44 protein-coding genes (2 of these 44 only partly in view) are annotated in these 57671 nt (G+C 72.7%); 18 read left to right on the forward strand and 26 right to left on the reverse strand.

Annotated elements, in window-relative coordinates:
- From glgB to ACH4KB_RS02465, 4 genes are all read right to left on the reverse strand, one after another.
- Positions 1–409: the 5' portion of a 1,4-alpha-glucan branching enzyme gene (gene glgB / locus ACH4KB_RS02450; protein ID WP_398062787.1), read on the reverse strand. Its footprint begins 2015 nt before the window's first position; 409 of the gene's 2424 nt are visible here — the first part of the coding sequence; it begins with the start codon at positions 407–409; its stop codon lies beyond the left edge, outside the window.
- A 67-nt stretch (positions 410–476) separates the two neighbouring features.
- Positions 477–1898, reverse strand: a complete 1422-nt coding sequence (locus ACH4KB_RS02455) for a phosphotransferase (protein WP_398062789.1) — start codon at positions 1896–1898, stop codon at positions 477–479.
- 232 nt (positions 1899–2130) lie between these two features.
- A complete protein-coding gene (treS, locus tag ACH4KB_RS02460) occupies positions 2131–3837 on the reverse strand; it encodes a maltose alpha-D-glucosyltransferase (protein WP_398062792.1) in 1707 nt (568 codons plus the stop codon).
- On the reverse strand, positions 3834–5852 hold the full coding sequence (locus ACH4KB_RS02465; protein WP_398062794.1) for an alpha-1,4-glucan--maltose-1-phosphate maltosyltransferase: 2019 nt from the start codon (positions 5850–5852) through the stop codon (positions 3834–3836). The genes treS and ACH4KB_RS02465 overlap by 4 nt, the downstream gene beginning before the upstream one ends.
- 702 nt (positions 5853–6554) lie before the next feature.
- On the opposite strand from ACH4KB_RS02465, the gene glgP reads away from it, so the two are divergent.
- Positions 6555–9224, forward strand: coding sequence for an alpha-glucan family phosphorylase (gene glgP / locus ACH4KB_RS02470; RefSeq protein ID WP_398062796.1), 2670 nt, complete (start codon positions 6555–6557; stop codon positions 9222–9224).
- Positions 9225–9384: 160 nt separating this feature from the next.
- Here glgP and ACH4KB_RS02475 read toward each other — a convergent pair whose 3' ends face one another.
- Together ACH4KB_RS02475 and ACH4KB_RS02480 are read right to left on the reverse strand one after the other, a co-directional pair.
- On the reverse strand, positions 9385–11430 hold the full coding sequence (locus ACH4KB_RS02475) for a M4 family metallopeptidase (protein ID WP_398062798.1): 2046 nt from the start codon (positions 11428–11430) through the stop codon (positions 9385–9387).
- Between the two features lie 383 nt (positions 11431–11813).
- Complete coding sequence (locus ACH4KB_RS02480; RefSeq protein WP_398062800.1) at positions 11814–12404, reverse strand: TetR/AcrR family transcriptional regulator; 591 nt, start codon at positions 12402–12404, stop codon at positions 11814–11816.
- Between the two features lie 186 nt (positions 12405–12590).
- Between ACH4KB_RS02480 and ACH4KB_RS02485 the strand changes: the two genes are divergently transcribed.
- From ACH4KB_RS02485 to ACH4KB_RS02495, 3 genes are all read left to right on the forward strand, one after another.
- Complete coding sequence (locus ACH4KB_RS02485; RefSeq protein ID WP_398062802.1) at positions 12591–13772, forward strand: FAD-dependent oxidoreductase; 1182 nt, start codon at positions 12591–12593, stop codon at positions 13770–13772.
- A gap of 190 nt (positions 13773–13962) precedes the next feature.
- On the forward strand, positions 13963–14829 hold the full coding sequence (locus tag ACH4KB_RS02490) for a TIGR03620 family F420-dependent LLM class oxidoreductase (RefSeq protein WP_398062804.1): 867 nt from the start codon (positions 13963–13965) through the stop codon (positions 14827–14829).
- A gap of 168 nt (positions 14830–14997) precedes the next feature.
- Positions 14998–15900: a DUF3626 domain-containing protein gene (locus ACH4KB_RS02495; protein ID WP_398062806.1), complete on the forward strand. Its 903-nt coding sequence runs from the start codon at positions 14998–15000 to the stop codon at positions 15898–15900.
- 78 nt (positions 15901–15978) lie between these two features.
- Here the strand turns inward: ACH4KB_RS02495 and ACH4KB_RS02500 are convergent, their stop codons facing one another.
- Positions 15979–17862, reverse strand: coding sequence for an ABC transporter ATP-binding protein (locus ACH4KB_RS02500; protein ID WP_398062808.1), 1884 nt, complete (start codon positions 17860–17862; stop codon positions 15979–15981).
- Positions 17859–19736 carry an ABC transporter ATP-binding protein gene (locus ACH4KB_RS02505; RefSeq protein ID WP_398062810.1) on the reverse strand — a complete coding sequence of 626 codons (1878 nt, stop codon included), beginning with the start codon at positions 19734–19736 and terminating at the stop codon, positions 17859–17861. Before ACH4KB_RS02505 ends, ACH4KB_RS02500 begins: the two co-directional genes overlap by 4 nt.
- A 164-nt stretch (positions 19737–19900) precedes the next feature.
- Here ACH4KB_RS02505 and ACH4KB_RS02510 point away from each other — a divergent pair, with 164 nt between their 5' ends.
- Genes ACH4KB_RS02510 through ACH4KB_RS02525 form a run of 4 tightly spaced genes read left to right on the forward strand, consistent with a single transcriptional unit; the run spans position 19901 to position 23633 of the window.
- The gene (locus tag ACH4KB_RS02510; RefSeq protein WP_398062812.1) at positions 19901–20818 is read left to right on the forward strand and encodes an ABC transporter ATP-binding protein; all 918 of its coding nucleotides are present in this window, start codon (positions 19901–19903) and stop codon (positions 20816–20818) included.
- A gap of 1 nt (position 20819) precedes the next feature.
- A complete protein-coding gene (locus tag ACH4KB_RS02515) occupies positions 20820–21620 on the forward strand; it encodes an ABC transporter permease (RefSeq protein ID WP_398062814.1) in 801 nt (266 codons plus the stop codon).
- A gap of 14 nt (positions 21621–21634) precedes the next feature.
- On the forward strand, positions 21635–22924 hold the full coding sequence (locus tag ACH4KB_RS02520) for a sensor histidine kinase (RefSeq protein ID WP_398062816.1): 1290 nt from the start codon (positions 21635–21637) through the stop codon (positions 22922–22924).
- Positions 22925–22979: 55 nt separating this feature from the next.
- Complete coding sequence (locus ACH4KB_RS02525; RefSeq protein WP_398062818.1) at positions 22980–23633, forward strand: response regulator; 654 nt, start codon at positions 22980–22982, stop codon at positions 23631–23633.
- Between the two features lie 18 nt (positions 23634–23651).
- Here ACH4KB_RS02525 and glgX read toward each other — a convergent pair whose 3' ends face one another.
- Positions 23652–25910, reverse strand: a complete 2259-nt coding sequence (gene glgX, locus ACH4KB_RS02530) for a glycogen debranching protein GlgX (RefSeq protein WP_398062820.1) — start codon at positions 25908–25910, stop codon at positions 23652–23654.
- A gap of 152 nt (positions 25911–26062) precedes the next feature.
- Here glgX and ACH4KB_RS02535 point away from each other — a divergent pair, with 152 nt between their 5' ends.
- The 8 genes from ACH4KB_RS02535 (at position 26063) to ACH4KB_RS02570 (ending at position 32913) form a co-directional block, all read left to right on the forward strand.
- On the forward strand, positions 26063–27304 hold the full coding sequence (locus ACH4KB_RS02535; RefSeq protein ID WP_398062822.1) for an Ig-like domain-containing protein: 1242 nt from the start codon (positions 26063–26065) through the stop codon (positions 27302–27304).
- A 245-nt stretch (positions 27305–27549) separates the two neighbouring features.
- A complete protein-coding gene (locus tag ACH4KB_RS02540; protein WP_398062824.1) occupies positions 27550–28797 on the forward strand; it encodes an Ig-like domain-containing protein in 1248 nt (415 codons plus the stop codon).
- A 92-nt stretch (positions 28798–28889) separates the two neighbouring features.
- A complete protein-coding gene (locus ACH4KB_RS02545) occupies positions 28890–29657 on the forward strand; it encodes an enoyl-CoA hydratase/isomerase family protein (RefSeq protein ID WP_398062826.1) in 768 nt (255 codons plus the stop codon).
- A gap of 274 nt (positions 29658–29931) precedes the next feature.
- Positions 29932–30447 (forward strand): ATP-binding protein, encoded by a 516-nt coding sequence (locus ACH4KB_RS02550; RefSeq protein WP_398063332.1) that lies wholly within the window; start codon positions 29932–29934, stop codon positions 30445–30447.
- A gap of 428 nt (positions 30448–30875) precedes the next feature.
- Positions 30876–31688 carry a polysaccharide deacetylase family protein gene (locus ACH4KB_RS02555; protein WP_398062828.1) on the forward strand — a complete coding sequence of 271 codons (813 nt, stop codon included), beginning with the start codon at positions 30876–30878 and terminating at the stop codon, positions 31686–31688.
- 39 nt (positions 31689–31727) lie between these two features.
- Positions 31728–31943: an EF-hand domain-containing protein gene (locus ACH4KB_RS02560; protein ID WP_265599251.1), complete on the forward strand. Its 216-nt coding sequence runs from the start codon at positions 31728–31730 to the stop codon at positions 31941–31943.
- Between the two features lie 58 nt (positions 31944–32001).
- Complete coding sequence (locus ACH4KB_RS02565; protein ID WP_398062830.1) at positions 32002–32163, forward strand: hypothetical protein; 162 nt, start codon at positions 32002–32004, stop codon at positions 32161–32163.
- Between the two features lie 93 nt (positions 32164–32256).
- The gene (locus ACH4KB_RS02570) at positions 32257–32913 is read left to right on the forward strand and encodes a ScbR family autoregulator-binding transcription factor (protein ID WP_398062832.1); all 657 of its coding nucleotides are present in this window, start codon (positions 32257–32259) and stop codon (positions 32911–32913) included.
- A 36-nt stretch (positions 32914–32949) separates the two neighbouring features.
- Here ACH4KB_RS02570 and ACH4KB_RS02575 read toward each other — a convergent pair whose 3' ends face one another.
- The 17 genes from ACH4KB_RS02575 to ACH4KB_RS02655 all read right to left on the reverse strand — a co-directional run bounded on the left by ACH4KB_RS02575 (position 32950) and on the right by ACH4KB_RS02655 (position 54309).
- Positions 32950–34425: a carboxylesterase/lipase family protein gene (locus tag ACH4KB_RS02575; protein ID WP_398062834.1), complete on the reverse strand. Its 1476-nt coding sequence runs from the start codon at positions 34423–34425 to the stop codon at positions 32950–32952.
- Between the two features lie 41 nt (positions 34426–34466).
- Positions 34467–36767, reverse strand: a complete 2301-nt coding sequence (locus ACH4KB_RS02580) for a peptidoglycan recognition protein (RefSeq protein WP_398062836.1) — start codon at positions 36765–36767, stop codon at positions 34467–34469.
- Positions 36768–36998: 231 nt separating this feature from the next.
- The gene (locus tag ACH4KB_RS02585; protein WP_398063334.1) at positions 36999–37976 is read right to left on the reverse strand and encodes a terpene synthase family protein; all 978 of its coding nucleotides are present in this window, start codon (positions 37974–37976) and stop codon (positions 36999–37001) included.
- Positions 37977–38426: 450 nt separating this feature from the next.
- Entirely contained in the window at positions 38427–39917 is a 1491-nt protein-coding gene (locus ACH4KB_RS02590; RefSeq protein ID WP_398063336.1) for an NADase-type glycan-binding domain-containing protein, read from the reverse strand.
- Positions 39918–39921: 4 nt separating this feature from the next.
- The gene (locus tag ACH4KB_RS02595) at positions 39922–40497 is read right to left on the reverse strand and encodes a phage tail protein I (RefSeq protein WP_398062838.1); all 576 of its coding nucleotides are present in this window, start codon (positions 40495–40497) and stop codon (positions 39922–39924) included.
- On the reverse strand, positions 40494–42455 hold the full coding sequence (locus tag ACH4KB_RS02600; RefSeq protein WP_398062840.1) for a putative baseplate assembly protein: 1962 nt from the start codon (positions 42453–42455) through the stop codon (positions 40494–40496). Before ACH4KB_RS02600 ends, ACH4KB_RS02595 begins: the two co-directional genes overlap by 4 nt.
- Positions 42455–42904, reverse strand: a complete 450-nt coding sequence (locus ACH4KB_RS02605) for a GPW/gp25 family protein (protein WP_398062842.1) — start codon at positions 42902–42904, stop codon at positions 42455–42457. The genes ACH4KB_RS02600 and ACH4KB_RS02605 overlap by 1 nt, the downstream gene beginning before the upstream one ends.
- The gene (locus tag ACH4KB_RS02610) at positions 42901–43218 is read right to left on the reverse strand and encodes a PAAR domain-containing protein (RefSeq protein WP_274033488.1); all 318 of its coding nucleotides are present in this window, start codon (positions 43216–43218) and stop codon (positions 42901–42903) included. Before ACH4KB_RS02610 ends, ACH4KB_RS02605 begins: the two co-directional genes overlap by 4 nt.
- A gap of 111 nt (positions 43219–43329) precedes the next feature.
- Complete coding sequence (locus ACH4KB_RS02615; RefSeq protein ID WP_398062844.1) at positions 43330–45111, reverse strand: VgrG-related protein; 1782 nt, start codon at positions 45109–45111, stop codon at positions 43330–43332.
- Positions 45108–45830 (reverse strand): LysM peptidoglycan-binding domain-containing protein, encoded by a 723-nt coding sequence (locus tag ACH4KB_RS02620; protein WP_398062846.1) that lies wholly within the window; start codon positions 45828–45830, stop codon positions 45108–45110. Before ACH4KB_RS02620 ends, ACH4KB_RS02615 begins: the two co-directional genes overlap by 4 nt.
- Before the next feature lie 49 nt (positions 45831–45879).
- A complete protein-coding gene (locus tag ACH4KB_RS02625; protein WP_398062848.1) occupies positions 45880–46305 on the reverse strand; it encodes a phage tail protein in 426 nt (141 codons plus the stop codon).
- 84 nt (positions 46306–46389) lie between these two features.
- Entirely contained in the window at positions 46390–49614 is a 3225-nt protein-coding gene (locus ACH4KB_RS02630) for a hypothetical protein (RefSeq protein WP_398062850.1), read from the reverse strand.
- Positions 49615–49618: 4 nt separating this feature from the next.
- Positions 49619–49777: a DUF6760 family protein gene (locus tag ACH4KB_RS02635; RefSeq protein ID WP_003966147.1), complete on the reverse strand. Its 159-nt coding sequence runs from the start codon at positions 49775–49777 to the stop codon at positions 49619–49621.
- On the reverse strand, positions 49774–50274 hold the full coding sequence (locus ACH4KB_RS02640) for a hypothetical protein (protein WP_361870510.1): 501 nt from the start codon (positions 50272–50274) through the stop codon (positions 49774–49776). The genes ACH4KB_RS02635 and ACH4KB_RS02640 overlap by 4 nt, the downstream gene beginning before the upstream one ends.
- Entirely contained in the window at positions 50271–50711 is a 441-nt protein-coding gene (locus ACH4KB_RS02645) for a phage tail protein (protein ID WP_398062852.1), read from the reverse strand. Before ACH4KB_RS02645 ends, ACH4KB_RS02640 begins: the two co-directional genes overlap by 4 nt.
- Positions 50712–50773: 62 nt before the next feature.
- Positions 50774–52315: a phage tail sheath family protein gene (locus tag ACH4KB_RS02650; protein ID WP_398062854.1), complete on the reverse strand. Its 1542-nt coding sequence runs from the start codon at positions 52313–52315 to the stop codon at positions 50774–50776.
- A 695-nt stretch (positions 52316–53010) separates the two neighbouring features.
- Positions 53011–54309 (reverse strand): hydrolytic protein, encoded by a 1299-nt coding sequence (locus ACH4KB_RS02655; RefSeq protein WP_398063338.1) that lies wholly within the window; start codon positions 54307–54309, stop codon positions 53011–53013.
- A 238-nt stretch (positions 54310–54547) separates the two neighbouring features.
- On the opposite strand from ACH4KB_RS02655, the gene ACH4KB_RS02660 reads away from it, so the two are divergent.
- Both ACH4KB_RS02660 and ACH4KB_RS02665 read left to right on the forward strand, forming a co-directional pair.
- Positions 54548–55315, forward strand: coding sequence for a response regulator transcription factor (locus ACH4KB_RS02660; RefSeq protein WP_398062856.1), 768 nt, complete (start codon positions 54548–54550; stop codon positions 55313–55315).
- 267 nt (positions 55316–55582) lie between these two features.
- A protein-coding gene (locus ACH4KB_RS02665) for a hypothetical protein (RefSeq protein ID WP_398062858.1) crosses the window boundary here: on the forward strand, positions 55583–57671 show its 5' portion. It continues 1217 nt past the right edge of the window; the window shows 2089 of its 3306 coding nt (coding positions 1–2089); its start codon is at positions 55583–55585; the stop codon falls past the right edge of the window.

Below are 57671 nucleotides of genomic sequence, written 5' to 3' on the forward strand. Positions count from 1 at the left end.
GCCCGGTGGCCAGCACCGTGACCGACCGGGCGAACGGCCGCAGCGCCCGTACCAGCACTCCGCCGGGGACCGGGTGCGCGCCGAGCACGTCGTGCGGCGCGTGGTGGTCACCGGCCAGCAGGCGGCCGCGGTCAGCACCGTCCAGGGCCGGTGCGGGGCGGGCGCCCTGGCCGTCCCCGGCCTGCCGGGGTCGCGGCGGGCCCGCGTCGGCGCGCCGGGGCCGGGCACGCCCGGCGGACGCGGCCTTCGTGGTGGTCGTTGCGGGCGCGGGCGTCGGCGCCGCTGCCACGTCGACGGCGGCTTCGACGGGCGCCTCGACCGGCGCTTCGGCAGGGATCTCGACGGGCAGTTCGGCGGGCACTTCGGCGGTCTTGCGGGATGCCTTGCGGGACGGCTTGCGGGCGGTCACAGGGACTGCCTCCTCGGAGGGTGAAGGGGAGGTGCGTGGGGTGGAGGGGAGGTGCGTGGGGTGCGGCTCAGGCCGCTGCGGACTGGGCCAGTCGCTGGATGGCCGCCATCGGAACCGGCAGCCAGTCGGGGCGGTGCCGGGCCTCGTACAGCACCTCGTACACGGCCTTGTCGGTCTCATGGGCGCGCAGCAGCTCCGGTTCGCCGCGCGGGTCGCTGCCGGACGCCTGCGCGTAGCCCTCGCAGTAGGCGGCACGGCAGCGGGCCGCCCACTCCGGGTTCCACGGGCGGTGCGAGCGGGCCGCGTAGTCGAAGGACCGGAGCATGCCCGCGACATCGCGGACCGGGGGCGCGGGCATGCGGCGCTCGGGGAGCGGGCGGGCCGGTTCGCCCTCGAAGTCGATCAGCGACCAGAACCCGTCGGCGGAGCGCAGCGTCTGCCCGAGGTGGAGATCGCCGTGCACCCGCTGCTGGGCCCAGCCGCTGCCCCGGATCCCGAGGTCCGTCACCGCCTCGAACGCGGCGCGCAGCCCGGGAACGTACGGCACGAGCGCGGGGACCGCCTGGGCGGCGGCCTCCAGCCGCCGGGTCATCTCCGCGACGAGCTGCCGCGTCTGGGTGCCGCGCAGCGCCGGCGTCGGCAGCGCGGCGGCGAGGGCGGTGTGGACCTCGGCGGTGGCCCGGCCCAGCGCCTGGGCCTCCGTGAGGAAGTCGCGGCCCGCGGCGAGCGCGCCCAGCGCGAGCTGCCAGCCGTCGCGCGCGCCGTGCAGGAAGGGCTGGAGGACGCCGAGGGTGAGCGGTTCGGGTCCTGGCGCCTCGAACCAGGCGACCGGGGCCGGTACCCGCTTGCACCCCTCGCCGCCGAGGGCGAGCGGCAGTTCCAGGTCCGGGTTGGTGCCCGGGAAGACCCGCCGGAAGATCTTGAGGATGTACGCGTTCCCGTAGACGAGCGAGGAGTTGGACTGTTCGGCGTCCAGCACCCGGGCCGCGAGGCCGGCCGGGATCGCGGCGGTCCGCTCGAAGCGCAGCGAGCCGAGACTCCCGGGGCGGCGGAAGCGTTCCAGCAGCAGATCGGCCAGCCGCGGGTCGTGCAGCGCGTCGTAGACGGCCCGTCCGGCGAGCGGGCCCCGCTCGACCCGGCCGATCAGGGCGCCCGCGAGGAGCGGTGGAAGTGACGTTCTTGCACCGAGGAGCAGTTGGTAGCAGTCCTCGGCCGGGCGGGTCTGCTGGGAGGGCTGCTCGACCCGCACCAGGAGGTGCAGCAGCCCCGGGCCCGCCGTGCCGTCCAGCGGCAGCATCTCGGTGGCGGAGACCAGGGAGAAGCCGGTGACCGGCCGGCCCTTGCCGGCGAACCACCGCTGCCGGGGCAGCCAGGCGTGGAGCAGGGGGGCGAGGGACGGCAGCAGATTCCCGTCCTTCGTCACTCCGGCCGTTGCGCTGTTCCTCGTGCTCTTCGCCAGGGCGACGTGAGTGGATGCAGCCTCCGACATGGCATCGCGTCCTTTCCCCGGGCACACCACAGGATGCGAAGAGTGTCCCGGATTGCGGCAATGGCTGTCCGGCTGTGCGGGACGTGTCGGGAGAGACGCGTTCTTACGGACACGAACGGCGGAACGGTGAAGGCCGAAGGCGCCGGAGGGGTGAAGGCCCAAGGCCTTGCATTGGGGTCAGGGTGCCCCGTGCGGGACGGCGGAAACCGTCCCGCACGGGGCGGGCCCGGCATCAGGCCGGCGGCGCGTCCTTGCGCAGCCGGAACCAGTAGAAGCCGTGTCCCGCAAGGGTCAGCAGGTAGGGCCACTGGCCGATGGCCGGGAAGCGTACCCCGCCGATCAATTCCACCGGATGACGTCCGTTGAACGATCGCAGGTCCAGTTCCGTCGGCTGCGCGAACCGCGAGAAGTTGTGCACGCACAGGACGAGATCGTCCCCGTACTCGCGGGTGAACGCCAGAACCGCCGGGTTGGACGAGGGCAGTTCGGTGTACTCGCCGAGACCGAAGGCCGGGTTCTGCTTGCGGATCTCGATCATCCGGCGGGTCCAGTGCAGCAGCGAGGAGGGCGAGGCCATCGACGCCTCGACGTTGGTGACCTGGTAGCCGTAGACCGGGTCCATGATCGTGGGGAGGTAGAGCCGCCCCGGATCGCTGGAGGAGAACCCGGCGTTGCGGTCGGGCGTCCACTGCATCGGGGTGCGCACCGCGTCCCGGTCGCCCAGCCAGATGTTGTCGCCCATCCCGATCTCGTCCCCGTAGTAGAGGATCGGGGAGCCGGGCAGCGACAGCAGCAGGGCGGTGAACAGCTCGATCTGGTTGCGGTCGTTGTCCAGCAGGGGGGCCAGGCGCCGCCGGATGCCGATGTTGGCGCGCATCCGCGGGTCCTTGGCGTACTCCGCGTACATGTAGTCGCGCTCTTCGTCCGTGACCATTTCGAGGGTCAGCTCGTCGTGGTTGCGCAGGAAGATGCCCCACTGGCAGTTCTTCGGGATCGCCGGGGTCTTGGCCAGGATCTCGGAGACCGGGTAGCGGCTCTCGCGGCGCACCGCCATGAAGATCCGAGGCATCACGGGGAAGTGGAACGCCATGTGGCACTCGTCCCCGCCCTGCTCGTAGTCGCCGAAGTAGTCGACGACGTCCTCCGGCCACTGGTTGGCCTCGGCGAGCAGCACGGTGTCCGGGTAGTTGGCGTCGATCTCCTTGCGGACCCGCTTGAGGAAGTGGTGGGTCTCGGGGAGGTTCTCGCAGTTGGTGCCCTCGCGCTGGTAGAGGTAGGGCACGGCGTCGACCCGGAAGCCGTCGATGCCCAGGTCCAGCCAGAAGCGCAGGGCCGCCAGGATCTCCTCCTGCACCGCCGGGTTCTCGTAGTTGAGGTCCGGCTGGTGCGAGAAGAAGCGGTGCCAGTAGTACTGCTTGCGCACCGGGTCGAAGGTCCAGTTGGACGTCTCGGTGTCGACGAAGATGATCCGGGCGTCCTGGAACTGCTTGTCGTCGTCCGCCCAGACGTAGTAGTCGCCGTACGGCCCGTCGGGGTCGGTGCGGGACTGCTGGAACCACTCGTGCTGATCGCTCGTGTGGTTCATGACGAAGTCGATGATGACGCGCATGCCCCGCTGGTGCGAGGCGTCCACGAACTCCACGAAGTCGGCGAGATCGCCGAACTCCGGCAGGACGGCGGTGTAGTCGGAGACGTCGTAGCCCCCGTCGCGCAGCGGCGACTTGAAGAACGGCGGCAGCCAGAGGCAGTCGACGCCGAGCCACTGGAGATAGTCCAGCTTGGCGGTGATGCCCTTGAGGTCGCCGATTCCGTCGCCGTTGGAGTCCTGGAAGGACCGGACGAGCACCTCGTAGAAGACGGCGCGCTTGAACCAGTCGGGATCGCGGTCCTTGGCGGGAGTGTCCTCGAACGTGTCGTGGACAGGCTCATTGACGATCATGGTGTGGGTGACCCTCCGGTCGGCGGGGACGGTCGCAGGACGGCGATGTGCGCGGGCGTGACGCCCGGCTCCAGACGCACATAGAAGGCCCTGCCCCAGTGGTAGGTATCGCCGGTGAGCTCGTCGCGCACCGGTACGCGCTCGTGCCATGGGAGGCCGAGCCGCTCCATGTCCAACGAGACCGTGGCCTCCTGGGTGTGGTGCGGGTCGAGGTTCACGACCACCAGAACGGTGTTCGTTCCGGAGCGCTTGCTGTAGGCGATCAGCGCTTCGTTGTCGGTGTGGTGGAAGTGGACGTCGCGCAGCTGCCGCAGAGCGGGGTTACGCCGGCGGATCCGGTTCAGCGAGGTGATCAGGGGCGTCAGCGTGCGACCCTCGCGTTCCGCCGACTCCCAGTCCCTCGGGCGCAGTTCGTACTTCTCCGAGTGCAGGTACTCCTCGCTCCCCGGCTTGGCCGGAGTGTTCTCGCACAGCTCGAATCCCGCGTACACGCCCCAGGAAGGGGCCAGCGTCGCGGCCAGGACCGCCCGTGCCTCGAAGGCCGGGCGGCCGCCTTCCTGGAGGTAGCCGGGAAGGATGTCGGGGGTGTTCACGAAGAAGTTGGGCCGCATGTGGGAAGCGGCCTCGCCGGCCAGCTCCGTGACGTACTCGGTCAGCTCCTGCTTGGTGTCGCGCCAGGTGAAGTACGTGTACGACTGCTGGAAGCCGACCGCGCCGAGCGTGTGCATCATCGCCGGGCGGGTGAACGCCTCCGCCAGGAAGATGACGTCGGGGTCGGCGCCGTTGATCTCCTCGATGACCTTCTCCCAGAACACCACCGGCTTGGTGTGCGGGTTGTCGACCCGGAAGATCCGCACCCCGCGGTCCATCCAGAAGCGCAGAATGCGTACGGTCTCCGCCACCAGACCGCGCATGTCCTTGTCGAAGGCGATCGGATAGATGTCCTGGTACTTCTTCGGCGGGTTCTCGGCGTACGCGATCGAACCGTCGGGGCGGTGGTGGAACCAGTCCGGGTGCTCCTTGACCCACGGGTGGTCCGGCGAGCACTGGAGCGCGAAGTCCAGCGCGATCTCCATCCGCAGATTGCGGGCCACCGACACGAAGTGGTCGAAGTCCTCCAGCGTCCCCAGCTCCGGGTGGACCGCGTCGTGCCCGCCGGCCGGCGAACCGATCGCCCACGGCACGCCCGGATCGTGCTCCCCGGGCGTCAGACTGTTGTTCGGGCCCTTGCGGTGCGTCGTCCCGATCGGGTGGATCGGCGGCAGGTAGACCACGTCGAACCCCATGGCGGCGACCGCAGGCAGCCGCTCGGCGGCCGTCCGGAAGGTGCCGCTGACCAGCCGCGTCCCGGCGTCCGGCGAGGTGTCCGCCGGGTCCACCGGCACCCGCTTCGCGCCCTCCGAGCGCGGGAACAGCTCGTACCACGACCCGAACAGCGCCCGCTCGCGCTCCACCCGCACCGCCAGCGGCTTGGAGCGGGTGACCAGTTCGCGCAGCGGATACCGGGCCAGGACCGCGTCGGCGGCCGGGGTCAGGGCGGCGGCCAGCCGGGCGGCCGGCGGGTGGGCCGTGTCGCGCAGCGCGTCCACCGCGGCCAGCACCGCCTCCCGGCCGTGCTTCTTCGGGACGCCCGCCGCGGCCCGCTCCAGCAGCGCCGCGCCCTCCGCCAGCACCAGGTCCGTGTCGATGCCCGCCGGGATCTTGATCGCGGCGTGGTGCCGCCAGGTGGTGACCGGATCGCTCCAGGCCTCCACCGTGTACGTCCAGCGGCCCTCGGAGGTCGGAGTGACTTCGGCCCCCCACCGGTCCGTTCCCTGCGCCAGCTCGCGCATCGGGGTCCACGGCCCGACCCGTCCGCTCGGATCGCGCAGCACGACATTGGCGGCCACCGCGTCATGGCCTTCGCGGAAGACGGTGGCGCTGACCTGGAAGGTCTCACCGGTGACGGCCTTCGCCGCCCGTCTGCCGCAGTCGACGAGAGGACGGACGTCCAGGACGGGAATACGACCGATCATGGAATCACCTGAGGGCTGGAGGAGCTCGGCGTGCACGGGGGACGGCACGGGCGCGGAGGACCGACCGCGTGTGCCGCGAAGACGGGGATCTGTCCTTTGTAGCTGCTCAGCTGTCTGCTGACGGGCTGTGGGCATGGCCGCTCCTGTCCGCATTCACTCGAATGGCACTCGAATGGGTGGGTCGCGGGGGTTTCGCGCATGTTGCTGGATGCACGGAGAAGGGTCTGCGGGCCGGGTCGTGCCGCGTACCGGGGAAGCCTTCCCCGCGACCGCGGGTGGGAAATCCGGCACTGTGTTAACTACTCGGTCGTAGTCGACCGCCCGGGCCCCGCCGCACGCGGCGCGCACGCCCCCGCCGGGAATGGCGGGACAGTCCTCGGGGGAGCCCGAAGCGCCTCCACGGGTTCCGGATACCCGCTCTGCGGCGCCACACGGCAGCCTCCCCTGTGACAGGGAGGTCCACAAGGCTGCGTACGGGGTGAAATCGGCCAAACCCCCAGGTGAGCGGAGTGACGGGGGATCACGGACGGGGTGGGTGGGTCGTCTGGGGGGAGTGCGCGGCGGCCGGCCCCCGGCTCCGATGAGCCGTCCGCGCGCCGTGGCAGGACGCCACGGACGGCCGCTACCTTCAGGGGTGACGGAAGGGACGCACACCGTGGTGCGTCCGCCCGGATGCGCAAGTCCCCTGTAAAGGTGGAGTACGTGAAGGCCATTCGTCGATTCACCGTGCGTCCTGTCCTCCCCGAACCCCTCCGACCGCTCCACGACCTCGCGCACAACCTGCGCTGGTCGTGGCATACCGAGACCCGTGAGCTCTTCCGGTCCGCCGACCCCGAGGGCTGGCGGCCCGCGGACGCCGATCCCGTACGCCTGCTCGGCTCGCTGTCCGCCGGGCGGCTCACCGAACTGGCCGGGGACGAGGAGTATCTCGGCCGCCTCGCCGAGGCCTCCGCAGATCTGGCCGGATATCTGAACGGCCCCCGCTGGTACCAGGAGCAGTTGGCCGCCGAAGCGGAACTGCCCTCCACCGTCGCCTACTTCTCACCCGAATTCGGTGTCACCGCGGCGCTGCCCCAGTACAGCGGCGGCCTCGGCATCCTGGCCGGCGACCACCTCAAGGCCGCCAGCGACCTCGGCGTCCCGCTCATCGGTGTCGGCCTGCTCTACCGGCACGGCTACTTCCGCCAGACCCTCTCCCGCGAGGGCTGGCAGCAGGAGCACTATCCGGTCCTCGACCCCAACGAACTCCCGCTCGACCTGGTCCGCGAGGACGACGGCGCCCCCGCCCGGGTGGTGCTCGCCCTGCCCGGCGGACGCTCGCTGCACGCCTGTATCTGGCTCGCCCGGGTCGGCCGGGTGCCGCTGCTCCTGCTCGACTCCGACGTCGAGGAGAACGCCCCGGGCGAACGCGACGTCACCGACCGGCTGTACGGCGGCGGCAGCGACCACCGTCTGCTCCAGGAGATGCTGCTCGGCATCGGCGGGGTGCGCGCGGTGCGCACCTGGTGCCGGCTGACCGGCACCCCGGAGCCGGAGGTGTTCCACACCAACGAGGGCCACGCCGGCTTCCTCGGCCTGGAGCGCATCCGCGAACTGATCCCCACCGGACTCGACTTCGACGCCGCCCTGGAAGTGGTCCGGGCCGGGACCGTCTTCACCACCCACACCCCGGTGCCCGCCGGGATAGACCGTTTCGACCGGGGGCTCGTCGCCCGCCACTTCGGCGACGACGGCGAGCTGCCCGGCGTCGGCGTCGAGAAGATCCTGCGGCTCGGCACCGAGACCTACCCCGGCGGTGAGCCGGAGCTGTTCAACATGGCGGTGATGGGCCTGCGGCTCGCCCAGCGCGCCAACGGCGTCTCCACCCTGCACGGCGCCGTCAGCCGGGAGATGTTCTCCGGGCTCTGGCCGGGCTTCGACCCCGCCGAGGTGCCGATCACCTCGGTCACCAACGGGGTCCACGCGCCGACGTGGGTCGCCCCCGAGGTGTTCCGGCTCGGCGCCGGCCAGGTCGGCGAGGACCGCGCCCATCAGGTGCTGACGGGCGGCCCGGTGGATGGCGAGGACACCTCGCGGAGCGGCGCCCCGCGCCGCTGGGACGCGGTGACCGGTATCGGCGACCAGGAGATCTGGGACCTGCGCCGTGACCTGCGCGGCCAGCTGGTCGCCGAGGTCCGCCGCAGGCTCTACGCCTCCTGGCGCCGGCGCGGCGCGGGCACCGCCGAACTGGGCTGGATCGACGGCGTGCTCGACCCGGACGTCCTGACGATCGGCTTCGCCCGGCGCGTCCCCTCGTACAAGCGGCTCACGCTGATGCTGCGCGACCGCGACCGGCTGCGGGCGCTGCTGCTGCACCCGACCCGCCCGGTCCAGATCGTCGTCGCGGGCAAGGCGCACCCCGCCGACGACGGCGGCAAGCGGCTGGTGCAGGAGCTCGTGCGGTTCGCGGACGACGCGGGGGTCCGCCACCGCATCGTCTTTCTCCCGGACTACGGGATGGGCATGGCCCAGAAGCTCTACCCGGGCTGCGACGTCTGGCTCAACAACCCGCTGCGCCCGCTGGAGGCGTGCGGCACGAGCGGGATGAAGGCGGCGCTGAACGGCTGCCTCAACCTGTCCGTGCGCGACGGCTGGTGGGACGAGTGGTTCGACCCGGACTTCGGCTGGGAGATCCCCACCGCCGACGGCTCGGCGACCGACGAGGACCGCCGCGACGAGCTGGAGGCGAACGCCCTGTACGCCCTGATCGAGGACCGCGTCGCCCCGCGCTTCTACGACCGGGGGGCCGGGGGACTGCCCGACCGCTGGATCGAGATGGTCCGCTCCACGCTGGTCAACCTGGGGCCGAGGGTGCTCGCCGGGCGGATGGTGCGCGAGTACGTGGAGCGTCTGTACGCCCCCGCCGCGCAGTCGCGGCGGGCCCTGGATCCCGGGGCCGCGCGGGACCTCGCCCAGTGGAAGGCGAAGGTCCGGGCGGCCTGGCGCGGGGTCTCCGTCGACCATGTGGAGTCGGTGACCGACACGGCGGCGGGCGGTTCGGCGGAGCTCGGCGCCAGCCTGGCGCTGCGGGTGCGGATCGCGCTCGGCGGGCTGGAACCGGACGACGTGGAGGTCCAGGTGGTCGCGGGCCGGGTCGACTCGGGCGACGCCATCGCGGACGCCCAGACCTTCCCGCTGAAGCCGGCGGGCGGCCAGGACCTGGAGGACCGCTGGCTGTACGAGGGGCCGCTCGCGCTGGACCGGACGGGACCGTACGGCTACACCGTGCGCGTCCTGCCCGCCCACCCGCTGCTGGCCACCAGCGCCGAACTGGGCCTGGTCGCGCTGCCGGCCGAGGCGGCGGCGGAGGGTGCGGGCGTGCTGCTGCGCTGAGCGCTCGCCCCGGCGGATCCGAGGGGCCCGGCGCGCGTGCGGTGCCGGGTCTCCGCGCGCGCGTCCCTCCCGTCCTCACCACGGCGAACGGCCCGGGAGGGGCGAACCCCTCCCGGGCCGTTCCGTCGGTGCTCCCCGCGGGCCGGTGGGCCCGGTGGGGTCAGAAGGTGAGCTTGAAGCTGTTGATCCGCCCGGTGTCCTGGCGGGCGACGTCCTGGACCTTCAGCTTCCAGACCCCGTTGGCCACCTCGGACGAGGCGTTGACCGTGTAGGTCGCCACCACGTTGTCCGCGGAGTCGCCGGAGGAGCGGTTCTTCAGCCGGTAGGCGGTGCCGTCCGGGGCCACCAGGTCGATGACGAGGTCACCGCGCCAGGTGTGCGTGATGTTCACGTCGGCCTTGAGGGTGCTCGGCGCGTTGCCGGTCACACCGGAGACGGTGACCGCGCTGGTGACGGCGGCGCCGGCGTCCGGGATGGCCACCGGGGTGGTGTTCTCGAACACCTTGCCGCCCGGGTCGGGGTCGCCGCCGCCGGGGCGGGCGCCCACGTTGATGCCGGCCCAGGCGTGGGCCACGGCCGCGTACTCGGGGCTGGTGGTCCCGTACAGCTCACCGGCGACCGCGAGCGTGCCGGTGCGGGCAGCAGCGTAGTTGGTCGTGGAGGTGAACTTGGTGGTGAGCGCCTTGAACCAGATCTGGGCGGCCTTGTCCCGGCCGATGCCGGTCACCGGGAGCCCGTCGGAGGTCGGCGAGTCGTAGTCGACGCCGTTGACGGTCTTGGCGCCGCTGCCCTCGGAGAGCAGGTAGAACCAGTGGTTCGCCGGGCCCGAGGAGTAGTGGACGTCGACGTTGCCGATGCCCGAGTACCAGTAGTCCTTGGACGCGCCGTCCTTGGAGGGCTTGTCCATGTAGCGCAGCGGGGTGCCGTCGCCGTTGATGTCGATCTTCTCGCCGACCATGTAGTCGCCCGGGTCCTGGGCCGTGTCGGAGTAGAACTCCACGCCCGCGGCGAAGATGTCGGAGGTGGCCTCGTTGAGACCACCGGACTCTCCGCTGTAGTTCAGCCCGGCCGTGACCGAGGTCAGACCGTGCGTCATCTCGTGGGCGGCCACGTCCAGGGAGGTCAGCGGCTTGACGTTGCCGCTGCCGTCGCCGTACGTCATGCAGAAGCAGCTGTCCTGCCAGAACGCGTTGACGTAGTTGTTGCCGTAGTGGACGCGGGAGTACGCGCCGACGCCGTCACCGCGGATGCCGGAGCGGCCGTGCACGTTCTTGTAGTAGTCCCACGTCTCGGCCGCGCCGTAGTGGGCGTCCGCGCCGGCCGTCTCGGCGTTCTGCGGAGTGCCGTCGCCCCAGACGTCGTCCGGGCCCGAGAACAGCGTGCCGGTGCCGGAGCTGCCCCGGTTCAGGTTGTACGTCTTGTGGTTGCCGCGCGTGGTGTCGGTCAGGGTGTACGAGGGCGCGGTGCCCAGGGTGACCTGGCCGTTGTACTGCGTGTTGCCCGTGCCGTTGTGGACGGCCTGCCACTCGTAGAGCTTCTCGCCGGAGGCGGCGTCGGTGACGACGTGCAGCTCGTTCGGGGTGCCGTCGTGCTGGAGTCCGCCGACCACGGTCTCGTACGCGAGCTGCGGGGAGCCGCTGCCCAGCCACACCACCTTGCGCGGGGCCTCGCTCGCCTTCTTCGCCTTCGAGCCCTCGGCCCTCGCCGCGCCGAGCGCCTGCTTCTCGGCCGCTGCCGGAGCCACGTCGGCGGTGAGGCCGACGGCCTTCAGCTGCGCGCTGGTCGCCTTCGACGCCTTGCTGACGCCCTCGGTCGCTCCGGCCGGGGACGCCTTGACCACGAGGTCGCCGCCGAGGACGGGGAGGCCGCCCAGGGTGCGCTCGTAGCGGGTGTGCGTCGTGCCGTCGCGGTCCTGGACGACGTCGCGGACCACGAGCTTCTCCGTGGACCCGAGGCCGAGCTCCTTGGCGGTGGCCGCCCTGGTGGCGTTCGCCTCGCTGAGCAGCTCGGCGCGCTGGGCGGGGGAGAGCTTGACGGGCAGGGCGCCCGGGTCGGCCTTCGTGCCGGCGGTGATGCCGCCGAGCGGGGCCGAGGCGGGAGCGGAGGTGGCGGTCGCGGCGCCGGACGGAACGGCGACGGCTATGAGGGCCGCGGCGGCTATCAGAGCGCCGGTCGCGGTGGCGCGACGGCTGGGCGTGGATCTCACGCGGACTCCTTCTGCGAGGGGGGTACCGGCGGCGCTGGACGGGCCGTCCGGACGGTGCAGGCGGTGCGCGGAACGGGGTGAAGAGTGTCAGCAGATGACCGCACCTGTCAGGACCGTGTCAACAAGTTGGCCGGATTTCGTTCGTTGCCGGAAAGGTCATGTTCGTTAAGCGGACGTTTCGCCGATCATTGCCGCAGTGTTACCGGGAGTTGTGGAGCCCGGCATTCACAGGGTGGCCACAGGTTTCGCGCGCGACGCGCACGGTGGCGTCGCCGGCGGGAAGGGCGGCGATGACCGCCTGATGAGACGGCGTCGGGTTCTGGCCAGATTCAAGCGCCGGAACGTGCCGATCCGTCAGGGCGGGGTGCGGGTGGCCGATGCGCTCAGGCGGTGGCTCCCGGCGGGTACACCGCGTCCAGGAGGTCGCGTACGAAGCGGTCCACGTCGTCCAGCCCCGACGCCGCGAGCGTGGCCGGGCCGTTCGTCAGCAGGTGCGGGATCGCCGCGTGCAGCGCGAGGGTGACGACGGCGGCCCGCTGCGGGGTGACGGGCAGTCCGGCGGAGCGCTGGGCCAGTTCCATGCCCACGAAATCCCCGCTCGCCATCGGGTCGAGGATGGCGGACAGCCAGGGGCGCCGGGTCGCCTCGGCCTGGAGCTCCAGCACCGCCAGCAGCCGGGAGCGGCCCGGCCCCGCGACGTTCTCCAGGAGTGAGCGGAAGAGGGCTGTCAGGCCCTCGCGGTCCGCCGGCCCCGGAGCTGCCGCCAACTGCCCGGTGAGCGCGAGGTACTGCTCCAGGCACCGCTCGGCCGCCGCGCGGAGCACCGCGTCCCGGGTCGGGAAGTAGTTCTTGGCGGTCCCCGGCGGCACCTCGGCGGCCCGGTCCACGGCCCGGTGGGTCAGCCCGCGCCCGCCCTCCCGGGCCAGCACCTCGACGGCCGCGTCCCGCAGCCGGTCCCGGCGGTCCGGATTCACGCGCGCCCCCTCGTTCCCGTACGGCTGCCGCGTCCTCGGCCTGCCCTTGTCGATGCTACCCCAGCCGTGGTACCACAGGTGTGGTGATTCTCTGCCTGGTCCTCCTCCGTGCGGTTCCTCCTCCGTACGGTTCCTCCTCCGTGCGGTTCCTTCTCCGTACGGTCCGAACGAGCTCGGGGGCGCGACATGACAGGAACGGCGACCGTGGTCGGCGCGGGCATCGGCGGTCTGGCGACCGCGATCGGACTCCGCCGCGCGGGCTGGACGGTCACCGTGCTGGAACGGCGCACCGAACTGGAGCGGTACGGCGGGGCCTTCGGCACCCACCCCACCGCACAGTCCGCGCTCGACCGGCTCGGCGTCGGTGACGCGCTGCGCGACCACGCCGTGCCCTACCGCGACGCGCACCTCCGCACCCCGGACGGGACATCGATCGGCCGCCTCCCGCTGGAGCGGATCGAACGCAAGGCGGGGCGCCCCGAACTCCTCATCTCCCGGCCCTACTTGGTCGACGCCATGCTCACCGCCCTCGAAGCCTTCGGCGACGTCCCGCTCAAGCTCGGCGAGCGGGTCACCGGCCTCGACGCGCCGGCCGCCGGACAGGACCTGGTGGTCGGCGCCGACGGCATCCGCAGCGCCGTTCGCACCGCCCGCTTCGGCGACCGCAGCGGCCCCCGCCGGATCGGCACCGTCGCCTGGATCGGCGTCGCCGACTTCGAGAGCCCGGTGCACGGCGAGACGTGGGGCAGCGGGCGCTTCTTCGGGATGACCCCGGTCGAACCGGGCCGCACCAACTGGTACGCCACCGTGCCCGAGGCCACCACCGCCGAGGAACTGCGCGCCTCCTTCGCCGGCTGGCACGACCCGGTCCCGCGCATCCTGGACGCCACCGACCCGGCCACCTGGATCCGCTACGAGATGCTCCACCTCTACCCGGCGCTGCCCACTTTCGTCTCCACCGGCACCCGGCCCGCCTCCTCTGCCTTCTCCGGCACCCGGCCCGCCTCCTCTGCCTTCTCCGGCACCCGGCCCGCGTCCCGTGCCTCCTTCGACGCCGGGCCCGCTTCGGGTGTGTCCTCCGACGCCCGGTCCGTTCCCGTCGCCCTGGTCGGCGACGCGGCCCACGCCATGACGCCCAACCTCGGCCAGGGCGCCTGCACCGCGATCCTGGACGCGGAGGCCCTGAGCCGTGCGCTGGCCGCAGCGCCCCCGGGCCCCGCGGGCATCGAGGGCGCCCTGCGCGCCTACGACCGCGAGCGCCGCCGCAGCGCCCAGCGGACCGCCTTCGGCTCGCGGACCCTGCACCGCTTCATGAGCACGGAGCGCACCCGGCTGCGGGACGCGGCGGTGCGGCTGCTGCCGGGCTGAATTCCACGGGCTGCGCATCCGTTCGCCGGGGGCGGTCGCGCCCCTACGATCGGCGGACCGGGACCGGCGCGGTCCCGCAGGGTGCGTGATCGGACGTCGACGATCGGCTTCCGGACAGGACAGGGCCCCCGGGGCGACAGGCCCCTCCCGCACGGCTACAACAGAGCTTCCACACCAGGAAGGCTTCGGCGTGCAGCTCGGGACGATCGGTATCTGGAGTCTGGCGTTCACCCATGGGGACCGCGTCGAGGCGCGGGACGCCGCGACCGAGCTGGAGGAGCTCGGGTACGGCGCCATCTGGCTCGGCGGCAACCCGGGCGGCAACCCCCGCGGGGACCTGCGCACGGCCTCGGTGGTCCTGTCCGCGACGAGCCGGATCACCGTCGCGACCGGCTGCGTGTCCATCTGGGACAGGCCGCCAGGCCACCTCGCCGCCGCCTACAACGCTCTGCCGGAGCGACAGCGGAACCGGCTGCTGGTGGGCCTGGGCGTCAGCCATGCCGAAGTCTCCGGCCGCTACCGCGATCCGTACCACGCGCTGCGCTCCTACCTGGAGGCGCTGGACGCCGCGGCTCCTCCCCTGCCGTCGACCGCGCGCATCGTCGGCGCGCACGGGCCACAGATGACCCGGCTGGCAGCCGCCGGGTCCACAGGAGTGCACCCCTACCTCGTCAGCCCCGCCCATACCGCCTGGGCCAGGTCGATGCTGGGTGAAGGGCCCCTGCTGGCGCTGGAGCAGACCGTCATCCCGCACACCGACGCGGGGACCGCACGTGCCATGGCCAGGGGCATGCTCGCTCCCTACCTCGCACTGCGCAACTACCGGACGGCGTGGCTGCGCGGGGGATTCGCCGCCGAGGACCTGACCGACGGCGGCAGCGACCGGCTGATCGACGAGCTGTTCGCCTGGGGAAAACCGGACGAGATCGCCGCCCGGCTCACCGAGCACCACCGGGCCGGGGCCGATCACATCGCCGTCCAGGTGGTCACCGACCGCCTCGACGTCTTCGCCCGCCAGTCCTGGCGTGACCTCGCCCCGGAACTGCTGTCGCCATAGGCGCTGCGGTGCGGATACCGGACACCCGGGGCCGGCCTCGAAACGGGCCGGAAGGAGCCGCCGTTCCGAGGCCGGCCGCCGTTCGACAACGCGTGTGCGTCCTGCCCTCGTCCTGCATTTCTTACAATCCGCGTGCGCCGGCTGACCGGGGTGGGGAACACTGTGCTGATGAGCTCCGCAGCCTCCCGGGCAGTGCAGGAACGGGCCCTTCGACATGTCGCGGAACTGGCGTCGGGCCCTCCGATGGACCCGGCATTGCGGGTGACCCTCAACTTTCACCCGGACCGCCTGCTGCGCGGCAAGCCGATCCTGGACGCTATGGCCGAGGTCGGCGTCTACCACTCGCAGTTCGTCACGGGGACCAGCAACGGCGGCCTGACCGCACGTCCGGGCGGCGACCGGTGGCGCTGGGAGAGCCGGATCTTCGACGGGGCCTACGACGAAGCGACCGCTCATGAGCGGCCTGTCTACGGGGCGTTGAACTTCCGCCGCAAGCCGGTCGGCGGGGCGCCGCGGTTCGGCTCGGCGCACTTCCGGCTGACGGCCCGGACGCTGAGGCGGAGCACGTTCTGCTACCCGGACAGTTTCCTCGAACCGTCGGACTTCGGTGTCGCGGCCCGCATGGGGCTGATCGAGCTTGCCTCCGCCGATCGTCAGGACGAGCTTGACGACTACATCGAGGCACAGGTGCACGCGCCGGTCCACCTGCGAGGTGATGTGGAGGCGCTGGTGCTGGACCCCTGCTACCGGGGCACGACGGTCGAGGACGCGGCTCTGCGTCTTGGCTGCCCGGTGGAGTGGCACCCCGGCTTCCGACTCGGGGTTGAGGAACTCCGACGACACCCCGACTACCGCGGCCAGGAATACGTCGACTTGGGCACGCAGATCGCGGTCGAGGGCACTCTCGATCCTCGGATCATCGGAGACTCAGCACGCGCCGGCCTCCATGACCCCCAGGCGGTCAAGAAGGTATGGCACTACCTGGCGCGATTCGGGGCCCCGCGGAAGACCATGGCCAGATCGGTGGTTCCGGCACCGAGGGAAGGGGCTGGACTCGATGGTCTTCGTTGAGGGGCTGGTGCCAGAGGGACTGCGGGGTTCGGCGCTCCTCGGAAGGAGTGCCCTTCGGTAGGGAAGAGCACCCTCGGCTCAGGCCAGGCTGTCCTTCCACGTCCGGTGCAGCCCCGCGAACCGCCCTGTCCCGCCGATCAGTTCGGCGGGTGTGCCGTCCTCCACGATCCGGCCGTGCTCCATCACCAGCACCCGGTCCGCGATCTCCACCGTGGAGAGCCGGTGGGCGATCACCACCGCCGTGCGGCCGTGCAGGACCGTGTCCATGGCCCGCTGCACGGCCCGTTCGCCGGGGACGTCCAGGGAGCTGGTCGCCTCGTCCAGGATCAGCACCGCCGGGTTCGCCAGCAGGGCCCGGGCGAACGCCACCAACTGCCGCTGGCCCGCCGAGATGCGCCCGCCCCGCTTGCGTACGTCCGTGTCGTAGCCGTCCGGCAGGGCGGCGATGAAGTCGTGCGCGCCGATCGCCCTCGCGGCGTGCTCGATCTCCTCGCGGGTGGCGTCCGGGCGGCCGATCGCGATGTTCTCCGCGACCGTCCCGGAGAACAGGAACGCCTCCTGCGTCACCATCACCACGCCCCGGCGCAGCTCGGCGGTGTCCAGATCGCGCAGGTCGGTGCCGTCCAGCAGGACCCGGCCCTCGGTCGGGTCGTAGAAGCGCGCCAGCAGCTTGGCCAGCGTCGACTTGCCCGCGCCCGTCGACCCGACGACCGCCACCGTCCGGCCCGCCGGGAGGTGCAGGTCGAACGTCGGCAGCACCTCGCCGCCCGTACGGTAGGCGAACCGCACCCCCTCGAAGGTGACCTCCCGGCCGGGGAGCGCGCCCGGGCGGGGCGGCAGTTCCTTCGGCCGGTCGGTCTCCGGGACGTTCGGCGCCTGGGCCAGCAGACCGGCGATCTTCGCCAGCGAAGCGGCCGCCGACTCGTAGGAGTTGAGGAACATCCCCAGCCGGTCGATCGGGTCGTACAGCCGGCGCACATACAGCACAGCCGCCGCCAGCACCCCGAGCGCCAGCGTTCCGTCCGCGACCCGGTAGGCGCCCCACAGAACCATTCCGGCCACCGCCGTGTTCGCGATCAGCCGCGAACCGATGACGTAGCGCGCCATCTCCAGCATCGCGTCGCCGTTCGCCCGCTCGTGGCGGGTGTTCAGCGCCGTGAACACGGTGTCGTTGCTCCGCTCGCGGCGGAACGCCTGGACCGGACGGATGCCGTTCATCGTCTCCGCGAACTTCACGATCACCGCGGCGATCGCCGTCGACCGCGCCGCGAACGCGACGGACGCCCGCCGCCGGTACAGGCGCACCATCAGATACAGCGGTACGAAGGAGAGTGTGGCGATCGCGCCGATCCCCAGGTCCAGCCAGAGCAGCACCAACGCGATCGACACGAACGACAGGACCACGCCGATCAGTTCCTGGAGCCCCTCGCTCAGCAGCTCCCGCAGCGACTCCACATCCGTCGTGGAGCGCGAGATCAGCCGGCCCGAGGTGTAGCGCTCGTGGAAGTCGACGCTGAGCGCCTGCGCGTGCCGGAAGATCCGGCCGCGCAGATCGAGCAGCACGTCCTGGTTGATCCGCGCGGCGGCCCGGATGAAGGCGTACTGGAGGACGCCCGCGCCGGTGGAACAGACCGCGTAGGCGATCGCGACCGCGATCAGCGGCCCGTAGTCGTGGTCCCGGAACGCCGGAACCCCGCTGTCGATGGCGTACGCGACCAGCAGCGGGCCCGCCTGCATCGCTACCTGCTGGACGAGCAGGAGCAGGGCCGACACCGCGACCCGGCCCCGCATCGGGGTCAGCAGCGAGAACAGCAGCGCCCTGGTCGCCCCGGGCGGCGCGGGCAGGTCGTCCCGGTCGAACGGGTCGTCCGCGCGCCCGGGGCCGGGCGCGACCCGGCTCCTCGGCGTGCCGTCGTCGTCGGCGGCGGCCGGGAGCGAGGCGTCGTCGGTGGTCGTGGTCATCGGGCACTGCCCTCCTCGGCGGGGACCTGCTGTACGGGGGCGCTCACGGCGGGGCGCGATGCGGCGGACGGGTCTCCCGCACTGGCAGGAGGCGGCCCGGAAGCGGGCTCGCCGCCCGCGCCCGACATCAGCCAGGCGTACTCCGCGTTGTCGCGCAACAGCTCCTGGTGCGTGCCGATCGCGGCGATCCGGCCCCCGGACAGCAGCGCCACCCGGTCGGCCAGCATCACGGTGGAGGGCCGGTGCGCCACGACCACCGCGGTCGTCCGCTCCAGGACCTGCCGCAGCGCCGCCTCCACCAGCGTCTCCGTGTGCACGTCCAGCGCGGAGAGCGGGTCGTCCAGCACCAGGAAGCGCGGCTCCCCGACCACCGCGCGGGCCAGCGCGAGGCGTTGACGCTGGCCGCCGGAGAGGCTCAGACCCTGCTCGCCGACCTCGGTGTCCAGCCCCTGGGGCAGCTCGTGCACGAAGTCGGCCTGGGCGACCGACAGCGCCCGGCGCACCTGCTTCTCGTCCGCCTCGGCCGCGCCCATCGTCACGTTCTCGCCGACCGTCGCGGAGAACAGCGTCGGCTCCTCGAACGCCACCGAGACCAGCTCCCGCAGCCGGGAGCGCTCCATCGTGGCGATGTCCTCGCCGTCCAGCGTGATCCGCCCGCCGGTCACCTCGTGCAGCCGGGGCACCAGAGCCGTCAGCGTCGTCTTGCCCGACCCCGTACCTCCGACCAGCGCCAGCGTCTCACCGGGCCGGATGTGCAGATCGATCCCGGCCAGGACCGGCGGCGAGCCCGGATCCGCGTCCGGGTAGCGGAACTCGACGCCCTCGAACACCATCCCCGGGGCGGTGGGCGGCGCGCTCTCCCGCACGGCGACGGCCCCCGGCTCCTCCGCCACGTCCATCACCTCGAAATACCGGTCGGTCGCGGTCGCCGACTCCTGGCTCATCGCCAGCAGGAAGCCGATCGACTCCACCGGCCAGCGCAGGGCGAGCGCCGTGGACAGGAACGCCACCAGCGTGCCCGCGGACAGCGTCCCGTCCGCCACCTGGATCGTGCCGAGCACCAGCGCCGCGCCGATCGCCAGCTCCGGGATGGCGGTGATCAGCGCCCAGATCCCGGCGAGGAGCCGGGCCTTGCCCAGCTCCGTGGTGCGCAGCCGGTGCGAGAGCGCCCGGAAGGCCTGCGCCTGGCTGCGGTGCCGGCCGAAGCCCTTGACGATCCGGATGCCCAGCACGCTCTCCTCGACGACCGTGGTGAGATCGCCGACCTGGTCCTGGGCCCGGCGCGCGACCACCGAGTACTTCGTCTCGAACAGCGAGCACAGGATCACCAGCGGCACCGCGGGCGCCAGCAGCACCAGACCGAGCGTCCAGTCCTGGGCGAACAGGATGACGAACCCGACCAGGATCGTGGCCGTGTTGACGACCAGGAACGTCAGCGGGAACGCCAGGAACATCCGGAGCAGCATCAGGTCCGTCGTCCCGCGCGACAGCAGCTGACCCGAGGCCCAGCGGTCGTGGAACGCGACCGGAAGCCGTTGCAGATGGCGGAACAGATCCGCCCGCATCGACGCCTCGACCCCGGCCAGTGGACGCGCCACCAGCCACCGCCGGAGCCCGAACAGCAGCGCCTCCGCGATACCCAGCAGCAGCAGGTACAGCGCCCCCAGCCACACCCCGCCCGGATCGCGTTCGGCGACGGGACCGTCCACCATCCACTTCAGCACCAGCGGGATCACCAGCCCCAGGCAGGACGCCAGGATCGCCACGAAGGCGGCCGTGAACAGGCGCACCCGCACGGGTCGGACATAGGGCCACAGGCGCAGGAGGGAGCGCACGGCGGACCGGTCCGTGCGCTCTGCAGGCTTTTCGGGCATCAGGGGCGACCTTACGTTTCACCACTGACATCGGTCCTGCCAATTTCCGCCGTGCCGGACTCGCCGGCGCCGACGGTCGTACCGCGGGGTCAACCGATCGGCTGATGCGCCGTCGAGCGTGACGGCGGATACCGCCCGCGCCCGCCCCCCGGAACCCTGGGGGCATGGCAATCATCGAAGTCAACGGGGTGCGCAAGACCTACGCCGGCCGGGCCGTGGTCGACGGCGTCTCCTTCTCCGTCGACGAGGGGGAGATCTTCGGCATCCTCGGCCCCAACGGGGCGGGCAAGACCACCACCGTCGAATGCGTGGAGGGCCTGCGCATCCCCGACGCGGGCACCATCAGGGTCGCCGGGTTCGACCCCGTCGCCGACCACGACCGGGTCACGCGGCTGCTCGGCGCCCAGCTCCAGGAGAGCGAGCTCCAGGCCAAACTGACCGTACGGGAGGCGCTGGAGCTGTACACCGCCTTCTACCCGGCCCCCGCCGACTGGCGGCCGCTCGCGGACCGGCTCGGTCTGGCGGACCGGCTCACCACCCGCTTCGCCAAGCTCTCCGGCGGGCAGAAGCAACGCCTGTTCATCGCCCTCGCCCTGATCGGCAACCCGAAGGTCGTCGTGCTCGACGAGCTGACCACCGGCCTCGACCCGCGCGCCCGCCGCGACACCTGGAAGCTCATCGAGGAGATCCGCGACGGCGGGGTGACCGTCCTGCTCGTCACCCACTTCATGGAGGAGGCCCAGCGCCTCTGCGACCGGATCGCCGTCATCGACCGGGGCCGGGTCGTCGCCCTGGACAGCCCGGCCGGGCTGATCCGGCAGGCCACCGGCTCCACCGTGCTCTCCTTCACGCCCTCCAGGCCGCTCACCGGCCCCGACCTCACCCGGCTCACCACGCTGCCCGGCGTCGCGTCGGTGACCCCGCCCGACCGCGAGGGGACGCTCACGCTGCACGGCACCGACGAGACGGTCACCCCGCTCGTCGCCCTGCTCGCCGACCTCGGCGTCACCGCCCTGCGGCTGCGCATCACCGAGACCAGCCTCGACGAAGCCTTCCTCGACCTCACCGGACAGGACGCCTGACATGCGAACCGAGACCACCACCGCACCCGCCCCCGCCCCGGGGCCCCGCACCACCCGGCGACACGGTCCCGCGGCCGCCGTCCTGATCGCCGAGACCCGGCTCTTCCTCCGCGAACCGGGCAATTTGTTCTGGATCTTCGTCTTCCCCTCCGTCCTCCTGGTGATCCTCGGCTTCGTCCCCGCCTTCAAGGAGGCGCGGGACGACCTCGGCGGACGCCGCGTCATCGACCTGTACGTCCCCATCTCGATCCTGCTCGCCATGATCACGGCGGCGGTCCAGGCGATGCCGCCCGTCCTCACCGCCTACCGCGAGCGCGGAATCCTGCGCCGGATGTCCGCCACCCCGGTGCGGCCCTCCGCCCTGCTCTCCGCCCAGATCCTGCTGCACGGCGCGGCCTGCCTCGCCTCCGCGCTCCTCGTCACCGCCGTCGGCCGGATCGCCTACGGGGTCGCGCTGCCCCAACAGCCCTTCGGCTACCTGCTGGCGCTGCTGCTCGCCGTCGGCGCCGCGCTGAGCCTGGGCTCCATGATCTGCGCCCTGTCCCGGACGACGAAGGCGGCCACCGCGTTCGGTACGGGCGCCTACCTCGTGATGATGTTCAGCGCCGGGGTGTGGCTGCCCGTCCAGACGATGCCCGACGCCCTCCGCCGCATCGTGGAGATCACCCCGTTGGGGGCCGCCTCCCAGGCGCTGGAGCAGGCCGCGTCCGGGAGCTGGCCCGGCTGGATCCACCTCCTGGTCCTCGCCCTGTGGACCGCGGCTCTGGGCATCACGGCCGCTCGACTCTTCCGGTGGCAGTGACGAAGACTGTCCGCATGACGCCGCCGACCCGCTCCCCGTACCCGTCGGGCGCTACGGGGCCCCGCACGATCGAGGAACGCTGGGAGCAGTTCTACCGGTACGGCCCCTACGCCGTCCTCACCCTGTCCGTCCTCGTCGGCTCCGTCGCGGCCGACCTGATCATGACCCGTACCGAGATGTACCTCGCCGGGGCCATCGTCGTGGCGGCGTACGGGCTCCAGGGCTGGTGGGGCACAGCCCGCCCGCGTACCGCTCCGGGCGCCCCGGCCGGGGTGGCCTACTACACCGTCCGGACCGTCCTGGCCTTCGTGCTGTCCTGGCTCAACCCGTTCTTCGCGATCTACGCGGCCCTCGGCTACTTCGACATCGAACCGCTGCTGCCCAAGCGGGCCGTGCGGATCGGGCTGCTCTGCACCGCCGTCACCCTGGCCGGTTCGCAGAGCGGGGGGCTGCCGCCCGCCTCGCTGATGAACTGGGTAGCCTTCGGCGCGCTGTACCTCATCAACTCCGCCCTCGCCCTCTTCTTCTGGTACGTCGGGATGCGCGAGGAGGAGAAGGCCCGCATCCAGGTCGAGACCATCGCCGAGCTGGAGCGCACCAACCTCCGGCTGGAGCAGGCCATGGCGGAGAACGCGGCCCTGCACGCCCAACTCCTCGTCCAGGCCCGCGAGGCCGGGGTCGACGACGAGCGGCGCCGGCTCGCCGCCGAGATCCACGACACCCTCGCCCAGGGACTCACCGGGATCATCGCCCAGCTCCAGGTCGTCACCTCCCTGACGGACCGCGACCCGGAGACCGCCCGCGTCCACCTGGCGCGGGCCGCCGCGCTCGCCCGCCACAGCCTCGGCGAGGCCCGCCGCTCCGTGCACAACCTCGCCCCCGTCGCCCTGGAGCACGACGAGTTGGCCGGAGCGCTGAAGAAGACCGTCGCCGACTGGGCCGAACAGCACCGCGTCCGAGCCGACTTCACCGTCACCGGCACCGTCGAACCGGTCCACGACGAGATCGCCGCCACCCTGCTGCGCATCGCGGGCGAGGCCCTCGCCAACGCCGGGCGGCACTCCGGGGCCTCCCGGGTCGGGGTGACGCTGTCCTTCATGGACGACGAACTGACCCTGGACGTACGGGACGACGGGCGCGGCTTTGACCTCGCCGCCGCCACCCCGGCCGACAGCGCCGGCGGCTTCGGCCTCGGCGGGATGCGGGCCCGCGCCGAGCGCATCGCGGGCGCGGTCGAGGTGGAGTCGGAACCGGGCGGCGGCACGGCGGTGTCGGCCAGGGTCCCCCTGGTCAGGCACCCCTGAACAGCACGGCGGTCGCCCCTGGTCAGGCACCCGTGCTCCCCCGTACGGTGCCGTCATGACCGAGACCACCGCCCGCACCATCAGCCTCGTCGTCGTCGACGACCACCCGGTCGTCCGGGACGGGCTGCGGGGCATGTTCGCCGCCGCCCCCGGATTCGAGGTCCTCGGCGAGGCGGCGAACGGCGTGGACGCCCTCGCGGTCGTCGCGGGCCTCGACCCCGACGTCGTCCTGATGGACCTGCGGATGCCGGGCGGCGGGGGAGTGGCGGCCATCGCGGAGCTGACCCGGCGCGGCGCCCGCTCGAAGGTCCTGGTGCTGACCACGTACGACACCGACTCCGACACCCTGCCCGCGATCGAGGCGGGCGCGACCGGCTACCTCCTCAAGGACGCCCCGCGCGAGGAGCTGTTCGCGGCCGTCCGGGCCGCCGCCGACGGCCGCGGTGTCCTCTCGCCCGCCGTCGCCTCCCGGCTGATGACCCGGGTCCGCACCCCCACCGCCGACCCCGCCGGGGCCGCCCTGTCGGCCCGCGAGCGCGAGGTGCTGGTCCTGGTGGCGCGGGGCACCACCAACCGGGAGATCGCCGCCGAACTCTTCATCAGCGAGGCGACCGTGAAGACCCACCTCACCCACGTCTTCGCCAAGCTGGGCGCCAAGGACCGGGCCGCGGCCGTCGCCGTCGGCTACGACCGGGGCATCCTCGGCTGACCCGGGCGGCCCTCCCTCCTACGCCGTCACCCGCAGCAGCAGCACCGAACGGGCCGGCACCGCCATCTCCGTACCACCGTCCAGGACCGTGCCGGGAGCCTCGGCCTGCTCCTCCCGCGCGGTGTCCAGGACCAGTTCGTACGCGATCGCCCACGGCGCTCCCGGCAGGGCGAAGACCGTCGGCTCCGCGCCCGCGTGCAGGACCGCCAGGAAACTGTCGTCGGTGACCGGTTCGCCCCGCGCGTCCCGCCCCGGGATGTCCCGGCCCGAGAGGTACAGCCCGAGCGTGGCCGCCGGCGCGTACCAGTCGCCCTCCGTCATCTCCCGGCCGTCCCGGGCGAACCACGCCAGGTCCCGCAGTCCGTCCGGAGCCTGCGCCCGGCCGGAGAAGAAGGCGCGGCGCCGCAGCACCGGATGGGTCCGGCGCAGCGTCAGCACCCGGGCCGTCAGCTCGGTCAGCTCCCGCCACGCGGGCTCCTCCAGGAGCGACCAGTCCAGCCAGCCGGTCTCGTTGTCCTGGCAGTAGGCGTTGTTGTTGCCGCCCTGCGTCCGGCCCATCTCGTCGCCCGCCACCAGCATCGGCACCCCGGTGGAGAGCAGCAGGGTGGTCAGCAGGTTACGGAGCTGACGGCGGCGCAGCGCGTTGATCCCCGGGTCGTCGCTCTCCCCCTCCGCCCCGCAGTTCCACGCCCGGTTGTCGTCCGTCCCGTCCCGGTTGCCCTCCCCGTTGGCCTCGTTGTGCTTCTGCTCGTAACTGACCAGGTCGCGCAGGGTGAAGCCGTCGTGCGCGGTGACGAAGTTGACCGAGGCGTAAGGGCGGCGGCCGCCCCAGGCGTACAGGTCGCTGGAGCCGGTCAGCCGGTAGCCGAGATCCCGTACGTCGGGGAGCGCGCCCCGCCAGAAGTCGCGCACCGCGTCGCGGTAGCGGTCGTTCCACTCGGTCCATAGGGGAGGGAAGGCGCCGACCTGATAGCCGCCGTTGCCGACGTCCCACGGTTCCGCGATGAGCTTGACCCGGCGCAGCACCGGGTCCTGGGCGATCACCGCGAGGAACGGGGAGAGCATGTCGACGTCGTGCATCGAGCGGGCCAGCGCCGCCGCCAGGTCGAAGCGGAAGCCGTCGACGCCCATCTCGGTGACCCAGTAGCGCAGCGAGTCGGTGATGAGCCGCAGCACCTGCGGCTGTACCACGTGCAGGGTGTTGCCGCAGCCGGTGTAGTCGGCGTAGCGGCGCGGGTCGTCCCGCAGCCGGTAGTAGCCCCGGTTGTCGATGCCGCGCAGCGACAGCATCGGGCCCAGCTCGCCCGCCTCGGCGGTGTGGTTGTAGACGACGTCGAGGATCACCTCGATCCCGGCCTCGTGCAGCGCGTGCACCATCCGCTTGAACTCGCCGACCTGCTGGCCCGCCGTACCGGAGGCGGAGTAGCCGGCGTGCGGGGCGAAGTAGCCGATGGAGTTGTAGCCCCAGTGGTTGCGCAGCCCGCGCCGCAGCAGATGGTCCTCGTGGGCGAACTGGTGCACCGGGAGCAGTTCGACGGCGCTCACCCCGAGCCGCGTCAGGTGCTCGATCGCGGCCGGGTGAGCGAGCCCCGCGTACGTGCCGCGCAGCCCGGGCGGGATGTCCGGGTGCAGCTTGGTGAAGCCGCGCACGTGCAGCTCGTAGATCACGGAGTCCGCCCACGGGGTCTTGGGGCGGCGGTCCTCCACCCAGTCGTCGTCGTCGCGGACGACGACGCCCTTGGGCACGAAGGGCGCCGAGTCCCGGTCGTCCCGCACGGTGTCCGCCACCTGCTGGTCCGGCCAGTCCCGTACGTGCCCGTAGACCTCGGGCGGCAGGGTGAAGGTCCCGTCGACCGCACGGGCGTACGGGTCCAGGAGCAGCTTCGCCGCGTTCCAGCGGGCGCCCGTCCACGGGTCCCAGCGGCCGTGCACCCGGTAGCCGTAACGCTGACCCGGCCGCACCCCGGGGACGAAGCCGTGCCAGATCTCATGGGTCAGCTCGGTCAGCGGACAGCGGGTCTCCGCGCCCCGCTCGTCGAACAGGCACAGCTCGACCGCCTCCGCCCCGCCCGCCCACAGCGCGAAATTGGTCCCCGCCACCCCGTCCGGGCCGACCCGGAAGCGGGCGCCCAGCGGCATCGGGGCCCCGGGCCAGACGGCGGGGGGCGGTGCGCCGTCCCGGGCGGCGCCGGCGCGGCGGGCCTCCACGGTCCCCGCCCCGGCGCCGGTCACCGCTTCCGGATCCTGTACTGCCTCCTGCTCGGCTGCGCTGGACACCGTGTCGCCTCCCGCGGCTCGTGGGGACGGGACCTACGAGTGGCGCGCGGCGTCCCGGCCACGGCCTCTTCGGGTAGTCCTCCCCTCTGTTCTGCCCACCGGACGGCCCGCACTCACGTTTCCCCCGACCGGCCCCGGTCGTTGGGGGGAGCGTGAACCACACAGCGAAGAGCGCACGGGCCGGCTCGGCCGCCGTGCTGACATGGGCAGGACTGCTGACCGTGCTGGCCCTTCTGACCGGCTGCACCGAGGCCCGGGAGGCCGTGTTCAACGGCAAGGCGCGATCCTCCGGCGACGTGATCAGCGTCTTCCCCGAGGACGACGCCGAGGACGTCGACGAGGAGACCCGCGTCGCGGTGAAGGTCCCCGACGGGCGGCTGGAGAGCGTGAAGGTCATGCGGATCGAGGACGCGCACCAGCAGACGGTGGCCGGGCGCATCACCGACGACGGGAGGTCCTGGAAGCCGGAGCCCGCCGCGGGGCGGCTGGCCCTCGCCGCGAAGTACAGCATCGACGCGGTGGCCGTGGACGGGGCGGGCCGCCGCTCCGCCCGGCACTCCACGTTCACCACGCTCGTCCCCGAGCACCGCTTCATCGGGTACTTCAAACCGGAGAACCGTTCCACCGTCGGCACCGGCATGATCGTCTCCTTCTCCTTCAACCGCCCGATCGCCGACCGGGCCGCGGTGGAGAGGGCCATCCGGGTGACGTCCGATCCGGTGGTGGAGGTCTCCGGCCACTGGTTCGGCAAGGACCGCCTCGACTTCCGCCCCAAGGCGTACTGGAAGCCCGGCACCGAGGTGACCGTCGACATCGGGCTGCGCGACGTCGAGGGCGCCCCGGGGGTCTACGGCAGCCAGGACAAGAGAGTCGTCTTCACGGTCGGCCGCTCCCAGGTCTCCCGGGTCGACGCGGAGGAGAAGACCATGGAGGTGCGCCGGGACGGAGAGCTCGTGGACACGGTCCCGATCACCGCGGGGGCCCCGAAGACGACCACGTACAACGGGAAGATGGTGGTCACCGAGATGCACGAGGTGACCCGGATGAACGGGGCCACGGTCGGCTTCACGGACAAGAAGGGCAGGGGCGAGTACGACATCAAGGACGTGCCGCACGCGATCCGGCTCACCGAGTCGGGCACCTTCCTGCACGGCAACTACTGGGCCGACGAGTCGGTCTTCGGCGAGGAGAACGTCAGCCACGGCTGCGTCGGACTGCGCGACGCCAAGGGCGGCAGCGGCTCCACGCCCGGCGGCTGGTTCTTCGACCGGACCCTGATCGGCGACGTGGTCGAGGTGGTCAACTCGAAGGACAAGAAGGTCGCCCCGGACAACGGGCTCAGCGGCTGGAACCTCGGCTGGAAGAAGTGGAAGGCCGGCTCCGCCCTGCACTGACGCCCCGGACCCCGCCACGTTTCGCCCGCACCCCGCACCCCGCACCCCGGCCGCCGCTCCCCGGCCCCCGCCCCGGCACCGCGCGCCACCTGCGCAGCTTCCCCGGACCACTGGTACGGAACGGTGACATTCCGGAGGGAGTTCACCCCGCTCGCGATGTGATTATCTTGCGGCGGCGCGCATGTTCGGCGCGCGGGGGTGCGGGCCTTGGCGGGAGCCGGGCCGTGCGAGGGGAGACGACCACAGTGAACGGGCAGCCGATATCGGGGGCATCGGCCGGGGCGAGCGGGAAGCGGCGCGGCGGACCTGGGCTTCTGGCCCTGGTTCTGGGAGCACTGCTGTTGCTGGTGACGGCGTGCGGCGGCGGTGACACCGGCGCGGGGGACGAGAAGGGGCCGGCGGGCAGCGCGAAGAAGGAGGACACGACCGCTTCGCAGGCGGTGGTGACCATCGCGCCCAAGGACGGTGCGGAGTCCGTGGCGACCAGCGGCGCGCTGAAGATCGGCGCCACGCGGGGCAAGCTGACCACGGTGAAGGTCTCCGACCCCAAGGGCAACGAGATCGAGGGCGAGATCGCGGCCGACGGCGCGAGCTGGACGCCCGAACGGCACCTCGCCGCCGCCACGAAGTACGCGGTGCACGCGGTGGCGAAGGACGCGGAGGGACGTGAGTCGGCGAAGGACACCACCTTCACCACGCTCGTCCCGGCCAACACCTTCATCGGGCACTACACGCCGGAGGACGGCTCGACCGTCGGGGTCGGCATGCCGGTCTCCATCAACTTCACCCGGGGCATCACCGACCCCGACGCGGTGGAGCGGGCGATCAAGGTGACGGCAGAGCCGGCCGTCGAGATCGAGGGCCACTGGTTCGGGAACGACCGTCTCGACTTCCGCCCGGAGAAGTACTGGGCGGCGGGCACCAAGGTGACCGTCGACCTCAACCTCGACGGCGTCGAAGGCCGGCCGGGCGTCTACGGCAAGCAGGCCAAGAAGGTGTCGTTCACCATCGGCCGCAGCCAGGTCTCCACCGTCGACGCGAGCGCGAAGCGGATGAAGGTGGTCCGCGACGGCAAGCAGATCAAGGACATCCCGATCTCCGCGGGCGCCCCGGCGACGACCACGTACAACGGTCAGATGGTCATCAGCGAGAAGCTCAAGGTGACCCGGATGAACGGCGACACCGTCGGCTTCGGCGGCGAGTACGACATCAAGGACGTGCCGCACGCCATGCGGCTGTCCACGTCGGGCACCTTCCTGCACGGCAACTACTGGGGCGCGTCCTCCATTTTCGGCAACTCCAACACCAGCCACGGCTGCGTCGGTCTGCGGGATGTGCGCGGCGGCTACGACAACCAGACGCCCGCTGCCTGGTTCTACGACAGGTCGCTGATCGGCGATGTGGTCATCGTGAAGAACTCGCACGACAAGACGATCCAGCCGGACAACGGCCTCAACGGCTGGAACATGGACTGGGAGGAGTGGAAGAAGTAGGCCTTCCTTCCGCTTCCCGATCGACCGGCGGGCCCGGTGCTGTGACCAACGGCACCGGGCCCGCCGGCGTTAGCAGTGGTTAACCTGCCTCCATGACTGTGACCCTCGAAGTACGCGACGGCGTCGGCACCATCCTCCTGGACCGGCCGCCCATGAACGCCCTGGACGTGGCGGTCCAGGACCGGCTGCGGGAGCTGGCCGAGGAGGCGACCCGGCGCGAGGACGTGCGGTCGGTGATCCTCTACGGCGGCGAGAAGGTGTTCGCGGCGGGCGCGGACATCAAGGAGATGCAGGCGATGGACCACACGGCGATGGTCCTGAGGTCCAAGGGCCTCCAGGACGCCTTCACCGCCGTCGCCCGCATCCCCAAGCCGGTCGTCGCAGCCGTCACCGGCTACGCGCTCGGCGGCGGCTGCGAGCTGGCGCTCTGCGCCGACTTCCGGATCGCCGCGGACAACGCCAAGCTCGGCCAGCCGGAGATCCTCCTCGGCCTGATCCCGGGTGCGGGCGGCACTCAGCGGCTGGCCCGGCTGATCGGCCCCTCGCGGGCCAAGGACCTCATCTTCACCGGCCGTATGGTCAAGGCCGCCGAGGCCCTGACGCTGGGTCTGGTCGACCGGGTGGTTCCCGCCGCCGAGGTCTACGAGCAGGCGCACGCCTGGGCCGCCAAGCTGGCCAAGGGGCCCGCGCTGGCGCTGCGCGCGGCCAAGGAGTCGATCGACGCCGGGCTGGAGACGGACATCGACACCGGGCTCACGATCGAGCGGAACTGGTTCTCCGGTCTGTTCGCCACGGAGGACCGCGAGCGCGGCATGCGCAGTTTCGTCGAGGAAGGTCCGGGCAAGGCCACGTTCGGCTGACCGGTAGTCAGAACGGGTGGCCCGGTAGTCGGGTCGGACGGTCCCGCGCGGGGAGTTCATCCGTCAGAGCGGATTATCCGGACCTTAAGGCAACCTTAAGGCCCGGTGCGGCCTTCTGCTCGATCGTCCTCATCAGGAAGGGCATCGCCGCAGGTCGGCGGGGCCTTTCGGGGAACTGTTCTGCCAGGGGCATATGCCAAGAGCCCTCCGTGTCATGGGCTGTTCCGGGGTGCGGATTCCTCCGGAACGGCCCCGGCGGGCGATGCGTCCGGCCATGATGGTGGGCATGGCGGGCCTGGAGGGTGTGGATCAGCCGCGACCGCGCAGCAGCGCGACCGCGGCACGTTGGACGTCGACCATGGATGACGAACAGGCGTTCAAGGCGCTGGAGTTGTTCGGAAATCCGACCGAGGGGGAGGTCCGGCTGCCGTCCCTCCCGGAGTCGGCGGCGACGGCCCGGCGCATCACTTCCTGCGTCGTGCTCCGCCAGTGGGGCCTCTCGCCCCAGACCGCCGAGTACGCGGTGCTCCTCGTCTCCGAGCTCGTGGGGAACGCGGTGCGCCACACCGGGGCCCGGGCCTTCGGGTTACGGATGGTCCGTCGCCGGGGCTGGATCCGGATCGAGGTGCGCGACCCCTCGCGCGGGCTGCCGTGTCTGATGCCGGTGCGCGAGATGGACATCAGCGGTCGCGGGCTCTTCCTCGTCGACAAGCTCTCCGATCGCTGGGGGGTGGATCTGCTGCCGCGCGGAAAGACCACCTGGTTCGAGATGCGCATCTCCGACCGCTGACGCGGTCCGGCGCCTTCCATCGGTTGCGCAGAAGCCCCCGGATGCGCAGAAGCCCCCGGTCGGCCGTGGTGCGGCGCTGCGGGGGCTTCTGGCGGGGGCCGTGGAATGGGGGGTGTGTCCACGGCCGCTCGTGGCGACCTGGCCCGGGTCAATGGGGGTCGTGGCTCCGACTATGGCAGACGGGCGACCCCGGTGCCAAAGCGACTTGTCGGTATATTTAATGAACAAACGGGCAACGCTCGATTGAATCGCAGGTGTGCTCGGTCACTCGCCTGGCATTCCATGCATCTTTATGGCGATGCCTGAATGATTCATTGATCATCCGATGAGCTGCTCAATCAGCTCATTTCGCCCATCCTGCCTCTACTGTGTCCGGGAATCGGTGGAACCCGCGGAGCGCGAGGTGGTCGGGCATGGACGGGTCGGGCATGGCCGGACAGAGGGCCCCGATGGGCCGCCGGGGCGCGCTGGGGGCGGGGGCCGGGGCGCTGGCCGCCGCCCTCGCCGCGGGCTGCGCCCGGAACGACGGGGCAGGCGCCGCCGGACCCGCGGCCGTCACCCGCCCTCCCGGCGAGGCCGCCGCCCCCGCCCCGCACCGCTTCCCCGGCCTGCCCTTCCGGATCGCGCACGGTCCCCGCGACCGGCCCCGCGTCGCCCTCACCTTCGACGGGCGCGGCGACCCGGACCTCGCCCACGCCGCACTCGCCCGGTGCGAACAGGCCGGCGCGCGCGTCACGGTGCTCGCGGTCGGCGCCTGGCTCGCCGAACACCCCGGCCTGGCCCGCCGGATCATCGACGGGGGCCACGAGATCGGCAACCACACCGAGCACCACCTCGACCTCGCGTCCCTGGACGAACGCGCCGCGTACGAGGAGATCGCCGCGTGCGCCCGGCGACTGCGCCGGCTCACCGGGTCCATCGGCACCTGGTTCCGCCCTTCGCCCACCGCGTACGCCTCCCCGCTCCTCCAGCGCCTCGCCCAGCGGTCCGGCTACCCCCATGTCCTCGGCTGCGACGTGGAGTCGCTCGACCACGCGGCCACCCGCGTCGCCGCCGTCACCCGGAAGGTCGCGGGGGAGCTGCGCAACGGATCGGTGGTGGAGCTGAGTCTCGGCCGGCCGGTCACCGTCGACGCGCTGCCGCTGCTTCTCGCCGAGATCGGCCGCCGCGGGCTGCGCGCGGTGACGGCCACGGAGCTGCTGGGCCGACCGGCCGCCGATGTCACCCGGACGGCCCGATAATCTGACCCCTGACATTCGGCATCACGAAGGGGCGGAACTGTGGCGGACATCGAGTCGGCGCGGACGGCATTCGAGCGGTTCGACAACAACGGCGACGGGCTCATCACGGCCAACGAGTACAAGAGCGCGATGGCCCAGCTGGGCGACCCCTTCGTCACCGAGACGGTGGCGCAGGCGATCATCAACGCCCACGACGCCAACGGCGACGGCCTGCTCACCTTCGACGAGTTCTGGGCCTCGCAGAACAAGGCCTGATCCGCCGCGGCGGCCGGTCCCGCGTCCATCGGGGCCCGGCCGCCGCCGGATGGCCGGCGTGCCGGCGGTGGCGGCCCGGCGGCGGATGCTCCGGGACACCGACCCGTCGGTCGCCCACCTGCCGGCCCGCCGGGAACAGCTCGTGCTGGGCCTGGTCGTGGTGGTCTCGGCGATCCTCACCGTCGTCCCCGACCCGCACTGGATCTCCCTGCGGCCCTGAAAGGGACGGATGCCCGACATCCGGCCGCGTACCGGAAGCGGGTTGCCGGGCCCCCGGGTAGCGTCGGAGACGACCGAGGGAGGCGTCACGGCGATGCGGGAGCACGAGGAGAGCGGAGACCGCGGCGAGCAGACGGTCCGGCGGCTCGTCGAGGCCGCCGGAGTCGTGATCGACCGGGCCGGGTACGCCGGAGCGTCGACCCCGGAGATCCTGCGCCGGGCCGGAGTCTCCAGCGGCGCCTTCCACCACCATTTCGAGGGCAAGGAACAGCTCGGCAACGCGATCCTGGACCGCCAGCACACGTTCTTCCAGCAGATCTCCGAACAGGCGGATTCGGGCCCGGCGCCCAAGTTCTGGCTCCAGGCGCTGATCGACATCAGCCACCTCTACACCGCCGGCATCCTGGAGGACCCCGTCCTGCGGGCCGCCGTGCGCCTGTCGATCGAGCCGGGCCCCTACCTGACCGCCGAGAGCTACGCGGGCCCGCTCGGGGCCGTCACGGCCGTCCTCGAATCCGCCCGTGCCGCCGACGAGCTCCAGGACCACGTCACCCCGGAGGAGGCGTCCCGGACCATCGTCGGCTGCTACAGCGGAGTGCAGCTCCTGGCCCTGGCCCTCGACGAGCGCGACGCCCTGCACCAGCAGGTCAGCGCCATGTGGGCCCTGATCATGCCCGGCCTCGCCCGCCCCGCCGTCCTCACCCGGCTGCGCCTGGGCGCGCCACCCGCGGACACGGCGCGGCAGCGCTGACCCCCGGCCCGATCCGTACGGGATCTCCGTGCGGTCTCAGCGCCGGTACGGTTTCCAGCCGCGCAACTCGTCGTCGCGCGGGGCCAGGACCAGCTCCGGTGCGCCCGGGCCGAAGACCGTCACGGGCCGCCGCGCGTCCCAGGACGGCCACCCCGGGTCCCCGTCCGTCGCGAAGTCCACCCATGCCCGGTGCATCGCGTCCGCCAGCTCCTGCGGGGCGTCCGGGCCGGTCAGGGCCATCGTGTCGGGGTGGGCGAGCGTGTCGAAGACGAAGCCCAGCTCCAGCGCGTGACAGGCGCCCAGGCGCTGTACGGGGGTGGGCCAGCCGAACTCGTACACGTACGTGGCGCCCGGCGCGTCCGTCCGGGCGTCGGCCAGCCGGTTGAGCGGGACCCGCAGCAGCAGGTCCGTCGCGAGCGCGCCGAGGATCTCACCGGGGGTGGCGTCCGGGCGGTTGGCGCGGTAGGCGCGGGCCGTGGCGCCCGGCACCTTGAACTTCAGCAGGGCGAGGCGGAGCCGCAGCGCGCTGATCCTCTCGGTGAGCCCGCCGGGCACGAACCAGAGCCGGTACTCCTCCGTGTTCGTCCCCAGCAGCAGGTCGATCCCGGCCGACGCGCCCGCGTGCAGTGCTTCCACGGGGTCGTGGGGCAGCAGTTCGCCGTCCACGACCAGCTGGAAGGAGTCGCGGCCGGTCAGCGGGTTCCCGCCGCCGGTGACCTCGGTCTGCGCGGTGAGCAGCGCCTCGGGGTCCACGGCTGCCAGCGCGGCGGCCGTCGCGGGGACCCCGAGCCGCTTCGCGATCCGCTCGGTCGTCCCGCGCGCGGCGGCGGGCGGCAGCGCGGCGGGCGCCCCGCTCTGGAGCACCGCCCGCCGCAGCAGCCCCGCCGACCGGGGCGAGGCCAGCAGGGCGGCGATGCTGACCGCCCCCGCCGACTCCCCGGCCACCGTCACCCGGTCCGGGTCGCCGCCGAACGCCGCGATGTTGTCGCGCACCCACTCCAGGGCGGCCAGCTGGTCCAGAAGCCCCCGGTTGGCGGGCGCGTCCGGGAAGACGCCGAAGCCCTCGACGCCGAGGCGGTAGTTGACCGAGACGAGGACCACCCCGTCCCGGGCGAACGCGGACCCGTCGTACACCGGCACCGTCGAGGAGCCGTGCACCAGCGATCCCCCGTGGATCCACACGAGCACCGGCAGCCCGGCCGTACCCCGCTCCGGCGACGGCGTCCACACGTTCAGGTTCAGACAGTCGTCGCCCGGCACCGCCGGATCCGGCAACAGCCGGTCCAGCGGCGGGGCGTAGGGCCGCTTCGGGGCCGTCGGACCGTACGCCACGGTCTCGCGCACCCCCGTCCACGGCTCGGGGGGACCGGGCGCGCGGAACCTGCGCGCGCCCACCGGCCCAGCCGCGTACGGGATGCCGCGGAAGACCGCGACGCCCCGTTCCACCGCACCGCGCACGGTGCCGTGCACGGTCCTCACCAGCGGGGGAGTTCCCGCCACGATGTCGGACATGATGCGTGCCAACCCCTCTCGCGGTGCGGTGGGCGGTGCGGCTACTTCAGGTAGACCAACCCGTCCGTGGTCAGGGCCGGGCGGCCCGTCGTCCCGACGACCACGATCTTGACCGTGTGCTTGGCGCTGGAGGACCAGGACTTCGTCCAGATCGCCTGTCGGTACTTGGTGGCCGAGGACTTCAGGTCCACCGTGGCGGCCTTCTTCCCGTCGACGTAGACGTATGCCTGCCCCGAAGTGGCGGCCCGCGACACCACCCAGGCGGCTGACCGGCCGGTGAACGTCCAGGTCAGACTCGCGCCCTTGGCGCTGCTGGTGTACGACTTGCCGCCCAGGTAGCTGCCGGAGGACTTCGTGGTCCACTTGCCGCCCTTCGTGGCGGCGGACTCCTGGAGGATCACCGGGGTGCCGGAGACCGTGGCGGCGCCCGTGTTGCCCGCGCGGTCGTACGCCGTCATCTTCCAGGCGGTCGCCACGGCGGGCTTCGCGGTGTGCGAGGCGCTGCTCGTGGTCGGGCCGTAGGTCTTGGCGACGGGGGCGGTCAGCCGGACCTCCTTGAGGGAGGCGGCGTCGGTGGCCTTCCACTTCAGGGTGAGGGGGACCGCGGTGGCGTTCACCGTGCCGGTGCGCAGGGTGAGGGACGGCTTGGTGGAGAAGACCGGCGGTGCGGTGTCGGCGACCACGGTCGCGACCGGCGACAGGGAGGTCTTCCCCGACTGGTGGGTGGCCCGGACCTGCACGGAGTGCTTGCCGGCGGCGAGGGTGGCCGGGGCGGAGGTGACGTTGCCCTTGACGGTGGCCACCGGCTTTCCGCCGACGAGCAGTTCGTAGCCCTTGACGAAGGAGGACGGCGTGGCCGCCTTCCAGCCGACGGTGATCTTCGACCGGGTGTAGTACGTGGAGCCGGAGGCGTTCGCCCCGGTCACCGAGGTGATGGTGAGACCGGTGACGGGTCCGGCGGCCAGGGAGCGGATGGCGGGGAGCTGGTGGTAGAGGGAGAGGCCGGGGCACTCGGTGGCGAACCCGTCCCGGTGCCCGGAGATCCGGGGGAAGGCGTACTGCTGTCCGGCGACGAACTGCTTGTGGGCCATGTTCTTGCCGTTCGCCCCGGCGGTGAGCTGGACGGAACCGGCCGGGTCGCCCTTGTACTGGCCGAGCTTCCACGCGGCGACCCGGGCGACCGAGGTGGTCGCGGCGGTGGCGGCCTTGGTGTCGGTGTACATGCCGATCACGGCGATACCGGTGGTGTCCCGGTTGAAGCCGTAGGTGTGGGCTCCCATCACGGGCCGGTCCACACCGCCCTTGCGGCCCTCGAAGACCGTGCCGCACTTGTCGACGATGAAGTTGTAGCCGAGGTCCTTCCAGCCGTTCGACTTCACGTGGTAGGTGTGCAGACCGCGCACGATGGCCGCCGAGTCGGCGCAGGAGTACGCGTTCGTCTGCGCCGTGTGGTGGACGAAGACGGCCTTGACCTGGTCCAGGTAGTCGGGCGCCTCGGTGCTGAGCGACTCGTCGGCCTTCCAGGCCGCCCGGGAGACGATCGGCGGCTGGGGAACGGTGGACGGCGGGACGGGCGGGAGCGTCGGGGACGGGGAGCCGGTGGGCGTCGTCGGCGAGGCGGACGGCGTCGGGGACGCGGCGCTCGGGCTCGGCGTGGGGCTCGGCGGCGCCGGCGTCTCCGTGGTCGGGGTGGGCGAGGGCTCGTCCGTGGGCTCCTCGGCCGGCTCCTCCGTGGGCGGGGCGGCCGTGGGCTCCTCCCCGGGCGTGGGCTCCTCGGAGGGGGTCTCGTCGACGCTGAACGCGGCCGGTTCGGCGACCAGCGGGGTGGTGTCGCCGCCCGGGTCGACCGTGTCGAGCCGCAGCCCGTCGGGCAGTCCGGCCCGGGTGCCGTCACCGGCGCGGACGCGGACCTCGACGCCGTTGGAGGGACCGACCCAACGGGGTTCGGTGGTGCCGCGGACGCCGGACCGGCCGGTCTCGGTGCGGCCGTCGATCTCGGTGTCCAGGGGCAGCCAGCCGGTCCACTCGCCGGTGGCGGCGGAGCGGGTACGGGCCTCGACGCTCCCCGTCACCTTGGCGGCGGGATCGGTCCAGGTGACGCCGAGCAGGCTGAACGGTTCGGTGTCGCGCCGCGCGAGCGACGCGGAGCCGCCGTCGGGCGAGGTCTTCAGCGCGGTCCTGTGCACATCGGACTTCACCGGGGCGGACTTGGCGTCCGCCGCCCGCCCGTCGCGGTCGCGGTCGGCGTCGGAGGTGCCGGTCACGCCCTGGAAGACCAGGACTCCCGCCACGGCCGCCGTCGTGACGGCGGCCGTGGTCCAGACTCTTCGTTGTGCTCTCACGTGTGATTCCCCGGGGACGACGCTGGCTGGAAGGCAGGGCATTCCGGCCGGTCAGTCGCTGACCGGGGGCACGACGTCGCCGTCGGCCCGGTCGGAGGGGCGACCCGGGACATGCTTGCGGGCCTCAGTCTTCCACGCGACCGGGCCGGACCTCACCTCACCCGCCCCGGTCCGGCAGGAGACGTTCGGACCGCCGCGACGGGTGGGGCGGGGAGCCGCCTGGCGGGTCTTTCAGGCGGCGAAGTACTGGGACAGCGAGTCCCGTTCGTCCAGCTCCACCAGATCCGGGCGGGTGTAGCGCTCGGCGCGCGCGTGGTAGTCGAAGTCACCCCGTACGAGTCCCCGGTAGTCCTGGACGCAGCGCTCCAGGGCCGCCCGGGTCGGGCCGCCGATGCCCGCAGCGTCGATCTCCTCGATCAGTTCCCTTTCCGCCCGCTGCACCCGCTCGGCGATCCGGGCCAATTGGATACCGGCCTCGTCGACCGCTTCCTGGAGGGTGCAACCCCGGTCGCGCTGAATCAGCCGTACGGCGTTGTGCTCGTAGCCGAGAGCGGCCTCCTTCTCGAAGGAGCAGATGTCGTTGCAGAGCCCGGAATGATCGGTGACCGCGTTCCGCAGGGCGATATAGGCGGGCAGGCTCCGGGCGGAATCCGGGAGGTCGATTCCGGCGGTGATCTCGTGAAGGCAGAGAAAGGGCTGCATGGCGACCGAATCCCGCCGGTGCTTGGCGAAATCGGCCCGGCTCGGCACCTGTCCGGCGGCGCGCTCCACGGCCTCGGCGTAGTACGTCCACAGCCAGGCGGCCGTATCCCGCCGGAACTGCCGGTTCCACTGCGGCGACCGGCCGCGGCAGGTGCGGTCCCGCAGCCCGGCGAGCGCCCGCTCCATCGGCCCGCTCGGCGCGGAGCCGTCGAGGACGTCCACCAGGCGGGTGATCGCCGTCTCGCACATCAGAGGATCGCGTCCGGCCGGGCCGTCGTCGAACTCGTCGTCCACCAGGAAGGCCCAGAAGAGCCATTGACAGAAGAGGTCGAGATGCTCCTGCGCGGCCTGGGGGAAGATGAGAGAAATCCATAGTTCCGGGCGTGTCCGGATCATTTTCTTCCGGGCCGGTACGGACAGGTCGAGCCCTTCGGCTTCGGCCCATTCCCAGGCTGCCTCACGAGTTTCCGCCAGGCCTGGATGACATCCAGCACTCTGGAACGGCATGTGAAACGCCGGTAACGTGATCTGGCTCATAGCTGCCCCTCGTCTGATGAATACGGGCGGACGATGTGAACGACGCATTCCGGGTGATCGGGCAAGGGACGCGCCGGCTGAGAGCCCGCCGGCCGAGAGCCCGGCGGCCGGGCGACGGGGCGATGTGCGAGGTGGGAGGGGCATCGCTGTCCTCCTTCCTCCGCCGCGAGCCCGGGGCGCCGGGGCAGGGTCGGCGAGCCGGTGGGCCGGGCGCGTCACCATGGGTAATGCCCAGTCAACCCCGGGTTGGGGGGCGGAGGGAAGCCACTTGTGACCGAAAATGTTTGATCGTCAATAACTCTCTGATCGCTACTGGGTAGTTGGTGACGCCACGGGGCCCTTGGTGCGGCAGTCACGGGAGGGGGCCGGGCGTGTCGCGTGAAGGGCGGAATGACGTCTTCCGGCCCCGGGCGTCTCTGCTCAGGTGCGCTTGAAGAACTCGACCTCGCCGACCGCGATCGGCCGCCCCTCGCCCTGGCCGGCAGCCTCCCGCAGCACCAGCTCCACGGAGACGACGTCGCTGATGCCCAACCGTGTCTCCTGCTTGCCGGGCTTGTCGTTGAAGGTCACCGTCTTCTTGTGCGCCTTGCCGTCCTTCGTGGTGACGATCAGCTCCGCCCGGGTCGGCCGCGCGCCCCGCCGGAACTCCTGCGGCTCCTTCGACACGCCGGTGTGCACCACGACGCCGACCAGTCGGAACGGCGTCCCGAACGAGGAGGTCAACGACGCGCCGAGCGCGGGGGCGCCCCAGTACCTGTTCGTCTGGCTGTCGAACGCCGCGCTCGCCGGGTGACCGGGAGCAGCGGCGCTGGCGGTCACCCCGGAGGGGCTGATCTCCCGTGTGCCGCCGAGCTTGTCCCGGACGTCCTCGTAGACGTAGCGGCCGAGCGGGAAGAACAGGAAGCCCGCCACCAGCAGCCCGGCCACGACCAGGATCAGCAGCGTCCGCCGCAGCGCCCGGCCCGAACCGCCCCGCACCCGGCGGCGGAACGGCCACACGGTGCGCCACCACGGCAGGGCGGCGGGCTGTTCCCGGGCCCGGAGCGGAGCGGCGCACCGCCGGCAGAACTGCCTGCCCGGCAGGTTCGGCGTGCCGCAGGCCGGGCAGGGGGGACCGTCCGGCGTCTCGTCCGCCTCCACCGGCCGCACGACGGGCCGCCGGGCCACGGGCTTGGCCGGCCGTACCGCCCCGATGGGTTCGTCCCCGCCGTCCCCGGCGGACGCATTTCTGGAGGCCGGTGCGGCGACCGGTGCGGAATCCGGGATTCCGGGGCGTACGGGGGCGGGCGCGGGCCGGACCGGACGCACGGGCGGAGCCGCCGGCACGGGGTTCGCCGGGGGCGCCGTGGGCTGCGGCGGTACGGGGGCGGGCGCGGGAGGGGGAGGCGTCGCGGGACGCCCGGGCGCGGGGGCGGGGCGGGGCGGCGTCGGCGGTTGTCCGGGGCGCGCGGGGGCGGGGCGCGCGGCCGGCTCGGGGCCTTCCGAGGGCGCCGGTTCGGGGCGCGGCGGCTGGTCGGGCCGCTCCGGCGCGTCGGGGGCGGGCGCGGGGGAGGGCGGACCCGGGTCCGTTGCGGGCGGCGGCGGCGTGGGCGTGGGCGTCGGCGGCGTCGGCCCGGCCGGGGTCGGGGTCGGGGTCGGCGCGTGCGGGGCCGGGGTCGGGGTCGGCGCGGGCCCGGGTCCTGTCGGCGCCACTGGTGCTTCCGCCGCCGCAGCCGGTTCCGGCGCAGGGTCCGGCTCCGGTTCGGGACGCGGCTCAGGGTCCGGTTCGGGTCCCGGCTCAGGGTCCGGTTCCGGAGCCGCCGCTCGCTTCGGCCGCGCCGGCTGGGAGGACCAGCCCAGGTAGCCGCCGCAGCCGCCGCAGAAGTCGTCGGTCTCGCCGTTGGCCGTACCGCACGCCGGGCACGAACGCATCACGTCAGCTTCCTGTCTGTTCGGGCTCTCCGGGCGGGCCCGGCAGGACCTCCACCCGGCAGGTGAGGTGGACGGGGCACGAGGCGGTGGCGACGTCCAGGACGCGGCGGGCGTCCACCGCGACGCCCTCGCGCACCGGCCAGACCCGGACGAGGAGTTCACCGGTCGGCCGCGGCGGGAGAGCCGCGCCCGGCTCGGCCGACCAGGTGGCGCCCCCGCCGTCCCGGACGTCCGCGTGCACACCGCAGCAGAGCCGCAGCCGCTCGACGAGGCCCCGCCGGGTGCCGCGCCACCGGTGCAGCTCCACGGCGCGGGCGACGACGGCCCGGCGCAGCTCGACCGGCCACGCCGGATCGGTCTCGACGCCCACCCAGGAGGCCAGCCAGGGCAGGAAGTCGGCCGGGGCCAGCGACGGGTCGAAGTAGGCGGGCAGGTTGTCCAGGGTGGACAGGACCGGGGCCAGCACCGTGTCCAGGCCCGCCGTGAACCGCTGGGCCAGGTCGTCGTCCGCGTACAGGGCGGGCAGCAGTTCGCCGATCGGGTACCGGCTGGGCAGCCCGGGTACCGCGGCCCGCGTCATACGCCCTCACCGGCCCCGTTCGCGGTGACCACCACCTGGTGCTGGTGCGAGAAGACCAACGCCCCCGGCGCCACGTCGACATGGTCCACCGCCGCCCCGCGCCGCCCGGTGATCGGGTCCGCCGGGAACAGCCGGACGTCCTCCACCAGACCGGCCCCCTCCACGCGTTGAAGCACGGCGAAGACCTCCCCGTACTGCACGGGCCTGCCGAACGGCCACCCCTGGCCGTCCGCCCCGCCCCGCAACGGGTCGATGTGCCGGAACAGCGCCTCCAGCGCCTCCACCCGGACCCGGTCCACATCGCCGGGCGCGGCCACCAGCCGGGCGACGACCGTGACGCCCTGGTAGGCGGGGGGTTCCACGAGCAGCCTGGTGCCGACAAGACGCCGCTCGTCGAGCCGCTCGGTGACCGCCGCGAGCACCGGGTCCGAGGGGATCAGCTGCTCGAACCGCAGCCGGCCGTCCTCGTCGGGCGTCGCGTCGGGCACCACCAGCACCCGTACCGCCCCGGCCTCGCCCGCCACGGCCGGCAGACACCGCACCCGGCGCAGCGACGGCGCGGCCTGGCGGGCGATGACCTCGTAGTCCTCGGCCGTCACCGCCCGCTCCTGCACCCGCAGGATGTTGGGCGCGCGGACCTTCGCGTTCTCCACGGTCTCCCCGTCGACGCCGCCGGTCGCCGCCTCCCGGTTGTCCACGCCCGCGACGTACGGCACCGAACTGCGCAGCACGGAGATCGCGCCCCGGGCGACGTTGCCCGCCGCGCCGCCGCCCGTCCGGTAGCGCGGAACGCGGAGCTGGGCGCCCTTCTCCGGCACCGCGCCGTACGCGCGCATCGTGCCGTCCGGCTCCCGCACCTCCGGCGGGAACGCGAACTCCCCGGCGACGGCGTCGATCCGCACGTGCCGGTCACCGGGGCCGGACGCGCCGAAGTGCTCGACCGGGGTCCACACCTGCCAGCCCTCGTCCGACGACACCTGGACGACCAAAGGCTCCCCGTCCAGCAGCAGCGGGGCCCGGCTCACCGAGAACCGCTGCCCGGCGACGCCCTCGGACACCCCGAGGGGCACGTCGAGGACGGTCTCCGCGTGCTCGGCCGCAGCCGTGCCACCGACCGTGAACACCTCGGCCTCCCGGATCGTCGGCGACTCCGAGTAGAACGGCTGGCCCGGCTCCGGGGCGGTGACCCGGCAGCGCAGCCACCCCGCCCGGGTCCCCGCCACCACGGAGGGGGTGTGCCCGGCCGGGACGAACACGATGACCTCGCCGGGCCTGTTCAGCCCGCCGGTGCTGTCGGTGCCGGTCGCGCACGTCACCCAGCGGGCCCCGTCCCACGCCTCCCACACCAGCGGCGGCTGACGCGGGTCCACGCCCACGCCCTCCACCCGGCTGTCGAGGCGGACGGCGACGATGCACCGGGGAACGGCCGTCGGCAGCCCGAACAGCAGGGCGTCGCCGGGTTCCGGCCGGGCCTGGAAGCACGGGATGTCCTTGCCCGCGCCGAGCGGCCCGGTCCGGTCCGTCTGTTCGCCGGAGACCGGCGCGGTGACCAGCCGGACCAGCGAACTCGGCACGATCGGCAGGTCGTCGGGGGTGGAGAACACCACCGGCTCCTCGGCCTCCCCGCGCGCGGTGGCGACCTCGGTGCCCGCGGGGAGGAGCACGGTCTCCGGCTGCGGCGCGGACAGCCAGAAATCGATGTCGGCCCGCGCCACGGACGGCGGGAACAGGGTCACGCCGAGCAGGTCGAGGAAGGCCGCGTAGTTCTTGTCCGGCACCCGGTTCAGCCGGTACAGCAACTGGTCGACCAGGTAGGCGAACGTCTCGATCAGCGTGACCCCGGGATCGGACACGTTGTGGTCGGTCCACTCGGGGGAGCGCTGCTGGACGTACCGCTTGGCCTCGTCGACGAGCTGCTGGAAGCGCCGGTCGTCCAGATTGGGCGAAGGCAGGGGCATCAGCGCACTCCCGCTTCCCGAGCGGCCCCGGACGAGCTCTCGGAAGAGCCCTCCGACGACGGGATCGTGTAGAAGGGAAAGACCAGGTTGCGCAGGTCGTTGGTGGCCCGCACGGTGTAGTGCACGTCGATGTAGAGCGTGCCCTCCTCGATGGCGTCGAACGCGATCACCACGTCCGTCACCTCGATGCGCGGCTCCCACCGCTCCAGCGAGGTGCGGACCTCCTGCGCGATCCGCCCGGCCGTCGCCCCGTCGCCGGGCGCGAAGACGTAGTCGTGGATGCCGCAGCCGAACTCCGGGCGCATCGGCCGCTCGCCCGGCGCGGTGCCGAGGACCAGCCCGATCGCCTCCTCGATCTCCCGGTCCCGCTCGACCAGCGCGATCCCGCCCGTCGGCCCGACCCGCAGCGGGAAGCCCCAGCCGCGCCCGATGAATCCGCCGCCGCTCACATCGGGCCCCCGATCAGGACGTTCGGCGCACCGCTGATGATGGGCGCGCCGCAGCTGGTCCTGTCCGTCATCCGGGCGGCGGGCAGCCCGCCGATGAGCACCTGACCGGTGAGCGCGCCGGCCGGGTTGGGCATGATCACGTTGCCCGGCCCGAGCAGGGCGTGCGGAGGGATGACGCACACATGGAGGCTCCCGGTGACGGCCGCCGGCCGGCCGCCGATGAACACGGTGGCCACGGCCACCGCACCCGGGGGCGGGGTGCCGATGAGACCGCCGTGGGCGGTGCTGTCGCCCGTGCGGGCTGCGGGGGGCATGGCCGGGGTTCTCCTTGCTGTGAAAGGGGCTTCGGGGAAATCGGGGACTAGAGGGCGGGCGGGCGGTCGGTCCGGACGGTCGGGCGGACGGGCGGACGGGCGGTCGGGCGGTCAGTTGATCCTGATGAGCTTGGCCTTGAGGACCGCGAGCAGCCCGCCGTCGACCGTGACCCCCGTCTTGCCGTTGACGGTCACCGAGCGGCCCGTGATGTTCACGTCGCCCGTGGCCCCCGCGTCGAGCGTGATGCCCGACGCGGACAGCGTCACCGAGCTGAGCTCCCGGGTGCCGCCGCGGGCCTTCACCGTCAGCGTGATCTCGCCCTTCTTCTCGTCGAGCATCACGTCGAGCCGCTTGTCACCGCTGGCGATGCGCACCCCGGACGGGCCGCGCGGGGCGTCGAGCAGCTCCAGCCGGTTTCCCGAACGGGACACCAGGGAGCGCCGGTTGACCTTCCCACTCGTCGGGTCGACCAGCGGGACGTCGTGCGGCGAGGGCTTGTCGACCCCGTTGTAGAGGCCGCCGAGCACATACGGGCTGTCCAGCAGCCCCTGCTCGAAGCCGACCAGCACCTCGTCGTTGACCTCGGGGCTGAACACCCCGCCGCCGCCCTGGCCGCCCCACTGCACCGTACGGACCCAGTCGGTGACGTACGTGTCGTCGAGCCACGGGAACTTCAGCCGCACCCAGCCGCGTTGGCCCCGGCCCTCCTCGCGGATGTCGGTGACCACGCCGATCGCCAGGCCCGGCATGCGCGGGCCGCGCGAGGGGGCGTTGCCGCCGGACGCCAGGCCCGAGAGCGACCGGTCCGGCGAGGCGCTGACGATCACCGTCGTGCGGTAGCCGGTGTCCGGTTCGAGGACGTGGTGCGCGGCGGTCGCGGTGTAGCGGCCGGAGAACGCGGGCCCCACGTTGCCGAGGGCCACCGGCGTACCCGCCCGCAGCTGCGGGTTCCCGTAGGCGACCGCCTCGATCTCCCCGAAGCCGGCGCTGACCGACGCGGCGAGCGCACCGGCCACGGCCCGGGTCTCCGCCTGGGTGCGGTACGGGGTGTCGGCGATGGTGGTCCGGGAGCCCGAGCCGAACATCTTGGCCGCCGTCGACGGGCTCATCCCCGGGACGACGGTGTCGCTGCGGACGGACTGCTGCCGGGCCACCAGCCGGGTCTTGGTGTCGACGTTCCAGCCGCGCACCTCGACGCTGTCCGACCCGTCCGCACCCGTCAGCACCGCACGCAGGGCCAGCAGGTTGTTCCCGTACTCCAGGACCATCGGGTCGTTCGTGGCGGAGGTCGAGGGCGAGGGCGCCGAGGAGGCGGGGTCCGGCCTGGTGAACTGGAGCCGGCCCATGTCGTCCACCCGCACGGTGGCCCCGCTCTCGGCCGCGAGGTGCTGGAGGAACTCCCAGTCCGACACGTTCGGCTGGGTCACCTGCTTGTACGTGACCGGCGCGGCCTCGACCCGCCCGCAGGCCAGGCCCGCGCCGGCGGCGACCTTGCGGACGATGTCCGCCGTCTTCATGTTCCGGTACGCCATGACCTTCCGGCCCCGCTGGAGCCGGTGCGCCTTGGAGAACGCCCGCACGACGGTGAACGATCCGGTGGTGTCGGTGTCCAGCTCGACCGCCGTGACCTCCCCGGTGAACAGCCGCTCGGGCGCCCGGTCCCGCGCGGTGACGACCGAGATCTTCAGCGGGGTGCCCATGCCGATGCCGGTCGCGGTGAGGAAGGTGTGGTCGGGGTCCCGGTACATCAGTACGGCGGTGTCCGGCAGACCCACGTTCTCGTCGACCACACAGCTCACCAGCTGGGTGGCCCAGGCGGCGGGCAGCGCGGCGGGCGCCTCGACGACCGGGTCGGCGGCGAAGGAACGGCCGGGGGCTTCCTTGCCGCTCATCGGCTCTCCTCCGTCAGGTGGTCTGCCCGGCCGGGCACCAGGAGTTCCCGGCCGGGGGTCAACTGCATCGGGTCGTCGATGTCGTTGGCGTGCGCGATGGTCCGCCAGGCGGTGGCGTCGCCGTACTCCCGCCAGGCCAGCAGCGGCAGGCTGTCCCCGGCCACGACCCGGTGCGTGCGCCGTGCCTCCTTCGAACCCGAGGTGGGGTTCTGGCCGGCCGGGCCGCTGCTCGCCTCCTCGATCGACAGGGAGCAGGTGGCGCGCAGCGGCTTCCCGTCGACGTCGAACAGGGTGTAGGAGACCGAGAGGTTGGAGAGCACCCCGTCGAACGAGGTCGTCCTGGACGTCCCCCAGTCGAAACGTACCCAGGGGCTGGCGGGCGTCTTGCGGGCCAGGCTCTTGGGGGTGGGGACACACGCGGTCATCAACTGCTCCACCGCCTTCTCCACGGAGTTGTCGTGCGTGGCGGTGGCGTCCAGGAAGATCTCCAGGGACAGGGCCCGCGGCCCGCTGCCGACGAACTCGGGCAGCGCGGACTGCCCGGCCATCCGGGACGGAGTGCGCCGCCACTCGGTGGTCTTGCTCAGCGACAGAGTCGACGGGTTGAACTGCAACGTGAGACGGGCGAGCGCCCCGCCGGGCTTGGCGCCGACCGTCGACGGCGGCTCCATGATGGTCAGCTGGGCGCGAGCGCGGCTCGCGCGGAGAGCGGGTGACATTGCGTTCCTCCTTCCTTCGTCCGGTTCCTGGTGGTTGTGGTGGTGCCGGTCAGGAGGGTTCCAGGCCCTCGTGGGCGATCTCCAGCGTCTCGATCGCCGCCTCGGAGTTGGCCGGGTCGAAGGAGGGTCCCTGCCAGCGCACCGGCACGATCCCGTGGACCTGCCAGCTGACGATCCGGCCGAGGTCGGGACGGAGCGCCACGATCTCGCCGTCCTTGGGCTCGACCCGCTGGATCGTCTCGTTCAGCCAGCGCGCGATCTTGAGGGTGTCGGCGGTCACCGGGCGGGTCAGCGTGATGTTCGTCCAGCTGATCCGCCCCGGCAGCTGCCAGGTGAATCCGTTGTTGCCGCCCTCGGCGTACGTCTCCATCTCCACCTCGGCGCCCATGCCGGAGCAGGTGTGGAACGCGCCCAGGTCGCTGCCGCCGATCGCGAGCTTGAAGAACACGCTCGTCGCGAAGATGTTGTCCGTCATGCGTCTCTCGTCTTCTCTGCTGTCTCTCGTGCGGGGCGTGCGGGGGTGCCGGTCGTGCGGGGGCGGACCGGGGCGATCGTGCCGTCAGCGGCGGCCGTCGTGGAGCCGGCCGCTGCGTTCCCGGCCGCGGCGCAGATCGGCGCGGATGAGCCGGCTCACCGGGTCGAGGAGTCGGCGGGCCAGCTCCTCGATCTCCGTTCCGCTCAGCCGGTTCGCCGACGCGGCGTCGGAAGCGTCGTCGGAGCCGGTGGCCGCCCGCGTCGCCCCGGCCGCGGGCTTCGGCGGGGCGGCCTGCACCGGAACCCCGGTGATCCCGGCCTTCGCCGCCGCACGCTGGACCGCCTGCGCCCTGCTCTCCGGGCGGCCCGCTCCGGCGGCCTGTGCGGGCGCGCGGGGCGGGACCCGTACGGAGAGTCCGGGCGATGCGCCGGGAGCGGCGCCGCCCGCAGGGGCAGGTCCGGTGAGCGGTGGACCGGCGCCGTCGGGCGCCACCGGCATGGCCAGCCGCTGTACGGGTACGGCGGCTTCCGGGCGCGGCGCTTCGGGCGGATGTGGCCGGACCACGGGAACGGGACGCGTGGCGGCGGCGGTCACGGACACCGGAGGCATCGGCACGGCACCCTGCATCCCCGGCCGGGAGGGCGGGGCGTGCGGGAGCGGTGCGGCGCGTTGAACGACAGGGGCGGGGGCAGAGGGAGTGGCCGGGGCGGCCGCCCCGTCCGGGGCCGGCGCGGCGTGCCGTGCGGAATTCTGCTGCGGACTCCGGTGGGACGCCGGCTCGGAAACCCGCTGCGGAGCCTGGCGGGTCGTCGGCCCGGAAGCCTGCTGCGGCGAGGGCGTGCCGGACGGTGTGGGCGAGGGCGTTGCGGCACGCCCGGTCCGTCGTACGAGTCGCTGGAGTACGCCACCGGCGGACGGACCGCGACCGCCGGGGGCGGCCGTGGTCTCCGGCGCGCGACCCGGCGCGCTCCCGCCGTGGCGGTCGGTGGGTACGGCGTTCCGGTTCGCGATACCCGGGGCCCGGTCGGTGGAGGCGTCACCACCCGGGTGCGGGGGGTTCGCGGTCGCGGAGCGCTGGACCAGGGCCCCGGACGCCGTGCCGGAGGACGCCGGCCGCTGGAGGCCGACGCTCGGCCTGTCACCGGTCCGCCCGTCGGCGGGGCCCGGTGACGGAGCGCCGGTGCCCGGCTGCCGCACGTCGCGCCGCCAGGTGGCCGCCACGACCGGACGCGCGGTGCCGCCGCCCGCCGTCGCCGTCGTCGGAGGCGCCGAAAACCCCTCGGCGGAACCGGTGTTCACCGTCAGGGCGCGGCCGGAGAGCAGCGTTCGTGACCGCTGGACCACGGGCGACGGCGTCGCGCCGACGAAGCCCTGGGCCTCGCGGCCCCGGGCGATCGGCCGGACGCGCACGGGCGGCGGGGGAGCCGTGGGGGCCGGACCGGTCCGGGTGCGGGCGGGGGCCGCCGCGCGCTGGACGGCCGCGCTTCCGGACGACGAACCGGCGGGTGCCGAGGGCACGGCGGGCGGGACGGAAGCCGTCCGCACCGGCATCGCGGAGGGCGCGCCCGGCGGCCCCGGAGCGGGGGCGGGAACGGCGGGCCCGGTGCCCGGGGGCCGGCCCGGAGCCGGCCGCGCCCCGGCGGGCGCGCGGTCACCGAGCAGCGGTGCGTCGCCGCGGAGCCGGGCCGTGGGCGGCAGTGAGGGCAGCGGCGTGCCGATCCCGCCCCGCGTACGGGCCCGTGTGCTGCCGGAAGCGTCGGCCCGCGGTGCCGGCTGCACCGAAGGGGAGGGCCCCGACGGCGTCGACGAACCGGACGGCCGGGTGCTCCGGGACGGCTGAGGTGACGGGGACGACCGGGTCGACTGGGGCGTACGGGAACGGCTCTCCGGCGGCGGCGACGACGGCTGCTGCTGCGGTGCCGCCGCAGGCGAAGGGGCGGGTGCCGCTGCCTTGGTCGAGCCGGTCGAGCCGGTCGAACGGGGCGCGGGTGTCGTGGCCGGAAGGCCCGGCGAGCTCGGCGGACTCTGCGGGTCCGAAGCCTGGCGCTGGAGCACCGGCATCTCCGCCGGGTGGGCTGTCGCGGGGGCTGACGGGACGACGCCCGCCGGCCCGTCGGCACCGGCCGGCCTGGCTCCGGGGGGCATCTCGCGCAGAGGCTTGCCCAGGGCCGGGCGCACCACATCGGCGGTGGGCCGGCCGGAGTCACGGTCGGGAGAAGGGGCCTCGCCCTCCGGAACCGCACGGTCCGGACCGCTGCGCCGCTCGGTCCCGGCCCGCTGGACGACGGGGGCAGCAGCTCCGGCGGACGGCGCGGCGGCCGAGGCGGAAGCGGGGGATGCGGACGAGGAGGAAGGGGCGGCGGGCGTGGCGGGCACGAGCCCGGCGATCCGCCGCAGCGGCATCGCCGGACGCCGGGCGACGATCAGCGGCGGGGCGATCCGCTGCGGACGTACGGCGGCGGGAGGGCGCGTACCGGAGGACACGGACGACGTGGATGGAGCCGTGGAGCCGGGCGGGGCCGTGGGGGAGGACGGGTCGGACGATCCCGACACAGTCGACGTACCCGATATACCCGAAGTACCCGATGTGCGGGAGCTTCCCGACCCGCCCGACGTACGCGAACCGGCCGCAGGCGACCGGTTCGCGGTGGGCGTGGACGGGGCCGGGGACGAGCCGGGGGAGGGGGCACGCGCCGCGCTCGACCGCTGGACCGTCGCCGAGCCGGGGCTCGGCTCGCCCGTCCCCGTACCGCTGTTCGTCCTGCTGCCCCTGCCCGCCACCCGGCTCACCGAGGCGGGCGGCAGGTCCGTCGTGGGCGCGGCGGGCTCGTCGGCGCCCGGGGGCCGGACCGCGCGCAGCAGCAGCGGTCCGCCGGGGGACGTGGTCCGGGCCCCGCCCGGGCGGGCGACGCCGTGGATGAGGCCGACCGGGGCCGACGGCAGGACGGAGTGGCCGAGTTCGCCGCCGAGCGCCGGGTTCTGCCAGGAGGCCAGCCGCGAACGGAACCGCAGCCCGTCGCTCACGCCGATCGAGGACCGGGCGACGGTCACCGTCGGCGGGGCCACCCGCCGCCAGCCGCCGTCCCAGCCACCGCCCTCCCCGCCGGAAGCCGCCGAGGAACCGGAACCGGAACCGGAAGCCGCCGAGGAACCGGATGCCGATCCGGAAGCGGTTGCGGGGCCGGAATCCGGGCCGGAGTTCCCGACGGGTGTGGGTACGGCGGACACGCCGACGTGCCCGCCGCCCTCTCGCGAGGGCGCGCCGGAGCGCTGCCGGTCCGCCCGGCGCAGCCAGTCCCCGAGCCCCACACGATCACCCGCCTTCGTTGACGCGGGTGTTGATCCGCGCTATCTCCCGCACCCACTGCTGACGTTCGCCGTGGGTGAGGTCGAGAATGTCCTCACGCTGCCAATGGAAGTGGTAGGCGACGTACGCGATCTCCTCCCGCAGCCGGGGAAGCGCGTACGTCACGATTCCCCCAGGCGCCCACCCGAGAGGTCCACCTCGAACGACCCGTGGCACAGCGGGCAGGTCACCGCGGCATGCGTGTGGCCCTCGCTGTTGATCCGGCGGTAGAAGTCCTGGAGGAACGCCACATCGGTCGCGTACATCCGCTCGACGATCCCGGCGTGCACATCGGTGACCGTGCCGAGCTGGGTGATCACCTGGCTCAGCAGCACCACGGACAGATACGCCGGGTTCTCCTTCACCCGCAGGTCGATCTGCGGGCGCAGCTCGTCCCGGGCCGTCGCGAGCCGCATGGTGCCGCTGCGGTGCACACGGCCCTCGTCGTCGACGTACCCGCGCGGCAGCTCGAAGGCGAACTCCGTCTGGAGCGTGTCCCGTTCCCGTTCCCGGGGGCGGGCGGGCGCGGGAACGGCGGCCTCCTCGCGTGCGGCGGGCGCCGTGGCGAGGTTGTCCAGGACCTCTTCGAGGCCGCCGCCCGGCGTAACGGTCCGGCGCCTCATTCGACCACGATCTCCTCGAAGGTGATGGTCACCGTCTCGGTCGCCGCGCTGGACTCGCCGGCCTTGAGGGAGGGGCCCTCCCACTTGGAGGCCCAGCCCTGCATCAGCTGGATGCGGCGGACGGTCTCACCGGTCGAGTCCTTGATCTCGATCGTGAGGTTCTGCCGCGCGGTGTCGACGGCCCCGTTGTTGAGGGTCTCCTTGATCCAGGTGGTGAACTCGCTGCTCTGGTCGAGCCCACGGGTGATCGTCACCTCGCCCGCCTGCCGGGCGCCCGGCTGCTTGCGGATGATCTGCTTGCCGTCGGCGGTCACCTGACGGACCTCGACGACTTCTTCCTCGACGGTCATGCCGCTGATCTCCTGGATGGACTCCACGAGATAGCCACCGAGCTGTACGCCGAAGATATGGGTGGAAAGAGCGTCGCCCTCTGCCATGACTCTGTGTCACCTGTTCCGATCGATGGTGAAAGTGAAGGGGTGGGGGAGGACCGCGAGGGTCACTCGTCGACGAGGCTGGTGCTGTCGGAGAACTGCGAGAGACGGAAGATCACGAACTCAGCCGGCTTCACCGGGGCCACCCCGATCTCGCAGACGACCTGACCGAGGTCGATCGACTCCTGCGGGTTGTTGCTCCGGTCGCACCGGACGTAGAACGCCTCCTCGGCCGTGCGGCCGAACAGCGCCCCGCGTCGCCACTCCTCGGTGAGGAACGAGGTGACGTTGCGCCGGATGCTCGACCAGAGGCGGTCGTCGTTCGGCTCGAACACCACCCACTGGGTGCCCAGGAGGATGGACTCCTCCAGGTAGTTGAAGAGGCGGCGCACGTTGAGGTAGCGCCAGGCCGGGTCGGAGGAGAGGGTGCGCGCGCCCCAGATGCGGATGCCGCGGCCGGGGAAGGCGCGTACGCAGTTCACGCCGATCGGGTTGAGCAGGTCCTGCTCGCCCTTGCTGAGGCGGATCTCCAGGTCCACCGCGCCCCGGATGACCTCGTTGGCGGGGGCCTTGTGGACGCCGCGCTCGCCGTCGCTGCGCGCCCAGACACCGGCCACGTGACCGCTCGGCGGCACCAGGGAGTTGCGGCCGCTCGCCGGGTCGAAGACCTTGACCCACGGGTAGTAGAGCGTCGCGTAGCGCGAGTCGTACCCGGCGTCCTCGTTGCGCCAGGTGCGCACCCGCTGGGCGTTCATGCCCGGCGGGGTGTCCAGGATGGCGACCCGGTCGCCCATCTGCTCGCAGTGCGAGATGACCGCCAGCTGCACGGTCTTGACGCCCTCGGCGTCGATGTCGCCGCGCTGGAAGGCGCTCATCAGGTCCGGGACGGCGACCATCGTGATCTCGTCGATCGCTTCGAGGCCGGAGAAGCCGGTACGCGCGGAGGCGTCGCCCACGTACTCGGAGGCGTCGAGCCGTGCCACACCGGAGCCGGGGGCGCCCGCGGCGGCGGGGGCGAGGGCGACGGTCTGCTTCTCGGGGCGGCTCTGCGCGGTGCCGGGCTGCTCGGTGACCTGGACGAACTTGGAGTCGCGGGCCTGGGTGACCAGGTAGCCCTTGACGTTCTTGCGGGTGGAGACGTCGTACGTCTCGACGGCCTTGCCGGCCTGGCGCACCAGCAGCCGGAAGCGGTCCTCCGGGGGGTTCTCGCCCTCGGCGTCGGCGATCTCCACGGAGAGGCCGTCGCCCGTGCCGGGCTTGGCGGAGACGAGGAACCCGCCGAGCGCGACGGGAGCGGGGGCCTGGGCGACCGCGCCCAGCGCCGTGCCCTCCGTGCCCTGTGCGGGGCCGCCGATGCGCACGATGTAGGCCGCGCCGCCGCCGTTGGCGAAGAAGCCGTAGACGGCGTGCGCCAGATAGGTGTCGGCGGTGAAGGCGCCGAACGTCTGCACGTACTGGTCCCAGTTCGTCACCAGCGTCGGCTGGTGGAAGGGGCCCGTCCCGGCGAAGCCGACGAAGGCTGCGACCGCGGTGCCGACACCCTCGATGGGCCGCGCTCCGGACTGCACCTCCTCCACGTAAACACCGGGGGTGAGGTACGACGGCATGCTCGCTCCTTCTGGACGGTCACTCGATCACTGGCCAGTCTCGACCGTCCGGCCGGGCGGGGAGTAGGCCCCAGGGTCCTGGACGCGGGGCAATGTGGCTGCCTTTCCGGGCCCCCGTACGCCGGGTAACACTGCCCTCGGCGGGCCGGGCGGACCGGTAGCCGTATTCGCGGACCCGCCCGCATTCCCCGGGCGACGTGAAGAGAACGGGAACAACGTGTTACGGAACGGTCCGAAGCCGCCCCGCCAGGGGCTGAGCGAAAGGCGGGCGCCGCGCCAGGGTCTGATGTGTTTGGTATCTCTTTTTCCCGGTAAACCACGGAAGGCCGAGCGCCGTCCGGGGCCACCGGGGGACGGACCGAGGTGACGCGATTCGGCCAGAATGCGCCGAGAAGGTGGGTGGATTCGGTCGTATACGGGCGCGGAAAACGGGCATGGGAACGCTCCGAACGGGCACCCTCCATCCGCCACCGGGCCGTCAGGACCGTTTCTGAGCAGGCATGTTCGTGCCCGCGGCCACCGGGTGCGGATATTCTTCCGATGCTGTCGTGGCCGCGGGCGACCGAACTGGTCGAGACCTCCGGTGTACCGGGGAGGGCGAATCCGCCACCTCCCGGCACGCCGGGTTTCCTCTCGACCGGGTTTCTGCTGTTGTCTCGTCGGCAGACGAAGCAGAACGCCCGACGTCGCTGTTTCTATCGTGCGAGATCGCTCAGTTCGCCGCTGACATTCAGAACCTGATGGCACCCGGAAGCCTGCGTACCGGTGGCCGGAGTGCCGGGCTTGGCACAGGTGACGGACGCGGTGACGGTGGCGTTCTCCGGTACCTGAATGGGGGTGACCCAGTGATAGTCCTGGTTGCGGAAGGTTTCCAGCGCGATCGTCGTGATCTTGTTCTCTCCGAAGGAGATCGTCACGATGCCCTCGTCCCCCTGGAAGTTCGCCACCACGATGTCGGTGACGCCGAACACCTTCCCGGCCGGAACCTTGTAGACGCCCTCGGCCGACCTGCCCGCCGAGGTCTTCACGTCGATGGTCTTGGAGTGCTGCGCGCCGCCACCGCCACCGCTCCCGCCGGTGCCGCCGCCTCCGCCGGAACCGGCCGGGCCGGAACCGCCGCCCGTGCCGGGGCCCGTTCCATCCGGACCGGCCCCCTCTCCCTGACCGCCTGCCGGGTTCTCCGCGCCGCCGGGCGGCACCGACCCCTGCTCCTTGCCCCGCTGGGTCTCCTTCTGCGCGGCCTTCGTCCCCGCCTGCTCGGCCGTGCTCTTCACCGCGGGCCGCACCAGGGCGAACCACGCGAGCAGCAGGGCCAGCAGTGCGGCCAGCACGATCAGCAGCCACTTGGGCAGCACCGGTATCTGCGCGAACTCCCCGGGCAGCGGCTCGGGTCCCCCGGGCTGCTCGTCCTCGGCCTCCCCTTCGGCGCCCTCGGTCGCCCGGACCTCGAACGGCCAGGTGACGGGCTCCCCGAACCAGATCAGCGCCCGGGCCCGGACCTTCAGCCGGACCTCCGCCGACTCTCCCGGCTCCAGTCGCTTCTTGTCCGGCGTGAAGGTGAGCCGGAGATCCTCCCCGGCCTGCTTGCCCGCGAGGGCCACATCGACCGGGGTGTTCCCCTTGTTCTGCACCGCGGCGCCGAAGCGGGCGCCCAGCCAGCCCCGGCGGCGGCGCGGTTCCAGCTCCGTGCGGAGCTCGTGGAAGGGCTCCACGGTCACCGTGCCCTCGGGGACCACCACCGACTCGGGCCGCTCCGCGGGCAGGACCCGTACGGCCAGGGGGGTTTCACCCGCCCGGACCTCGTGGGAGCGCGGCGGGGCGAAGGTCAGGGTCACCGTCTCGGAGGTGCCCGGGTACAGCGACACACGCGCCGGCTCGACGGAACTCCAGGCGGCGCAGTCGCCGACCACCTCAAGTGTGTAGGCCTCGACGATGTCGCCGTCGTTGCGCACGGTCAGGGTGGTCGTCGCGGTACCGCCAGGCGACACCGTCACCGTGGGGCTTTCGAGTTCGGCAGATGTGGTCACTCTGCGACGTTAGGCCGCCCGCACCGCTCGGCAGCAGAGACGCGAGGGCAACAAGCGGGCAGGGGTGGTGCCCCGCGGGCCCCTCGGCACAGTGTCCCCGCGCCCTCTCCGCGCGCTCGCGGGCCGTGCCCCGGCCGGCGGGCGGCGGCATGAGGACGAGCAGGCACAACGGGCTGAAGTACCTGAGGAAGACGGGCACGGAACGATGACGACGATCACGGACACGACGAACAGCACGGCGAACGCGACCGCGAACGGCACGGCGAACGCCAACGGCACGGCGGCGCGCGGGCACTACCGCAGGCCCGACGCGGCGCACCGCCGCACGGCGGGCCCCGGGGGTGTGCCCGGGGGCAGGGTCTCCGTGGCGGTGTACGCGGAGGACCTGATCCTGCAGACCGGCATGATCCACCAACTGCGCGTGCGGCCCGAGATAGAACTGCTGCCGGAGGCCGAGGCGGACCGGGCCCAGGTCTCGCTGGTCGTGGTGGACGTGGTCGACGAGCCCACCGTCCAACTCCTGCACCGCCTCCAGCGCAACACCTCCACCCGCACCGGACTGGTCGTGGGGTTCTTCGAGTCGGGCGCCCTCCAGACCATGATCGAGTGCGGGGTCGCCGCCGTGCTCCGGCGCGGCGAGGCCGACCAGGACCGGCTCGTCCACCTGGTGCGGGCGATGGCCAACGGCGAAGGCGTCCTGCCCGGCGATCTGCTCGGCAAGCTCCTCGACCACGTCAGCTCCCTCCAGCGGACGGTCCTCGACCCCCGGGGGCTCACGCTCTCCACCCTCACCGCGCGCGAGGCGGAGATGATCCGGCTGGTCTCGGAGGGCTGCGACACCGCGGAGATCGCGCAGAAGACCTCGTACTCCGAACGCACCGTCAAGAACGTGCTGCACGAGGTCGCGACCCGGCTCGAACTGCGCAACCGGGCCCACGCGGTCGGATACGCGATGCGGCACGGGCTGATCTGAGGGCCCGTCGCCCCGCGCCCGGCCGGAGGCCCCGGCGGGGCGCGGGAGGCCCGGGCGCGCGGACGCCAGGGCCCCGACGCCCCGGGCGTGGTGCCCGGGCGTGGTGCCCGGGCGTGGTGCCCCGCCCCGGTGCCCCGCCCGGGTGCCGCACCGCCGCAAAGGGCAGCGATCCCTTCCCCCGTCCGGGGTACTCGCGGCCTGTCCTTCGCCCCCGCGCGGGGGCGAAGCTGGCCGGTGGAGAGTCATCGACAGACTGTGAGGTGGGCCGTGACCGGCACTGCTGGCCCGGCAAAGCATTCCCGGCTGGGCCGACTGACCGGTGCGGTGGTGCTGTTGGCACCCCTGCTGCTGGTCGGCTCGGCCGCCGCCCCGCACGCGGCCGCCGAGGCCGTCGCCGCCGCGGCGGACGCCGAACCGCTCCAGGCGGGGCGCGTCGCCTTCGCCGGCACGGAACACCGCAGCCTGGGGCGGGCCAACGACAAGGACACCACCGACCCGCTGTTCGGTGAGGGCCCCACCCACTACGACCAGGACCCCTCCGCCCGGGGGGAACTCCTGGTCTTCACCAGCCTGCGTGACAGCGCCCGGCCCCAGGTGTACCTGCGCGCCGCGGACGGATCGGTGAGCAGGCTCACCACCAACCGGGACGCGGCCCACCCCGAACTCTCCCCGGACGGCCGGACCGTCGTCTTCGACTCGGCGGAGACCGGGCCCGACGGCACGGTCCAGCGCGACCTGTGGACGATCGGCGTCGACGGCAAGAACCTGCGCCGGCTCAGCAACACCCCGGACAACGAGGAGTCCCCGACCTGGTCCCCGGACGGCAAGAAGATCGCGTACGCCTGCGACGCCCTGGGAGGGTGGCAGATATTCGTGCGGGACGTCGCCGGCGGCCCGCTCACCCGGATCAGCGACGCGCCGGCCGGCGACGCCACCGAGCCGTCCTGGAACCCGGTGGAGGACGACGCCCGCCGGGGCCTTGTCGCGTACACCCTCACCACGAACCCCGACCCGGCCGTCGACGACGGCACCGAACTGCGGGCCACCCAGGGCATCGGGACCGACCGGCCGCTGCTGGCCGGTGCGCACGCCGAGTGGGGCACCCGCTCGGCCTCCTGGCTGCCGGACGGCAAGGACATCGTCTTCCTCAGCCCGTACCACACCTGCGGCTGCGACGACTTCGACCACGCCTACCGGGTGACCGCGTTCGAGGGCGACGCGCCGCCTGACCAACTGGTCAAGGAGAACCGCGAGCTGGGGCCGCCCACCTGGTTCGCCCCGGCTGGGACCGTCATCGTCCCCCGGATCACCCCGGAACCGGAGACCGTCAAGAAGCCGGACGCGCCGGACGAGCTGCTGGCCGCCGCGCAGATCGTGACGCTCCAGGACGTCCGCCAGGACGGCTCCGACCCCCGCGACCTGGGTCTCACCATCCTGAAGGAGGACCCGAAGGCCCGCACGAACACGGACCACACCAAGAACCCCCTGTTCAGTCCGGATCCCGGGTACGACCCGTGGCACGAGCGGCAGAACTACACGCCCGACGGCCGGCGCATCGTCGTCACCCGCTTCGAGGACGGCGCCGAAGGGCGGATCGAGCGGATCTGGATGGTCGACGCCGACGGCAGGAACGCGGAGGTGCTGGAGCTCGACGGGCGCGGCCCCACGGACTGGGACACCGACCCCACCTTCTCGCCCGACGGCACCAAGCTCGCGTTCACCCGTACCTCGCCCGGCGGCGTCGGGGACAAGGGGGGCCGGAGCCGCATCCACATCGCGGACGTCGCCACCGGCGCGATCCTCGACGAGGTCCCGCCGCCCCCGGGCCAGGAGGCGGGCGACGTCGCCCAGCCGACCTGGTCCTCCGACGGTGTCAACCTCGCCTTCACCCGCAGGCAGGTCATCAACGGCAACGGCGGCAACAAGCACATCTGGGTCGCACCGGTGGCGGACCTCGACCGCCAGCGGGATCTGAGCGACACCATCTGCCCCGGCGACTGCGAGGTCATCGACGACAGCCCCGCGTTCTCCCCGGACGGCAAGAAGGTGGCCTTCAACCGCAAGGACGGCGGTGGCCGGAACAACCAGCAGGCCGGGGTCCTCATCAAGCCCCTGCGCGGCGGCGGCTGCCGGGTCGTGCTGCCCTCCGTCCAGAAGGACAACCCCGACGGCTGCGACCTGCCCGTCCCCGACACCTCCGTGACCGGCCCCCACCAGCCCCGTGACGTGGCCTGGTCCCCCGACGGCAGCAAGCTTCTGTTCACCTCGCGCCGGGAGCTCGCGGCGAACTCCATGGAGCAGCTCTCCGTACTCGACATCGCCTCCGGCGACATGGCCCCCCTCGACAACACGCACA

It is taken from the genome of Streptomyces sp. NPDC017520 (assembly GCF_044329855.1).
In the GTDB taxonomy this organism is placed as follows: domain Bacteria; phylum Actinomycetota; class Actinomycetes; order Streptomycetales; family Streptomycetaceae; genus Streptomyces.

Coding starts and splice junctions, on each gene's coding strand:
- ACH4KB_RS02455 (WP_398062789.1), bottom strand. CDS start 1,898: ATGTCGGAGGCTGCATCCACTCACGTCGCCCTGGCGAAGAGCACGAGG.
- treS (WP_398062792.1), bottom strand. CDS start 3,837: ATGATCGTCAATGAGCCTGTCCACGACACGTTCGAGGACACTCCCGCC.
- ACH4KB_RS02465 (WP_398062794.1), bottom strand. CDS start 5,852: ATGATCGGTCGTATTCCCGTCCTGGACGTCCGTCCTCTCGTCGACTGC.
- ACH4KB_RS02485 (WP_398062802.1), top strand. CDS start 12,591: ATGACAGGAACGGCGACCGTGGTCGGCGCGGGCATCGGCGGTCTGGCG.
- ACH4KB_RS02495 (WP_398062806.1), top strand. CDS start 14,998: ATGAGCTCCGCAGCCTCCCGGGCAGTGCAGGAACGGGCCCTTCGACAT.
- ACH4KB_RS02500 (WP_398062808.1), bottom strand. CDS start 17,862: ATGACCACGACCACCGACGACGCCTCGCTCCCGGCCGCCGCCGACGAC.
- ACH4KB_RS02505 (WP_398062810.1), bottom strand. CDS start 19,736: ATGCCCGAAAAGCCTGCAGAGCGCACGGACCGGTCCGCCGTGCGCTCC.
- ACH4KB_RS02510 (WP_398062812.1), top strand. CDS start 19,901: ATGGCAATCATCGAAGTCAACGGGGTGCGCAAGACCTACGCCGGCCGG.
- ACH4KB_RS02515 (WP_398062814.1), top strand. CDS start 20,820: ATGCGAACCGAGACCACCACCGCACCCGCCCCCGCCCCGGGGCCCCGC.
- ACH4KB_RS02520 (WP_398062816.1), top strand. CDS start 21,635: ATGACGCCGCCGACCCGCTCCCCGTACCCGTCGGGCGCTACGGGGCCC.
- ACH4KB_RS02525 (WP_398062818.1), top strand. CDS start 22,980: ATGACCGAGACCACCGCCCGCACCATCAGCCTCGTCGTCGTCGACGAC.
- ACH4KB_RS02545 (WP_398062826.1), top strand. CDS start 28,890: ATGACTGTGACCCTCGAAGTACGCGACGGCGTCGGCACCATCCTCCTG.
- ACH4KB_RS02550 (WP_398063332.1), top strand. CDS start 29,932: ATGATGGTGGGCATGGCGGGCCTGGAGGGTGTGGATCAGCCGCGACCG.
- ACH4KB_RS02555 (WP_398062828.1), top strand. CDS start 30,876: ATGGCCGGACAGAGGGCCCCGATGGGCCGCCGGGGCGCGCTGGGGGCG.
- ACH4KB_RS02570 (WP_398062832.1), top strand. CDS start 32,257: ATGCGGGAGCACGAGGAGAGCGGAGACCGCGGCGAGCAGACGGTCCGG.
- ACH4KB_RS02575 (WP_398062834.1), bottom strand. CDS start 34,425: ATGTCCGACATCGTGGCGGGAACTCCCCCGCTGGTGAGGACCGTGCAC.
- ACH4KB_RS02585 (WP_398063334.1), bottom strand. CDS start 37,976: ATGCCGTTCCAGAGTGCTGGATGTCATCCAGGCCTGGCGGAAACTCGT.
- ACH4KB_RS02590 (WP_398063336.1), bottom strand. CDS start 39,917: ATGCGTTCGTGCCCGGCGTGCGGTACGGCCAACGGCGAGACCGACGAC.
- ACH4KB_RS02595 (WP_398062838.1), bottom strand. CDS start 40,497: ATGACGCGGGCCGCGGTACCCGGGCTGCCCAGCCGGTACCCGATCGGC.
- ACH4KB_RS02600 (WP_398062840.1), bottom strand. CDS start 42,455: ATGCCCCTGCCTTCGCCCAATCTGGACGACCGGCGCTTCCAGCAGCTC.
- ACH4KB_RS02610 (WP_274033488.1), bottom strand. CDS start 43,218: ATGCCCCCCGCAGCCCGCACGGGCGACAGCACCGCCCACGGCGGTCTC.
- ACH4KB_RS02615 (WP_398062844.1), bottom strand. CDS start 45,111: ATGAGCGGCAAGGAAGCCCCCGGCCGTTCCTTCGCCGCCGACCCGGTC.
- ACH4KB_RS02620 (WP_398062846.1), bottom strand. CDS start 45,830: ATGTCACCCGCTCTCCGCGCGAGCCGCGCTCGCGCCCAGCTGACCATC.
- ACH4KB_RS02625 (WP_398062848.1), bottom strand. CDS start 46,305: ATGACGGACAACATCTTCGCGACGAGCGTGTTCTTCAAGCTCGCGATC.
- ACH4KB_RS02640 (WP_361870510.1), bottom strand. CDS start 50,274: ATGAGGCGCCGGACCGTTACGCCGGGCGGCGGCCTCGAAGAGGTCCTG.
- ACH4KB_RS02645 (WP_398062852.1), bottom strand. CDS start 50,711: ATGGCAGAGGGCGACGCTCTTTCCACCCATATCTTCGGCGTACAGCTC.
- ACH4KB_RS02650 (WP_398062854.1), bottom strand. CDS start 52,315: ATGCCGTCGTACCTCACCCCCGGTGTTTACGTGGAGGAGGTGCAGTCC.
- ACH4KB_RS02660 (WP_398062856.1), top strand. CDS start 54,548: ATGACGACGATCACGGACACGACGAACAGCACGGCGAACGCGACCGCG.